This is a genomic window from Sphingomonas sp. Ant H11 (assembly GCF_000797515.1).
Taxonomy (GTDB): domain Bacteria; phylum Pseudomonadota; class Alphaproteobacteria; order Sphingomonadales; family Sphingomonadaceae; genus Sphingomonas.
This window is the reverse complement of record NZ_JSBN01000031.1, coordinates 57,672-115,342: the sequence shown is the minus strand read 5'-3', so window position 1 is coordinate 115,342 and position 57,671 is coordinate 57,672. Positions and strand designations below refer to the sequence as shown.

Sequence of the window (57,671 nt, the reverse complement as noted above, 5' to 3'; positions counted from 1 at the left end):
CAACCCGCCGCCCGTGTCTGGTTCGGCGTCAAGCATCCAGATGCATTCGAGCCGACCGGTCTCGCCATTGACACGCCACGCCGCGACCAGTCGAGTCCGGTTCGTGCGGGGAGACTTCGTGAAAGGACGGTCACGCTCGCATCGCGGGTCGGCGAATGCGGGATTGCGTTTCGGCGAGGCGATCCGCGAAACGCGGAGCGAAGCCGGCAGAGTAAAAAAATTGGAGAGTCATGTCTCACCTCCGTGACGAGCCGCTCGGCCGTCACAGGCGAGACTGATGATTCAGACTCGCGAGAACGACCTGAGCGGCACGCTTGCTCGACTACTGTCGCTTGGCATTGCTCGTTGATCCTCATGCGTCGGCAGCGGGTTGGAGCCGCTAGATGACATTGGCTGGATATCACCGTCATTCCTTGAGTGACAGTGTCTTGCGGGGTTGATCCGATATACAAAACAATATCCGGGATATACCATCGTATATTGTAAGGTCTTCGGCGATAACTACCTGCGCAATATCAAGCCGCTTAGACTCACCGGACACGGGCGCGTCGACTTCACTAGCGATGTGATCGCTCTGATTTATTTCGATCCGAGGTCTAGTGTGGGTATCGATATGGTTCTTGTCGAGCGCATCGTCGCGCGAAGCCCTCGTCTTCGGCGATTGCTTTATTCGTTGTCCTTAACCTTTCTGAAAGCGGCGTTTCGGTTTCGCCGCACGGGCTTGGATGCCTTTGCCCGACCGACATTGCGTTTATCGCAGTGTCTCTTTCGTACTGCCTCTTCGCGGATACGACGTCGTTATGCAGCCGAGCCGAAAATGACGTCGGACTCGCGCTTTGTGCTCCGTCGCCTTTCTCTCAAACTTTTGATCGTGCTGATCTTTGCCGGTGCTCAAAGCCCGCTGCCCTGGGGATTCGGGAAAGCGCTTACGATGATGCTGTTTATGAGCGCGGCTATCAGCTGTGCCTTGGCCCTCATGAACCACCAACGATTCAGATTGGGAGTCTTGAGCTACTGGGACGAATCTTTGGCCTTTGTCCTGCTCGGCCAAACCGCGCGATGGTGTTTCTACGTTGAAGTATTGCGAGTGCGCTATGCCGGGGGCTCTCGTCTTCAAAATACTCGCCAATAACCTGCCACGCGATACGGGAATCGCGAAGGTGGCCGTCGAGGCGAGACGCGGGGCAGCGACAACCGCCTGCGGCGTCGTTTGGTATTGGTTATGACGGAGCGTCGCACCACTCGCCGTCGCCGCACGCTGTTGACGGGGAAGATCATTCTCAATCAGCGATCGTCCGTGATAAGTTGCGTCGTCCGAAACTTGTCGGACACAGGCGCCTGCCTCGAAGTTCCTGCTGCCCTGAACATTCCGGATGCCTTCGAGCTGAAAATAGAACCTGGCGGCGCTTGCTCACAGTGTCGAATAGTCTGGCGGAGCGCTACGCGCATCGGCGTGGCGTTCGATTGACACAAAGCTAGAACGCGCCTTCACTTTCAAGGGCGAGTGTAAAGGCGCTGGCCCGAGATACTGGCCGCGCGCACGGCGCTGCAGGCGTGACGGCTGATATGGCCGGACGGCAGGCTACAGAAATAACAAGGACAATGTGTGGGGGAAAGAGCCAATCTCACAAGGAGAATGGCGCGCCGTACTGGATAAAAGTGCGAACGCATATGTGATTGAATCTGCGATTAATTTATTTTGGGGCATCGTGATCCTCTCATCTTTCAGCGTTCGCCGGCTGCCGCCAATAGCCCCACCCAAACGGGTGCGCCGAACCGAACGCGGAGCTGATATCGGACCAAGTACAAGGTATCCGGTATTTTGCTTCTCCCGGGTCTATGAGGAAATGACTAGCTCTTTCCAAATCTGGGCCGCGTACGCAGTGGCTCTCTCCTAGTCCTGAAGTCCGCGGCATGTGTGATTGGGTACCGCTGGAATACATCGCAGAAAATCCCATTCTGCAGCGATGCAAATATCGAGTGCAAAATCGATTAAAAAATAGAGAGCTCCGCGAACTAGACGGCTCGACCGATGAGGGCACCAATGGTCGCAGTTGAGGCCATGGCGACTGCTCCCCAAAACACGACCCGAAGAGTGGGTTTCCATATGCTGGCGCCGCCAGCGCGAGCGCCGATCGCTCCGAGAACGCCAAGTCCGATGAGGCAGGCAATGGAGACGGTCCAGGTGGCGGTCCAGGCCGGCGACAGGAGAGCGACGGCCAGCGGCAAAGTCGCGCCAGATGCGAAGGTGACCGCCGAAGTGAAAGCCGCTTGAACTGGCTTCGCCATCACATGACTGGTCAGTCCGAGTTCATCCCGCGCATGGGCCCCGAAGGCGTCCTTTGCCATCATCTGCTCGGCGACCTGTCGCGCCAGTTCGGGCGTTACACCACGCTGCTCGTAGATCGCGGCGAGTTCGGCCAGCTCCGCTTCAGGTTGCGTGGCAAGTTCGCGGCGCTCACGCGCCATGTCGGCTTCTTCCGTATCGGCCTGGGAACTGACCGACACATATTCGCCTGCAGCCATCGACATTGCTCCGGCGACGAGCCCCGCTACGCCAGCAACCAGAATTTCGTGGGAAGCGGCGGTCGCGGCGGCAACACCGACGATCAGACTCGATGTTGAAATCAGCCCGTCATTGGCGCCTAGCACCGCTGCGCGAAGCCAACCTATTCGTTCGATCAGATGGTTCTCTTTATGAAGGGCTCGCATGGAACATGGTCCTGAATTACATTTCTAAGGCTTTGTAACGCGGCGCTGAGCACATAGGAAAAGGCGCCTTGCCTTCGAGATCGATCTGGAAACTTGGCCGGTCAGGCTGATCAATGATGCTATCTTCCGATGAAACGCCTACCGTTCCATCGCCACATACGCTGTAGTCCAAAGCCGCATTCAACTTCAATCGCCGGAGTGTTGTCCAGGCCTCTCAACGTGACTTCATTTGCCCTGACACTCATCACCAGATGATATCGTCCGTGGTGCGACATGTAGACCTGATGGAGGCATTTTCCGCTGCTACAAAACGTAAGGCGGTCGCCACATCTGAGTTCATGAAGATGAAGAGCGATGAGACGAACGTTCCCAACGTCAATGAAGCGGCTGAAGCCACGCGTTGTTGTCAATTCATCGCCACATACCTTCCTGTATTTTTGAAGGCCTGCCCGCACTTCCGCCGGCAGGTTTTGCACGTAGAAAGGACTGGGTTGATTGTCATGGACAGGAGAACTTGCGAGCGAGAGGGCCGGCGAGACAAAGAAAAGTGACGTCATAGCGGCTAAGATTGCCACGTCACGGAGCCGATTCGATCTTTTCATGCTGAAACCTCCACTTCCAACGGCTGTTTCTCTCGTTCGACGACGGCTGCGGAGCGGCGCTCCATCCATCGGTAGATCGCCGGCAACAGCAGCAGCGTCAGAACGGTGGACGACAGGACGCCGCCGATGACGACAGTGGCGAGCGGTCGTTGCACCTCCGCTCCCGCGCCCTGTGAAATCGCCATCGGTACGAAGCCGATTCCCGCGACCATGGCGGTCGACAATACCGGACGGAGCCGATCCGTGGCGGCTTGCCGGACTGCCTCGATAACAGGCAGCTTCCGCCGCAACGCATTGATATGATCGATCAGAACGAGACCATTCAGCATCGCGATGCCGGAGACCGCGATAAAGCCGATCGCGGCGGTGATCGAGAATGGCATGTCACGTAGCCAGAGTGCCAGCACGCCACCGGTGATCGCAAACGGAATACCGGTATAGACGACGGCGGCATGACGGACGCTCCCCAACGCCGAATAAACGAGCAAGAAGATCATCAGCAGCGCCGCCGGCACGACGATCATCAGACGGGCTCGGGCCGCTTCTAGCTGACGGAACTGGCCTCCGAACTCGATGCGATAGGATTCAGGCAGCGCAAGCTTGCCGTCGAGGCGTGCACGCGCTGCGGTCACATAACCTTCGATGTCGCTGGTGTTGAGATTGACCATCAAGGCGGCGCGGCGCTTACCATTGTCGTGCAGGATCGGTTCGACCGTTCTCATCTCGCGCAGACTTGCAACGCGGTCCAGCGGCACAAGGCCGGACGCGCCGACGCGCAATGGAAGGGAGAGGATCGATTTTGTGTCCGCGCGTAAGGACTCGGGCATACGAACGACGATCGCGTGTCGATGCTCTCCGTCCGCGATGAAGCCGACCTCGTCCCCACCGATCGCTGACGCAATGGCACGGTTGACCTCGGCGGTTCCCAGCCCCAACCGCACCATCGCGTCGTGATTGATCTCGACCACCACACTGTGGGTGCGGCTGGCCGCTTCGAATGCGGCATTGGCGGTGCCGGGCACGCCTTGCAATTCCTCTCGCGCCTGCGCGGCGAGCCGCTCAAGCACGTCGTAGTCGTCTCCGAATATCTTGACCGACAGATCCGCCCGCGTGCCCTCCAACATTTCGTTGAAGCGCATCTCGATAGGCTGCGCGAAAAGGAATGACTGCTCCGGCGCCAGCGCAGTGGCAGCCTTTTCGATCGCCGCAACCAGCTCGCTCTTGTTGCGCGGCATGTCCGGACCTTGCGGCCATTGGTCGAGCGGCTTGTAGAAGATGTAGAGGTCGTTCTCATTCGGCGGCATCGGGTCGGTCGCAACCGCGCTGGTGCCGATGCGGGAGAAGGTTCGGGTCACTTGCGGAAAGCGACGCAAAATTTCACGCTCGGTTTGCTGCTCGATCTCAAGGCTACGGTCGAGCGACATCCCCACGGGCTTGTAGACCATCGCCGTGATGGAGCCCTCATCGAGGCGTGGCGTAAACTGCGAGCCAAGGGTCAGGAATATCCTCAATGCCACGGCCAACAGGACTGCCGATGGAACGAGAAGGGCAGCGGGATGACGGAGGGCGAAGTCCAGGACGGGACGGTAGCCCCGGATCACGAGGCCGGCGAAGCCACCGTTATGCGTGATGTGGTTGTCGGCGGTTATCTCCGGGAGAGAATCTTCCTTTTCACTGACGCTCGGCTGACGCACCTTCTCGCCTCGTAGCAGCCGGGCGCACAGCGCCGGCACTAGCGTAAAGGTAACGATCAGCGCCGCTGCCAGCGCCAGCATCACGGCTTGCGCCATCGGCTGAAACAGCTTCCCCTCGACGCCGCCCAGGCTGAGTACCGGCACATAAACCAGCGCGATGATGGCCATGCCGAAGAACACGGGCCGCGCCACGCCCCCCGCAGCGTTGATGACGATGCGACGGCGTTCATCGGCCGTCAGCTCGCGCCCCTTGAGGCGCTGTGCCTCGCCCATCAGACGCAATGTGTTTTCCACGACGACGATCGCGCCATCTACGACCAGGCCGAAGTCGAGCGCGCCGAGGCTCATCAGATTGCCCGATATACCGAGCGCATGCATGCCCGAGATCATCATGAGAAAGGCCAGCGGGATGACCGACGCGACGATAAATGCCGCGCGCCAGTTGCCGACCACGATCAGCAATACGACGGCGACCAGCAACGCTCCCTCGCCAAGGTTGCGCTCGACCGTCGCGATGGTGCGATCCACCAATTCTGAACGATCGTACTGAACCTGAAGGATCATGCCTTTGGGCAGCGCGGCGCGCAGGTTCGGCAATTGCGCATCGACGCGCCGGGCAACGTCCCGGCTGTTCTGCCCGACCAGCATCATCACTGTGCCGAGCACGGTTTCCTTGCCGTTGGTGGTCGCGGCGCCATCGCGTGGAGCATGGCCGATGGTCACGGTCGCCAGATCCGCTACAGTCAGCGGCCGCACGCCACCTGCGAATTTCGCGGGTAATGCGCGGATCATCTCCGCCGTCGTGACACGCGCTTCGGTTCGGACGGTGAAGCGTTGGCCGTTCTTGGTGATGGTCCCGCCGCCGGCATTGGCGACGTTGGCGCCAACAGCCTGGGCAAGCTCGCTCGGCGTGATGCCCGCTGTCGTGAGCTTCTTCAGATCAGGCTCGATGACAAACTGACGTTCGAGGCCGCCGTTGGAATTGACGTCGGCGACCCCCTCGATCGCGCGCAGCATCGGGCGCACGATATATTCCTGAGCCTCGAACAACTCCATCAGTTGTTGCCGCTCGTCCAAATCGGACGGCGGTTGCGCCCATTCGAGTGTGTAGTACCAGATTTCGCCAAGCCCGGTGGTGATCGGAGCGAGGCGCGGCGATGATCCGGCTGGCAGCATGTCGCGCACTGCGGAAAGCCGCTCGTTGACGAATTGGCGTGCGCGAAGCTGGTCCGTGCCGTCCTGATAGATGAGCGTGACCTGTGACAGTCCGGTCTTGGTGAGCGATCGCATTTCCCGCAGGCCCGGCTGACCACCCATGCTGCGCTCGATGGGCAGCGTCACAAGACGCTCGATTTCCTCTGGCGCCAGGGCAGGAACAGTCGTGTTGATCTGCACCTGCACGCCTGTGATGTCGGGAATGACATCGATTTGCAGATTCACGAAAGACCAGATTCCAAGACCAGCGATCAGCAAAGCGATGATCATCACCGTGGCTGGTCGACCGGTTGTCCATTCCAGAATCCGCCGCGTCATCGGGACACGCCGTCGAAGCTGCGGCCGCCATTGAGCGCCCGAAGTTGAAGCATCGCTTCCATAGCCTCACGTCGCGTGTCGAGCAGAGCCGACAGCGCGTCCAGATACTGGCGCTGCATCTCGACGTAAGTTGCGATCGGGATCGCTCCCTGGCGATAACTATCGGCGGCGGCGGTAGCTGCGGCCGCAAATTTCTCGGTGGCCCCGGCTGGCCAGCCCGCAAGGGCTCGACGCTTCGCCTCGTAGTAGGCTGCCTGTTCGTAAACCTGCCTCGCGATCCGTCGGTTGGCGGCGAGCAGGGCCGCATCGCCCTGGGATTGACGGCTCAACTCCTGTGCGAGGCCAGCAGCCTGGCTATTCCAAAGCGGCAACGTCGTCGTCAGCCGTATGCCGAAATTGGTCTCGCGGCTGTCTGACTTCGCGCGATTGAAGTAGGGACCGACTGAGACGTTCGGCACACGCGCTGCTTGTGCGAGGTCAACGCGCAACCCTTGCTGCTGCAATTGCGCGCGCAGCGACTGAATCTCGAAATTGTTGATGCCAGCTTGTTGCGCCATGCGCTCGACCGACGGAAGGCCGGGCAGCGTGATATCGGGCGGAGCAATGCGGAGCCGCGCTTTGAGCGGCGCGCCGCGAAGTTGATTCAGTTCGTAGACGATCGTGCTGGTCTCGGAATCAGCCATCGCGGCATTTCGCTCCGCCGTGATGGCACCCGCATCCAGAATGGCCGTGTCCAGCGTGGTGGCGATGCCCGCCGGATCCCGCTGCTCCACAACGCGTGCAAGCTCGCGCATCCGCGCGGCAACGTCGCGTGCCGCGGCGGCTTTCCGCTCGGCCGCGAACAAGGCATATCCCAAAGAGCGTGCCCGGCTTGCGAGCGTTGCGTCGAATTGCGCAAGACCGAGCCGCGCCAGCGCGATCTGATGCTCGGCGATGGCGCGACGGAGCGCCCCGCGTCCGGCAAAGTCGAGCGGCTGCATAATCGACAAGCCATATGTCGGCCCGGCGCCTTTCGGTGCACCTGTCAGGCCGTCGGCCATCCGGCGTTCGCCTAACTCGAATGCAGCTTCAGGGTCCGGCAGGCGATCAGCCGCGTCGCGCTCAACACCTGCAAGCCCGATCTGCTGGAAATAAAAGCGTCGTTCGGGGTTACTTGCCACGACGGAATTGGCAAGTGCATCAATCGACAGCACGGCGGCCTGCTGAGCGAAGGCTGGGGTCACCAAGATAATTGTTGATATGCGAACGATTATCAGGAGCAATTTTAACATTGGCACGAGTCTCAACACTGACTTCTAGACGCCTGATTGCCACGCTAGTCTGAACACAAGCTGTCAGCGTAAATGCAGGTTGATCCAGTATCGGACTGCAGCAATCAGGAGACATGACCATTCGCATTCTTCTTGTCGAAGACGATCAGGACATTGGCGCCCGCCTGAAGGAAGGGTTGGCCAGCTTTGGCTTTGTCGTTGAGCATGTGGAAGATGGTGAGCACGCCCTTTCCTTCGCGCTGCAAGAAGAATTCGACGCGATCGTTCTCGATCTCGGTTTACCCGGCCTGTCAGGCATCGAGGTCTTACGGAGGTTGCGACGTACCGGGGCCGCCACACCGGTCCTGATCCTGACGGCGCGCAGCAGCTGGACTGAGAAGGTGGAAGGTCTCAATGCAGGGGCTGATGACTATGTGGCGAAGCGTTTCACGTCGACGAAGTCGCAGCTCGCCTGCGCGCGCTGATGCGGCGCGTCGCGGGCCAAGCCACCTCCGAATTGCGCCACGGAGATATCGTGCTTGACCCCGTTGCCGGCACCGCCAATGTTGCGGGCCAGCCGATCGAATTGACGGCACAGGAATTTCGCCTGCTCCACCTCTTCCTGCATCGCGTCGGCCGCGTCGTGACGCAAGCCGAGTTGCTCGACCATCTCTACGGCCTGAATGAGGAACGCAGCTCGAATACGATCGAGGTCTATGTCGGTCGGCTGCGACGCAAAATCGGCCGCGATACCATCAGGACCCTGCGCGGTCTGGGCTACAGGTTCGGCTGATGGTCAGAAGTCTGCGCGCCCGGCTGCTGGTTGGCGTTATTCTCACGACCGTGACAGGTATCGCTGTCGCTGGCGTTTCGATTTCCGCGCTGTTCCGGGCGCACGTCACGGAGCTTGTCAATGCCGAGCTGATCGGTCATCTCGACGAGCTCGAAGGTCTGTTGGCCCGCACGGCCGACGGACATGTCGCTCTGGCACAAAGGCTCAGTGATCCGCGCTTCGCGCAGCCCGGGACTGGCTATTACTGGCAGGTGAGCGATCGCAACGGCATCGTCCTACAATCAGCCTCCCTCGAACCGCAACGGCGTTTTTCCGCCACCGCGCGGGGGGCGGATCGGCAGCTTACTCGCTCAGTCGAAGCTGGCCCGGCTGGTGAGCCGATGATCGCATATGAGCGACCGTGGCAGACCGCTGAAAACGGTTACGTGCTTCAAATTGGCGCCGACCAGCGGATCGTCGATGATGTACTGAGACATTTTAATCAGGCGCTGGCCCTGTCACTCGGCACACTGGCAATAGCCCTAATTGGGGCCGGCACGTTGCAGGCCTGGTTTGGTCTGCGTCCCATGCGCCGTCTGCGCGACGCGCTGGGCGACATTCGCGCGGGCAAAGCAGAAACCCTGCCTGGTGACTTCCCGTCCGAAGTTCGGCCGCTGGTCGATGATCTCAACGCTCTGATCGACGCCAATACCCAGATGGTTCGCCGCGCCCGCACGCAGGCGGGCAATCTCGCGCATGGCCTGAAGACACCATTGGCCGTGCTGACGGACGAAGCGCGCCGGCTGCTCGCGAGAGGTGATACCGAGGGCGCCGCGGTCCTGACTCAGCAAACAGGGCGGATGCAGCGCCAGATTGATTTCCAGCTTGCCCGAGCCCGTGCCGCAGCCAACGCCGGCCTGCCTGGCGTCATCACGCAGGTCGAACCTGCCTTCGCATCAATAGCCGCGGCGATGCGGCGGCTCTATGCTCATCGTGAGCTGACGATCGTCCATACAGCCGAGACGGAATTGCTTGCCGCCGTCGATCCCAACGACCTTGACGAGATGGTCGCCAACCTGGTCGATAATGCCTGCAAGTGGGCTCGTGGTGTTGTCTCGATCAAGCTACGCGCGATACCCCGACGGGGCAGCTCCTTATTACGATCGTTGATGACGGGCCAGGCATCCCGGCTGATGCACTAAACCGCGCGTTCGCCCCAGGCGAGCGGCTCGACGAGGCCAAACCGGGAAGCGGGCTCGGACTCGCAATCGTCCGCGATCTCGCCACACTGCACGGCGGCTCTGTCGAACTATCCAATGGCAGAAATGGAGGCCTTCACGCGGAGTTGCGGCTCCCATCAGCCTGACAAGTTCAACGGCGTCTAGGTTGGGCGAGTTTCATCGTGGCCGCGTCGTCCGCGCACCATTCGACCTGAGCGATTCGGCGCGCTCGAAATCAGCATCCGCGCCGCTCTGATCTCCAGCGTTCGCTTTCATCGTTCCGCGTTCGAACAAGAAGGTCGGATTCTTCGGATCAGCCTTGATGACCAGATCATAATCCGCGATGGCACGATCAAAGAGTCCTTTACGCCCGAGTGCCTTCCCGCGATTATAATAGGCACCGAGGTAGTCAGTCCTCAGTTGTACGGCGCGATCGAAATCAGAAATCGCGCGATCAAGCTCTCCCTTGCTCATTAAAGCAACGCCTCGGTTGTTGAGCGCGACATAGTAGTCGGGGGACAAACGAAGTGCTCGATCGTAATCCTCCATGGCACGGTCGATATCTCCACTCGACCGCAGCGCGACACCGCGATTGTTATAAGCCGCCGCCAACTGGGTGATCATCCGCTCGCCTGCCTGGATAACCGCTGTGCATCCCCGGATCGAGCGATCGGGTACGATTTCGGCCGCATGCACGCACGAGTCCCAATCCTCGTCGCTCAAAGCTGATGTGGGCGACGAGTTAATTGTAAGCGGAGCTTTTCTCCCATTTGATTGATTGGTTTCCCTTCGGCTTTCGCTCTGCGATTCTTGGCTGGTCAGAGAGCCAAGAGGAGACTGAAGGCGATGGAACAATCGGGGGAGGAAGCCGAAGCTGATGGCTTTGTAGGGAAGCTTACGCGCCGGACGCGTTCTGGAGGCCGGTTATGGTCTGCGGAGATCAAGGGGCGCGCTGTTTTCGAGAGCATGAAGCCCGACGCCCGCGTATGTGATGTCGCACGGCGTTATGGTGTGAAGGCCCAGCAGTTGACGACGTGGCGCAGATTGGCGCGTGCTGGCCGGCTCGCATTGGTCACGGACGACGCGGCGGATTTCGTGTCGATCGAGCTGAACGATCCAGCGGCGTCAGGCAAGAGCGAGGGGCCCGTCGAGATTACGATTGGCAAGGTTTCGGTCCGCCTGGATGCGGACGTGTCGGCGGTGCGGATCGCGGAGATCGTGACTGCGATCGAGCGTGGCGCATGATCATTCCGGCGCAGGGACTGCGGATTGTGCTTGCTGTGCGTCCTGTTGACTTCCGGTGTGGGCACGACGCGCTGGCCGGCCTGGTGCAAAACACGCTTGGGCTTGATCCGCATTCGGGCCTGATCGTGGTTTTTCGTTCGAAGCGCGCCGACCGGCTGAAGATTTTGCTATGGGACGGCACCGGCCTCGTTTTGGTCTACAAGCGCCTTGGCCGCGATGGTCGTTTCGAGTGGCCGCAGATCAGCGACGGCGTCATGCATCTGACGCGCGTGCAGTTCGAAGCGCTGTTTGAAGGACTGAACTGGAAGCGAGTGGGCGAACGGATTGTCGCGACGCCAGCTGCGGCGAACTGACTCAGACCCGACAACCTGTTTCGCGCGGGGCTTTGGGATGATAGCTTGCGGATGTGTCGCCATCCCCGATTGATCCCGCCCGTCTTGCAGCGCTGCCCGCCGATTTGCGAGCGCTCTTCCGCGCGCAGGAAGCGATGATTGAAGCCGAGCGTCGTCGCGCTGACGATGAATGCTCGGCGCGCCTTCATGTCGAGAGCGAACTGGCTGCGTCCAAAGAGACCGTCGAACGCCTCGAACTGCTCGTGAAGGAGTACGAGCGCGCACGTTTCGGCAAACGCTCGGAGAAGTTCAATCCCGATCAGATGCAACTGGTTCTCGAAGACATCGAGATTGCCATCGCCGAAGTCCAGGAGCGCCAGGACGATCGTGCGCGCCGCGCCGGCACGGCGCCGTCCAGCCGCCGGACCGGCCGCGCTGCCCGTGCCTTTCCCGCGCACCTGCCGCGCATCGAGCAGGTGATCGAACCCGAGAACCTCGAGTGTCCCTGCGGCTGCGGTCGGATGGTCCAGATCGGCGAGGATCGCTCCCGTCGTCTCGATGTCATGGCGGCCCAGTATCGGGTGATCGAGACGGTGCGACCGCGCTACGCCTGCGCAAACGGCTGCGCCGGTGTTGCTCAGGCGCCGCGCCCGCCCATCTCGTGGAGGGTGGCATCCCCACCGAGGCGCTGCTGGCGCAGGTGGCGGTCGCCAAGTTCAGCGAGCACATGCCACTCTATCGTCAGTCGCAGGTTCTGGCCCGGCATGGCATCTTCATCGATCGCGCCGTTCTGGCAGACTGGATGGGAACGGTCGCCTTCCACCTCGCGCCGCTGGTCGAGCGCATGAGCGTCGTGATGAAGCAATCGGGCCGCTTGTTCATGGACGAGACCAGGGCGCCCGTGCTCGATCCGGGCCGGGGCCGAACGAAGACCGGTTATCTGTGGGCTGTCCTGCGCGACGATCGCGGCCACGGCGGCGCTGATCCACCAATCGTGGTCTACCACTACGCACCAGGACGCGGTGGCGGACATGCTGAGCGCATCCTCGAGGGCTTCGACGGCATCCTTCAGGTCGACGGATACCAGGGCTATCATCGGCTCGCACGGCCCGAGCGCAAAGGCGGCGTGCCACTGCGGCTGGCCGCATGTTGGTCCCACTCAAGGCGTGAGATCATCGCAGCAACTCCGAAAGCCGGCTCACCGATCGCCGAAGCCGTTCTCGCGCGCATCGCCGCACTCTATGCAATCGAGAAGGAGATCCGTGGCGCCGACGCCCCGGCTCGGCAAAAAGACCCGTAACGAGCGATCACGGCCGCTGGTCGCTGAACTCGAGAGGTTCCTGCGCGAGCAAGCCGCCCGCCTGTCGCCGGGCAGCGAGATGGGCAAGGCGATCGCCTATCTCCTGAACCATTGGGATGGCCTCACCTTGTTTCTCGACGATGGTTGCGTTGAGATGGACACCAATCCCGTCGAAAATCAAATCAGGCCGCTGACTCTGACGCGTAAAAATAGTTTATTTGCTGGTCACGACGAAGGAGGTCGTTCATGGGCGCGCATAGCTTCGCTCATCGCCACCTGCAAGATCAACGGCGTGGAGCCCTACGCCTGGATGAAAGCGACCCTCAAAGCGATCGCAACTGGTCACCCGCAGTCCCGGATCGACGAACTCCTGCCCTGGTCGTTCGGCCGCACCTCGTGATTCTCCGTCGTTGCCGCCTCCATACCCGCCGCCAACGATTTGCAAACACGCTGATCAACAGGCTGCAATCCCCACGCCAAACCTTTGCGAATGGGACGCGAACGTCGCTTACAGTTAATTGCAAAGTACGCAATAAATATCGTTGTGCTCAATAACGTAAGAGCACAACGCTTCCAGCGGGTGGTTCGCGCTAGGATCGATGCAGTTCGTGTTCTCGTATACAGCGGCGTAATGCAAATGAGCAAAGAGTAGCCTCAAGTACGTGCATTATATTATTCCCAGTTTGTTCTCTAACAATCCTGTCTGAATTTTCCCTGACAATCGACGTTTGAGACATCCGATCTGGTCGCTTCCCGAACGAGAGTACACCCGTCGAGTGCTATAGAGATTACCAAGCGAGCGCCGTGCGTGCCATCCGACAGGGACAGATCCAAGACTCCCGGACTAAGCCTCAGTCTGGTAGCATGAAGACATCAGCGGTGTTTGATGTACTAGCAGCGGCAATCGACGGGACGGGATGGATCCGGACTCGGTCACGGGAGGGCAACGAGGAGCCGCTATCCGGAAGAAATCGTCCTGCAAGAATTGAACATCGCGCTCTGCGGCGCTGCCAACTTGAATGACCTCTGAAATATCTGGAGGTCAATACGGCGAATTGCTCTGCAACGGCGCTCCGCAAATATGCAAGATATCAACCTAATATTAAGTTGGCGCGCCCGACACGATTCGAACGTGTGGCCTCCACCTTCGGAGGGTGGCGCTCTATCCAGCTGAGCTACGGGCGCATCGATATTCAGATAGTGTCCGAGATCGACCACGGTCAATCGCGAATTCTAGAATCGACATGGCTCAAACGACGCGGGCTAAAGCCTCGCCGATCATCGCCATTCGTACTCCACAACCTCCTTTCGGTTTGCTTCCGTGGTGCTTCCGCGACCTCGAATGCGATTTTCGTGCTTCCTTCGAGTTTCGCCAATCGCTTGGTTTCACTCGTTTTTTACGACACCCTCGACCATCAGAAAGAGCTTGCATTTGCCTTCGGAGGGCAGCGCTCTATCCAGCTGAGCTACGGGTGCCTGATCCTTCGCCTAGCAAAGCCAATCGCGCTGCGCCAGTCCCTACCTGCGGTCTGGCATGACCGGCACAGCGCCATCATATGCGTGTCACGTCGCTTCTGTCGCGCCACGCTTTGGTGCTGTCGTCTTGGGCTTGTACGCGCACAGGTCGCGGACGACGCACCGCCAGCATTCGGGGGGTGCGGGCCTTGCAGACATATCGGCCGTGCAGGATCAGCCAGTGATGCGCGTGCAGCCGAAACGGTTGCGGGGTCGCCTTGTCGAGCTTCAGTTCGACCGCCAGCGGCGTTTTGCCGCGCGCCAGACCGGTACGGTTTCCGACGCGGAAGATATGCGTGTCGACCGCGAACGTCTCGGCCCCGAAGGCGACGTTCATCACGACATTGGCGGTCTTGCGCCCGACACCGGGCAGCGTTTCCAGCGCGTCGCGATCGGCGGGCACCTCGCCACCGTAAACATCGATCAGGCGCTGCGACAAGGCGATCACATTCTTGGCCTTGGTGTTGAACAGGCCGATCGTCTTGATGTGCTCCTTCAGCCCGTCCTCGCCAAGCGCAACCATTTGCGCGGGCGTCTTCACCTGTTCGAACAGCCGCCTGGTGGCCTTGTTGACGCCGATATCGGTCGCCTGTGCCGACAGCGCGACTGCGACGACCAACTGGAACGGGTTGCCCGCTTCCAGCTCGGTTTCCGGATGGGGATTGTCCGCCGCCAGCCGGGCATAAAATTCGACGACGTCGGCTTTTTTCAAACCCCCAGCACCTGGTCCATGCTGTAGCGTCCGGCGCCTTGCTCGGCGAGCCACAGCGCGGCGGTGATAGCACCGCGCGCGAAAATCGCTCTGTTTTCGGCGCGGTGCCCGATCTCAATCCGCTCGCCCTCGCCGGCAAAGATCACCAGATGATCGCCCGCAACCGATCCGCCGCGCAGGCTGGCAAAGCCGATCGTCCCTTCGGAGCGTGCGCCGGTCAGCCCGGCACGGTCCGCCACGCGCGCTTCGGCAAGGGTGATACCGCGCCCGGCGGCGGCGGCGTCGCCGAGCAGCAGGGCGGTGCCAGAGGGGGCGTCGACCTTGTGGCGATGGTGCATCTCGGCGATTTCAATGTCCCAATCGGGCCCCAGCCTCGACGCCGCTTCGCGCACCAATTTGGCGAGCAAGGTGACACCGAGCGAGACATTGCCCGTTTGCAACACCGCGATTTCGGCTGCGGCGACGTCGATCAGCGCGTGATGCGTTGGAGCAAGTCCGGTGGTGCCGATCAGGATCGGCGTGCGCGCTTGCCGTGCCGCGGCAAGCGTGCGCTCCAGCGCTGCCGGCGTCGAAAAATCGACCAGCACGTCAGCATCCAGCGCCAGCACGGCGGGATCGCCACCCGCGTCGATTCCTCCAGCCAATGTCGCGCCCAGGTCGGGCACTACGGCGGCAAGCGCCTGGCCCATTCGGCCCGCGCTGCCGATAATCCCGATTGCGGTCATCGCACGTCTCCCGATTTGCTGCGAGGCGGCTCTACCGAAGCAGAGCCGCCGACGCCATGCAGGAATTGGTCGAAACGCAGCGACTAGGGCGGGGGCAGGCGGATCGTCAGAAGCGGTAGCTTACCCAACTGGCCAGATAGTGGGAATCGACATAGCCGAGCCGGTCGAGGATCGGGCCGGGCATGAAATATTCATAGCGCCCGACGATCGACAGCCGACGCGTAACCTTCAACGTCGCCTGAAGGCGGATCGCGTCACCAACATTATTACCGGGAAGGGTTTCGCTGCCGGTATAAGGGGTGCCCGCTCCGCGGTAGATCGCGTCGTGCGGGCTGACCCGCCAACTGTGTTGATATTCGGTCGTCAGATCCAGCTTTTTAAAGGGTGAGACCGTGAGGTTGGGCGACGCCTGGAACAGGTTGGTGAAGTTGAGCGCCCCCTGATAGCTATAGGCGATCGTCCCCGCAAACGGGGCCTTGGCGACATGAAGCGTACCGCTGCCATAGCTGCCGCCGCCTTCGCCAAAGTCGAAATGGATGCCGACCTTTGGCTTCCAGTGTTTGGGATCGATGACATAGGTTTGCGCGATGAAGGCGTTCCACGCGCTGATGTCGTGCCCGGCAAAGGTGCCGCTTTGATGGTCGACCGTCCAATCGAGGGTCAACCGATCGAGGCTGCCCCACAGGCGGGCACCATAATAGTTGCGCACTTCGCGTCCGGTCACGCGGCCCCATTTCAGGGAATCATTGCGCTCGCGCCAGGCGAACGGATCAAGGAACACCTTACGGGTCGCGGAATTGGCGAGCACCAGGCCGAACGTCGCCCCGGAGAAACGCGTCTTGTCGTCGGTGACATCGTCGCTGAGCCCCTGCGTGCCGAGCGTGACTTGCTTGAAATCGAAGATGTCGGCGCGGACGTCGCCGGTCTGGCCCCAGGCGCGCAGACCCTGCACCGAGGTATGGATGGTGTTGTTGTCCTTTTGCGACACCAGATTGGAGGGGCCATCGGTAAATTCCTGACGGCCATAGCGCACGCCGAGGCCGAAATTGCCGATCGTCCCGCTGATTTCCCCGAAGAATTGCTGGGCGATGAGGGCGTCGCGCGATTTTGCCGGTGCCACGCCGTAATTGTACCCGCTCAACCCACCATGGCCGAGTTCGCCGTAGAAACGCACGGGACCGATATGGACATCGGCACCGCCGACCAGACGCGTCTGCTCCTCCAGCCGATATCCCGATTTTACCAGATTGGGCTCCGAATAGTCGTTGATGCGATAGCGCACCTCGCCCGACAGCGTGATGTAGATTTTGCCCTGGTCGTCGATCGGGATGTATTTGAGGCGATCGAGGATATCCTTGCGCTTCTTAGGGTCCCGCATCGCGCGCCAATCTTCGGCCCATCGCGAGGCGTTATAGCCACCCAGCATGATGCCATGGCCGTCGGCCTGACGCGGATAGGTGCGCACCGACGGGTTGGCGGGCGCGCGCTGCTCGGTTGCTTCACTCGGCGGGGTCGACCGTTGTGCGGGCGGTACTGGCCGGTTGGGGTCGACATTGGCTTGCTGCGCTGTCTTGGCGGCGCTGGCTACGGCGGTCGGCTTGGTGCTGCTCGCTTCGGAGGTTGGCGACGGGCTGGCGGCGGGCGCGCTCGGCGAAGCCGAAGCATCCGGTGCGGCGTGGGCTGCGCCCGAGGCGGTGGCAAGGGAAAGCAGCGAAACGCCAATGGCGAAACCGGAACGGGAGATGCGCATGATGATCCTCGATCTTGTTGGCAAGGCTCCGCCAGGCGTCCCAAACGGGGCGCGGAGCGGTGGTGTCGTGAAGGGAGCGGTGTTTGGGGTGGCCTTCGCAGGTCACCCCGCTCGGGAGTTAGAAGCTTGCCCAGTCGGCGTTGGCGGCGGTCGGTGTGCGGGCGGCAAGCGGCGGCTGGGAGATTTTTCCACTTGGCCGCGCGCGCGCTGCAATGGCCACCGGCTTTGGCATACTGGTCGGCGAGGTCGAGCCGACATTGAAGCGGGCCGATTGGCGGCTGAGCGTGGCAACTTCACCAGCCAGATTGCGCGCGGCGGCCGAGGTTTGTTCGACCATGGCAGCATTCTGTTGGGTGGAGTGGTCCATCGCATTCACGGCGGAGGCGATCTCGCTGATCGTCGACGACTGAGCGCGGTTGTCGTTCGCCATCGATTCGACGAACTCGTGGACTTGCTCGACGCTGCCGCTGATCTGCTGCAGCACGCTATCGACATTCTTAACGGCATCGACTGCGACAACGATATCGGTCTGCGTCGCGGTCAATTGTTCGCGGGCGCGGCGTGCCTCTTCCTCTGCGCGCATCGCCAGTGCGGAAACCAGATCGGCGACCACCGCAAAACCGCGCCCGGCTTCACCCGCCCGGCCAGCTTCCACCGCCGCATTCATGGCGAGAACGCGGGTCTGGAAGGCGATCTTGTCGAGACCTTCGATGACGCTGTCGATGCCGCGCGCGCTATCGGAAACGCGGATCATCGCGGCGGTCGCTTGTTCGGCGGTCGATCGACCCGACCCGACCACGCCGATCGCTTGCTGTGCGGAATTGACGGTACGGTCTGCGGCTTCGGCGCTGGAGCGGAGGCGGCTGTTCATTTGCGAAAGCGCTGCGGACGTCTGTTCCAGGCTTGCAGCATTGCTCTCGGTGCGCCGGGCGAGGTCGTCCGAGGCGGCCGCGATTTCATGCGAACCGGTTTCGATCCGCATCGAGCCCTCGGCGAGGACGCCGATCAAATCGCGCAGGTTGGAAAGCGCGGTGTTGAAGTTGTTGCTCAGCGCGACATAGTCGGCGGGAACACCGTCCTGCAGCGTGCTGGTGAGGTCGCCCTCGGACAGAGCTTCCAGCTTCTCCGAAAGGAGCGACACGATCGCCTTTTGGTCGGCGTCCGACTTGGCCTGGACCGCTTCTGCAAACGACTTGGCAATGGCGTTGTCGCGGAACACGAGCAGCGCACGCGCCATCCCGCCCAGTTCGTCACCGCGTTCCGTGCCCGGGATTTCGGCCTGGGTATCGCCGTCGGCGAGGCTCCCCATGCGAGCGGTGATATGCTTGAGCGGTCCCGTAATCGAATTGCTGATCGTAAGGATTACGGCGGCGAGCGCGGCGAGAACCAGGACCACTACGATCGCCAGGTTCCACGCCGAGCGGGAAACGGCCTCGTTGATCTCGGAGTTGAACACGCCGGTGGCAATCACCCAGCCCCACGGCTTGAACAGGCGCACATACGAGATTTTCGGCTTTGAACCCGAACCATCGGGAAGCTTGAAATTATAATCGACAAAGCCGGCAGCCGCAGGCGATGTCGCGACCTCGACCATCGTTTGATAGTGCGTTCTTCCGTCGGCATCCTTTTCGTCACGGACCATCTTGCCCTGTTTCTCGGGCTTCACCGGATGCAGGATCATCTTGTAATTGGTGTCGAGGATGAAAAAATAGCTGTCCTTGCCGAAGCGCATCGTCCGGATCGCTTCTTTTGCAGTGGCTTGAGCCTGATCGTGCGTCATCCGGCCGGCTTTTTCCTCGGCCTGGAAGCGCTGAAGTTGGCTATAGGCCACTTCAAGGGTCTGCTTGGTGCGCTCGTTAAAGCCCTGTCGCAAAGCCGAATTCAGCTGATTGACCGACAAGATCAATACGAGCGAAAGACCGGCCAGTGATGCTGCGCCAATGATAAGCAATCGTTTACCGATTTTAACTTGGGCAAGAAAGTTCATTCTAAAATCCAATTGCTCATTTTTTGTATTGTAGAGCGTCGGAATAGTGAGCATCGTGTCGGCAGAACGTTTTGTAATAATTATTTAAATATTAACCATATATAAGTGCAGACGCTTCTGTTGTCCGAGGCGACGGACGGATCTTGTCGAATGACGGTACCGGACGTGGCACGGGGGCGAGGATTAAGTTATGCGTGGTCTAATGTCCGACGCGCACAACCTTGTGATCCTGACCGGTGCTGGTGTTTCGGCCGAAAGTGGAATTGCCACGTTTCGCGGTCCTGGCGGCTTGTGGGAGGGGCACCGCGTCGAGGATGTATGTACGCCTCATGCGCTCGCCGCCGATCCGGCTTTGGTCCATCGGTTTTATGATGCACGCCGCGCCGCGCTGTCGGCTGTTGTCCCCAATGCGGCGCATGTCGCGCTCGCGCGGCTCGATGCGGCGTGGCGTGGCGAACTGTTGATCGTCACGCAAAATGTCGATGATCTGCATGAGCGCGCGGGCGCTGCGCGGTTGGTGCATATGCATGGCGAATTGCAATCGGCCCTTTGTGCCGCCTGCGGCGCGCGTGTGCGCTGGGTAACGGCTCTGCCGCCCAAGGCACCGTGCGGCGCGTGCGGGAGGCTGGCGCTGCGTCCCGACATCGTATTCTTCGGGGAAATGCCCTATGCGATGGACCGGATCGAGCGCGCGCTGGGGGAGGCTGACCTGTTCGTTTCGATTGGTACGTCGGGCGCGGTGTATCCCGCCGCCGGTTTTGTGCAGGGTGCGCGCTATGCGGGCGCGCGGACGCTGGAACTGAACCTGGAGCGGTCGGCGGGCAGCGGCTATTTTCACGAAACCCGGCTCGGCCCCGCGGGAGAATTGGTGCCAGCCTGGGTCGATGCGCTGCTGACGAGCCTTTCCTGAACGTTCAGCCCTGCGCGAATCCGTCCTCGGCATCGGCCACGCCCAGCCGGGGCCGACGATCGACCCGCAATTCGAAGACGTCGGGCCGGGCATAATGGCCATCGGTATCGAGCGCGGTCAGCCCGCGCCCGATTGCATCGAGATCCAGCTCGGCGATCAACAGGTCGGGATCCGCGCCGGTTTCGGCAAGCAGTGTCCCGTCGGGCGCGATGATGCAACTCCCGCCCGATTGCAGTTGGGTATCGGCGATGCCGAGGATCAGGTCGCGCGCATCTGCATCGCCGCCGACCCGGTCGAGCCCGTCCAGCAAATCGCGCCGGTGCTGAACCAGCCCGGCCGCAAGCACGAAGCAACGCCCCTCAAACGCATAATGCTGCGAGGCGACGCGGTACATCGGGCGCACCGTCGGCCACGCCGCGACATGCACGGCTTCGCCCGCATGGTGCATCGCTGCCCGCGCAAGTGGCATCCAATGCTCCCAGCAGATCAGCGATCCGACGGTGCCCCACGGTGCTTGATGCACATCGAGCGTCGAGCCGTCGCCCCGGCCCCAGATCATGCGTTCGCCATGCGTCGGCACCAGCTTGCGATGGAGCAGCGGCGGCAAGCCCGGGCGGAAGAGATATTGGGTGTTGGTCAGGCTCGAGCGCACCCGTTCATGCGCGCCGACGGAAACGAGAATATTGGCTGCATCGACCAATTGCTGCAGCGGTTCCAGGCGCGGATCGTCGGGGCGCAGCGCCTGGTCGAGCAGGATCGCATGCAATGCCTGTGTCCCGCGATGATCCCACAAGGCCGCATTGGGCGCTTCATCCAGCCAGATCGGATAGCCCCCGAGAAACGTCTCGCCGAACGCGACCAACTGTGCGCCGATATCGGCGGCATCGGCAACGTGATCGAGCAGGGCGGTGATGCCGTCGCCGATTGCCAGCGGGATAGGGGCGGCCTGGACCAGCGCCGCCTTCACGGTCTTGCTCATTCCACCCAGTCCAGCCCCATTTCGCGATAGACGTCGCGTTCGTCGTCCCAGCCGGGGCGCACCTTTACGTGCAGATAGAGATGGACCGGGCGGCCCATGATCTCGCTGAGTTCCGCCCGCGCGCGCGCGCCGATTTCCTTGATGCGCGCGCCGCCCTTGCCGAGCACGATCGCGCGTTGCGTCGGGCGCTCGACCAAAATCTGCTGGTGGATCTCGACCGAGCCGTCCTCGCGCTCCTTATACTGTTCGGTCTCGATCGCCGAGGCATAAGGCAGTTCGGCGTGGAGCTGGAGATAGAGCTGCTCGCGCGTCACTTCGGAGGCGAGGCTGCGCTCGCTTGCGTCGGATACCTGATCCTCGGGGAAATGCCATGGGCCCTCGGGCATCGCCTTGGCGAGGTGCGCCTTCAGTTCGGGCAGGCCGTCGCCGGTCGCCGCGCTGACGAAGAAGGTCTCGGCGAAATCGACCATGCCGGTCAATTTCTCGGCATGCAGCAGCAGCTTGCCCTTGTCGGCCAGATCGACCTTGTTGAGGATGAGATATTTGGGTTCGCGGCGGTCCTTGATCGCCTCGGCAATATCGGTGACCTTGGCGCCGAGCCCGCCTTTGGCATCGACGACCAAGGCGAGCACGTCGGCCCCTTCGGCACCGCCCCAGGCGGCCTGCACCATCGCGCGATCGAGCCGCCGCTTGGGTTCGAAAATGCCGGGGGGTATCGACCAGCAGGAGCTGCGTGTCGCCCTCGATCGCGACGCCCATCAGCCGCACGCGCGTGGTCTGCGCCTTGGGGCTGACGATCGCCACCTTCTGCCCGACCAGCGCATTGACCAAGGTGGATTTGCCCGCATTGGGCGCGCCGAGAATGGCAACGAGGCCGCAATGTTGGGGGGTGGGGTCAGTCATTGATGGTCCTTGGGTAGTGCGGGCGCTTCGACAGGCTCAGGGCGAACGGTACGGGAGACATCGCCCGCCAATTCCGTTCGCCCTGAGCCTGTCGAAGGGCTGCTCGTATCTTGGCGATTCCGTGCCAGTAAGGAAAGCCGTTCCCAATCGCCAGCGATCAGTGCCTGTTTCTTGGCGCGGCTCCACCCCTTGATCTGGCGCTCTGCCTCCAGCGCTTCGAGGCGAGAGGGGAAGTCCTGGCTCCAAACCAGGGTCACCGGGCGGCGGGTGTGCGTGTAGCCGGGGATCTGGCCGGACTGATGCTGGCCGATGCGATGTTCAAGCGCTTCGGTATGGCCGGTGTAGAAGCTACCGTCGGAACAGCGCAAGAGATAGGCCCAGAACGCCATATGTCAGCCTCGCCCGTGTGGGAAGGTGCCCTTCGACAGGCTCAGGGCGAACGGAAGTAACGATACCGTCCGCCCCCCCATACACCGTTCGCCCTGAACCTGTCGCGCGCTTAGCGCAATTTGGCGAGCAACGCCGCCGCCGCCGCCGTTTCGGCTTCCTGTTTGGAGCTGCCTTCGGCTTCGGCTTCGGCAAACGTGCCGAGCGTGGCCTTTACGCGGAAGCGCGGGGCGTGGTGGGGGCCGGAGCGCTCGACCACGTCATAAGCCGGCGTCTTGCGATTGTGCGCGGCGGCCCATTCCTGCAGCGCGGATTTGGGGTGTTGCGGGGCGGCGATCTGGCGGCTGGGGCGGTCCGCCCAGATCTTGCGGATCGCACGGCGCGCGCCGTCCAGCCCCGCTTCGAGGTATAAGGCACCGATCAGTGCCTCCATCACGTCGCCCAGCACATTGTCGCTGTCGGCCGCGCCATCGTCGCGCGCTTGCTTGCCGAGGCGGAGCTGCGCGGCGACGCCAAGGCCGCGTGCGACATCGGCGCAGACCGCGCCCGTCACCAGCGCATTCAGCCGCTTGGACAAGGCGCCCTCGGGCTCGCCCGGGAACAGCTCGAACAGCCATTCGGCCATCACCAGCCCGAGCACGCGGTCGCCCAGAAATTCGAGCCGCTCATAATTCGCTGCGGCCTGACTGCCATGCGTCAGCGCGCGTTCGAACGGTATCAGGTCGAGCGGGGCGTGGCCCAGCGCCGCGGTCAGCCAGTCGTGCAGCGTGTTGCTCAAAAACCTGCCCCGATCCGGCTCCAGCGCGCCGCCGAAAACCACGTCCACGGCAGGAACCAGTTGGCCGAACCATCGGTCGAGAAGAACGACAAGACTGCCTTGCCCTCGACGCGCTCCATCGGCACCATGCCCATGCCTTCGGGCGGATCGAAGCGGCTGTCGCCGCTGTCGTCGCGATTGTCGCCCATCACGAAGATATGCCCGGCGGGGACGGCATAGACGCCAGTCTCATCGGCATTGGGCTGCTCGCCCCGGTCGAGCACGTTGTAGCTTTTGCCGTTCGGCAGCGTCTCACGGAATTGCTGATAGCGGCAGATCGGGGTGCCGTTCAGGCTGTCCTCGAACTCGCTCGGGCATTCGCTGCCGCCGGGATAATTCGGGCTGAGCGGGATGGTGAAATCGGCGACACGGACCTTGGGCACGGGCGTGCCGTTGAGAATCACCTGGCCGTGGCGCATCTGGATGGTGTCGCCGGGCAGGCCGATCACGCGCTTGATAACATCGTGATCCTCTCCGGGCGGGCCGCGAAACACCACCACGTCGCCGCGTGCCGGATCGCGCCCAAGGATGCGGCCCGGGATCAGCGGAACGCCCCACGGCAGCGACCAGCGCGAATAGCCGTAATTCCATTTCGACACGAACAGATAGTCGCCGATGTACAATCGCGGCAGCATCGATTGCGACGGGATGCTGAACGGCGCGAACACGAAGCTGCGGAACACGAATACGATCACCGCGAGCTTCAGCAAGAAGACGAGCGTCTCGCGCGTTTCGGATTTGCGGGCGGGGGAGGTGGGGTCGGCCATGCGCGCGGTTTGGTGCGGCTCCGGTGTCGCGTCAAGCTGGCGGTTGTAACCGCGCGGCGCTAGGGCAATCTAAGGCGGACCCTCCCCCCGCCCCCATTGACCAAAGAGGTGCCCTAATGCCTGCCGACTGGACCGCGATCGAAGCCTTGCCCGCGCCGCGCCTGGAAACCCTGTTCGCCGAAGACCCCAACCGGCTGGCGGCCTTCAGCGTCGATGTGGCGGGTCTGCATTTCGACTGGTCGAAGACGCATTTGACGGCGCAAGCGGTGGCCGCGTTCGAGGCGCTGGCCAAGGCGCAGGACCTGGCGGGCAAGCGCGAGGCGCTGTTCGCGGGCGAGATCATCAACACCACCGAAGGCCGCGCCGTCACCCATGTCGCCGAGCGTGGCGAAGGCAGTGTCGACGATGTCGCCCAGGCCCGGGTGCTGCACGCGCGCATGCGCGCGTTGATCGACGCGATCGAGGGCGAGGCGCTCGGGCCGATTCGCCATGTGCTGCACGTGGGCATCGGCGGATCGGCACTTGGGCCCGATCTGCTGATCGACGCGCTGGGGCGCGAAGACAGCCGCTACGACGTCGCGATCGTCTCCAACATCGACGGTGCGGCACTGGAAGAGGTGTTCAAGAAGTTCGATCCGACCGCCACATTGCTGGTGATCGCGTCCAAGACCTTCACCACCAAGGAAACGCTGACCAACGCCGAATCGGTGCTGCAGTGGATGGGCGAAGGCGGGGTGGATGACGTCTATGGCCGCGTCGTTGCGCTGACCGCCGACCCCGACAAGGCGGTCGAATGGGGCGTCGATGAAACCCGCGTGTTGCCCTTCGCCGAGTCGGTTGGCGGGCGCTATTCCCTGTGGTCGTCGATCGGCTTCCCGGCGGCGCTGGCGCTCGGATGGGACAATTTCCAGGACATGCTCGATGGTGCGGGCGAAATGGACCGCCATTTCCGCCAGACGTCGCTCAGCCAGAATGCGCCGGCTTTGGCAGCGTTTGCCGATCTCTATTACACGCAGGTCCGCCACGCCGAGACGCGCGCGACCTTCGCCTATGATGAGCGGTTGCGGTTGCTGCCGTCCTATCTCCAGCAGCTCGAAATGGAATCGAACGGCAAGGGCGTGACGATCGACGGCAAGCCGCTCGGCCGTCCAAGTGCTGCCATCACCTGGGGCGGCGTCGGCACCGATGCGCAGCACGCCGTGTTCCAGTTGCTGCATCAGGGCACGCATCTGGTGCCGGTCGAATTCGTCGCGGTGATCGAACCGGGCGATACGCTGGCCGAAGAACATCACCGCCAATTGCTGCTCAATGCCTTTGCGCAAGGGGCGGCGCTGATGAAGGGGCGGCCCAATGACGATCTCGCGCGCAGCTATTCGGGCGATCGGCCGTCTTCGACGATCCTCCTCGAAGTGCTCGATGCGCGCACGCTCGGCGCGCTGATCGCGTTTTACGAGCAGCGTGTGTTCGTGAATGGCGTGCTGCTCGGCATCAATCCGTTCGACCAGTTCGGCGTCGAGCTGGGCAAGGAAATGGCCAAGGCGGCCGATGCGGGCGGGCAAGAGTTCGACGTGTCGACCACCGACCTGATCAAGCGCGCGTTCGGCTGATGTTGCTGGCGGCGCTGGCGTTGATGACCCAATCGGTGGTGGAGATGCGTCATCACCACCGATTGCTTGTCATCGCCGCGCCCGCCGAAGCCGATCGGCAAGCGCAGCAGCAGATCGCTGCGCTTGCCGCAAGCCAGGAGCCGCTCGCCGCGCGCGACGTCGTGATCGTCACGGTCATGGCGGATCGCGTGGCGGGCGTGCGCGATTCCGCGGCGGCGTTGCGCCAACTTTGGTCGCTACCGCGTGATCGTTTCGCTGTCCTGTTGATCGGCAAGGACGGGCATGTAGCCCTGCGACAGACCGATCCGATTACCCCCGCAACCCTGATCGCCGCGATCGACGCGATGCCGATGCGCGCGCGGGCTTGCGCTGAATTCCCTTACGGAGCTTTCGATGACCACCGCTTCTTATGATTACGATCTCTTCGTCATCGGTGCCGGTTCGGGCGGTACGCGCGCGTCGCGCGTTGCCGCTGCACATGGTGCGAAGGTGGCGGTGGCCGAGGAATATCGCGTTGGCGGCACCTGCGTTATCCGCGGTTGCGTGCCCAAGAAGCTGCTCGTCTACGGCGCGCACTTCGCCGAGGATCTGAAGGACGCCAAGCGCTTTGGCTGGGACGTGCCCGACAATCTCGGCTTCGACTGGGTGCGGCTGCGCGACAATGTCATGGAAGAAGTCAGCCGCATCAACGGTGCCTATACCGCCACGCTCAACAACAATGGCGTCGACATCATCCTCGATCGCGCGGAGGTGACCGGGCCGCATAGCGTGCGGCTGGGCGACGGGCGCGAGGTGACCGCTAAATACATTCTGATCGCGGTCGGCGCGACGCCGGTGGTGCCGGAATGCCCGGGGCACGAACATGGCATCACCTCGAACGAAGTATTCCATCTCGACGCCGTGCCCAAGCGCATCCTGATCGCGGGCGCTGGCTATATCGCCAATGAATTCGCCGGTATCTTCAACGAATTCGGCGCAAAGGTGACGCTGATCAACCGCAGCGATGTGATCCTGCGCGGTTATGACGAATCGATCCGCGACCGGCTGCTGCAGATCTCGATGATGAAGGGGCTCGACTTCCGCTTCAACGCGGCGTTCCGCGGCATCGAGAAGCAAGCCGACGGCAGCTTGCTGGTCTCGATGACCAATCATGAACCGATTGAGGTCGATTGCGTGCTGTTCGCAACCGGACGCACCCCCAATACCGCAGGGCTTGGCCTGGCGGCGGCGGGCGTCGATCTGGACGACAAGGGCGCGATCGTCGTCGATGACGACAACAAATCGAGCTGCGACAGCATCTATGCCGTCGGTGACGTGACCAATCGCGTGCAACTGACCCCAGTCGCGATCCGCGAGGGGCAGGCGTTTGCGGATACGCTGTTTGGCAACAAGCCTACCCAAGTCGATTACGAGAATATCCCGAGCGCGGTGTTCAGCCACCCGCCGATGGCGGGCGTCGGCCTGACCGAGGCGCAGGCGAAGAACAAGTTCGGTTCGGTCAAGGTCTATACCTCGGACTTCCGCCCGATGAAGAATGTGCTCGCCGGCCGCAACGAACGCGCGCTCTACAAGATGGTGTGCCATGCCGAGTCCGGCGTGGTGCTGGGGCTGCATATGATTGGCCCCGATGCACCCGAGATCTTGCAGGCGGCGGCGGTTGCGGTGAAGGCCGGGCTGACCAAGGACGCCTTCGACCAGACGGTCGCGCTGCATCCGTCGATGGCGGAGGAACTGGTGCTGCTGCGGTAACCGATCGTCCTTCCCGCGCGGCGGGAAGGACGACCGGTCTCATTCACCTTACCAGATATGCACCCGGTCGGCGGGGGCGAGGTACAGCTTGTCGCCGGGCTTGACGTTAAAGGCGGTGTACCAGGCATCGACATTGCGCACGACGCCGTTGACGCGGAAGAAGGCCGGGCTGTGCGCATTGGTCAGCAATTGCTGGCGCAGCGCGCCTTCGCGGTCCTTTTCCTGCCAGACTTGCGCCCAGGCGAGGAAGAAGCGCTGGTCACCGGTCAGCCCGCCGATCACCGGTGCCTTGCCGTGCTTGGCCTGATAGCGCTGATAGGCGGCATAGGCCATTTCCACGCCGCCCAGATCGCCGATATTCTCGCCCATGGTGAGCGATCCCTTGATGTGCGTGCCGGGGATCGGTTCATAGCCGTCATATTGCTTGCCGAGCACGGCGGTGCGCGCGGTGAAGGCCTTTTTGGATTCGGGCGTCCACCAGTTGCTGATCTTGCCGGTCCCGTCGAACAGGCTGCCCTGATCGTCAAAGCCGTGGCCGATCTCATGCCCGATCACCGCGCCGATCGCGCCGTAATTGACCGCGGCATCGGCCTTGGGGTCGAAGAAGGGCGGCTGCAGGATCGCGGCGGGGAAGGTGATCTGGTTCGAGAGCGGATTGTAATAGGCGTTCACCGTCTGCGGGGTCATGTCCCACAGGCTGCGATCGACGGGCTTGGTCAGCCGGTCGAGATCGAGCTGATGCTGGAAGTCGCCGCTGCGCATCGCATTGCCGAGCAGATCGCCGCGATCGATCTTGAGGCTGGCATAGTCGATGTACTTGGCCGGGTGGCCGATGCGCGGGTCGAACTTGTCGAGCTTGGCAAGCGCCGCCGCCTTGGTCTTGGCGTCCATCCAGCTATTCGCCGTGAGCCTTTCGCCAAGTGCGCCGCGCAGATCGCCGATCAGCTCGCCCATTTTGGCTTCGCTCTCGGGCGGGAAATAGCGCGCCACGTAAATCTGGCCGACCGCCTCGCCCAACGCACCATTGACGAGGGCAACACCGCGCTTCCAGCGGTCGCGCTGGGTCGGCTGGTCGCGTAGCGTCTTGCCGTAAAAGGCGAAGCTCGCATCGTCGAACGCCTTGGGCAGGAATTGTGCGTGATCGCTGACGAAGCGGAACGCGACCCAGTCCTTCCATGTCTGCAGCGGCACCGAATCGAGCAATTTGCCATTGGCGGTCAGCGCGGTGCTGGTCGCCATGATCACGGTCGGGATGCTGTCGAGCCCGGCGGTCTTCAGCATCAAATCCCAGTCGAATTGCGGCGCGAGCGCTTTCATGCCCGCACGGTCCATCGGCTTGAACATCTCCATCAGATTGCGCTGGCGCTCGGGGCTCCATTGCTCCTTGGCCATCGCGGTTTCGAGCGCGATGATCGCATCGGCCTTGGTCGCGGCGTCGGGAATGCCCGCCAGCGTCTGCATCTGGATCACATAGTCGCGATAGGCCTTGCGGAAGCCGTCATATTTCGCGCCTTCGAGCAGGTAGTAATCGCGCCCGCCCATGCCGAGCCCGCCCTGGCTGGCGGCGGCAACATAGCGGGTCGGGTCGGACGGATTGGGCAATTGGCCGAGTTCGACCGGCGAGGCATAGCCGACACTGGCGAACAGCGTCTGCAACGCGGCCTTGTCCTGCACGGCAGCGATCTTGGCGAGATAGGGCTGGAGCGATGTGGTGCCACGCGCATCGATCGCGGCCTGGTCCATCCAGCTCGCGTAGAGATCGCCGATCTGCTTGCCCGACGCGCCAAAGCTGGCGGGATTGGCGGCGAGATCGGTCAGGATGTCGCGGACGTGCTGTTCGGCTTCGTCGCTGATCACCACCCAATAGCCGGCCGAGGTGCGATCGGCGGCGATCTGCGTACGCTTGTTCCACGCGCCATTGGCGAAGGTCCAGAAATCGTCGCCCGGCTTGATCGCCTTGTCCTGCGTCGTCAGATCGACACCGAAGGTGCCGTAGCGCGGCCCGCTCTTGGCATCCTTGGCGAGCGTGGGTGCCGCGAGCGCGACGATGGCAGCCGCGGCGGCGAGCCGGGCGAAGGTGGATGTACGCATGAAGGAGCCCCCTAAAACCTGTGTTATGCTTGACCATAACAGTGGGGTGGGGGCTCCGCAACACGTGCCTGCGCGTCAGGCCACGCGGTTCGCCACCAGATCATCGACCACCGACGGATCGGCGAGCGTGCTGGTATCGCCCAGGCTCGACACGTCGCCCTCGGCGATCTTGCGCAGGATCCGGCGCATGATCTTGCCCGAGCGCGTCTTGGGCAGCCCCGGCGCGAATTGCAGCTTGTCCGGCGCGGCGATCGGGCCGATTTCCTTGCGGACCCAGGCGATCAGGTCTTTGCGCAACGCCTCGGACGGGGCGTGCCCCGAATTGAGCGTGACATAGGCGTAAATGCCCTGGCCCTTGATATCGTGTGGCATCCCGACGACGGCGGCCTCGGCCACTTCGGGGTGCAGCACCAGCGCGCTTTCCACCTCGGCGGTGCCCATGCGGTGGCCCGAGACGTTGATCACGTCGTCGACGCGGCCGGTGATCCACCAATAGCCATCGGCATCGCGGCGCGCGCCGTCACCCGTGGTATATTTGCCGGGATAGGTGGTGAAATAGGTCTGGAAGAAGCGTTCGCGATCACCCCATACGCCGCGCATCTGTCCCGGCCAGCTGCGGGCGATGACGAGGTTGCCTTCGGTCGCGCCGCCCAGAATCTCGCCATCGGCATTGACCAGTTGCGGGTCGACCCCGGGCATCGGCTTGGTCGCCGAACCGGGCTTGAGCGCGGTCGCGCCGGGAAGCGGAGAGATCATCGCGCCGCCCGTTTCGGTCTGCCACCAGGTGTCGATGATCGGGCAGCGGCCGCCGCCGACGACCTCGTGATACCAGCGCCATGCTTCGGGGTTGATCGGCTCGCCGACAGTGCCGAGCAGCTTGAGCGAGCTGCGATCGGTCCGGGCCACGAAATCGTCGCCATCCTTCATCAGCGCGCGCAGCGCGGTGGGTGCGGTGAAGATTGTGTGGACCTTGTGGCGATCGACCACTTGCCAGATGCGGCTGGCGTCGGGCCAGTTGGGCACGCCTTCGAACATCAGCGTCGTCGCGCCATTGGCGAGCGGGCCGTAGAGAATATAGGTGTGTCCGGTCACCCAGCCGATGTCGGCTGCGCACCACCACACATCCCCCGGCCGATAATCGAAGCACAATTCGTGGGTGAGGCTGGCCCACAACAGATAGCCGCCGCTGGTGTGCATCACCCCCTTGGGCTGGCCGGTCGATCCGCTGGTATAGAGGATGAACAGCGGGTCCTCGGCCCCCATCGGCTCGGGCGGGCAAAGGGCGGGCACGCCGTCGCGCGCTTCGTGATACCAGACATCGCGTGTCGGTTCGAACGGCACGGCGGCACCCGTTGCGGCGACCACGATGACGGTCTTGAGGCCGGGCGCGTGCGCGGCGGCGGCATCGACATTGGCTTTCAGCGGCACACGCTTGCCGCCGCGCCGCCCTTCGTCGGCGGTGATGACGATGCTCGATCCGCAATCCTCGATCCGCCCGGCCAGCGCCTCGGGTGAAAAGCCAGCGAACACCACCGAATGGATCGCCCCGATCCGCGCGCAGGCCAGCACTGCGAATGCTGCCTCGGGGATCATCGGCAGATAGATGGTGACACGGTCGCCCTTGGCGACCCCTTGCGCCTTGAGCACATTGGCAAAGACGCAGACTTCGCGATGAAGCTCGGCATAGGTGAAGCTGCGCGGTTCCTCCGTGGGTTCGTCGGGTTCCCAGAGCAAGGCGGTGTCGCCGCCGCGTTTTGCAAGATGCCGGTCCAGGCAATTGGCGGCGACGTTCAATTTGCCGTCGGCGAACCAGCGGATGTGGAAATCGGTTTTGTCGAACGACCAATCGCCAGCGATCTCCGGGCGCTTGATCCAGTCGAGCCGCTTGGCCTGGTCGAGCCAGAAGCTGCCGGGATCGGCCAGGCTACGGCCATAAAGCAGGTCATAGCCGTCCGCATCGATGCGGGCGTGGGCGGCCCATTCGGGCGGGACGGGATAAAGCTCCTGCTCGGACATCTTGGTCTCCTATGGGCGCGCATTTGCCGTTCCCTGCTGGTGCTTGGCAAGGGTGCATGGGTTGCGTTCCGTCGCCAAACCGCGAAAAGAGCGCACAACGGGTTTTAGGGAGTGACCATGTCCTCGACCATCGCCGAACTGGAACGTAAACGTGAAGCCGCGCGCATGGGCGGGGGCGAGAAACGCATCGCCGCGCAGCATGCCAAGGGCAAGCTCACCGCGCGCGAGCGGCTCGATGTGCTTCTCGACGAAGGCTCGTTCGAAGAGCTTGATATGTATGTCGAACATAATTGCGTCGATTTCGGCATGGCCGAGCAGAAGATTCCGGGCGATGGCGTCGTCACCGGATCGGGCACGATCAACGGTCGGCTGGTGTTCGTGTTCAGCCAGGATTTCACGGTGTTCGGCGGTTCGCTGTCGGAACGCCATGCGCAGAAGATCTGCAAGATCATGGACATGGCGCTGAAGGTCGGGGCACCCGTGATCGGCCTCAACGACAGCGGCGGCGCGCGCATCCAGGAAGGCGTCGCTTCGCTTGGCGGCTATGCGAGGTGTTCCAGCGGAATGTTTTGGCGAGCGGCGTGGTGCCGCAGATCAGCCTGATTATGGGGCCGTGCGCGGGCGGCGCGGTCTATTCCCCGGCGATGACCGACTTCATCTTCATGGTGAAGGATTCGTCCTACATGTTCGTCACCGGGCCCGATGTGGTGAAGACGGTGACCAACGAAATCGTCACGCAGGAGGAATTGGGCGGCGCGGTGACGCACACCACCAAATCCGGCGTGGCCGATGTCGCGTTCGAAAACGATATCGAGGCGTTGCTGGCGGCGCGCGACTTCATCGATTTCCTGCCCGCCTCGAACCGCGAAGGCGCACCCGAACGTCCCTCGTCGGACCCATGGGACCGGATCGAGGCGTCGCTCGACACGCTGGTGCCAGCGTCGGCCAACCAGCCCTATGACATGCACGAGCTGATCCGAAAGACCGTCGATGAGGGCGACTTCTTCGAGGTTCAGCCGACCCATGCCGCGAACATCATTATCGGCTTCGGGCGGATCGAGGGGCGCACGGTCGGCTTCGTCGCCAACCAGCCGATGGTGCTGGCCGGGTGCCTCGACATCAATTCGTCCAAGAAGGCGGCGCGGTTCGTGCGCTTCTGCGATGCCTTCGAAATCCCGATCGTCACCTTTGTCGACGTGCCGGGATTCCTGCCGGGCACCGCGCAGGAGCTGAACGGCATCATCAAGCACGGCGCGAAGCTGCTGTTCGCGTATGCCGAAGCGACCGTGCCCAAGATCACCGTCATCACGCGCAAGGCTTATGGCGGGGCGTATGACGTGATGGCCTCGAAGCATTTGCGCGGCGACCTCAATTACGCCTGGCCGACCGCCGAGATCGCGGTGATGGGCGCGAAAGGTGCGGTCGAAATCATCTTTCGCGGCCGCACGCCCGAGGAAATTGCCGAGCAGACCGCACAGTATGAGGCGCGCTTCGCGAACCCGTTTGTGGCGGCGAGCAAGGGGTTCATCGACGAGGTGATCCAGCCGCACTCGACCCGCCGCCGCATCGCGCTGGGCTTGCGCAAGCTGCGCGGCAAGCAGTTGGAGAACCCGTGGAAGAAGCACGATAATATCCCGCTGTGAGGGGATCTTGTCCAAGGGCGCGAAAACCTTATAATCACATGATAAGGATTGCCGCGATGCAGACCGAACGTGTCACCTTTCTGACCACTCCCGAGAACAAGGCGGCGCTAGACTCTTATGCGTCCGGCGCGGGAAAATCCGTTGGGCATGTCCTGCGTGAGGCTTCGACCCGATACCTTGCTGGGGGGCAAAGCGAAGCGGACAGTTATGATGAGGCGCTCGCCCTGGTGCTGCCGGAGCTTGAAATCAGTCTTGCGAAGTGGAACCGCCAGTTGGACGCGATGAATGAATCGATCGACCGCGCCTGCGCGGCGATCGATCGCGCCTTGGCAGGCGACCCGGCGTGAGCACGAGCGAAAAGGCATTCGCGCTCGTCAAGGCCGTTTTGACCTATCAAGAGCGTATGAATGGGCTGGAGAAAAAAACTGGCCGCGCTCAGCGATGGCCTGACGCGGCTGGCGGATAGCCATGTCTCGCTGCGCGACCGGGTCAGCACGATTGAGGGCTACCTACGCGGTCGCAGGGATGCCGCCGCTGCATCTGACCTGCCGAGGATCGAAGGATAGTATCGGAACATCCCCGCTTTCCGACGCGCCGCAATCTGGTAGCAGGGACGCCATGATCCATCGTCTTGCCTTTTTGTCCGCAGGCATAGCGTGTCGTCGGAGCTGAGCCGTGCCTACTGAGACCCCCCTCGATCGTTTCAAGGCCGTGCTGGGCGGCGCAGCGCGCGCGGTTGCGCATGAGCCCGAGATCGAGCTGGCCTTCACCGCCGACTCGCCGAGCCAGTCGGGCAAGCATATCAAGGTGCCGATGCCCGCGCGCACGCTGCCGCCCGAGCAAGTGGCCGAGGCGCGTGGTTTCGCCGACGGCTTCGCGCTGCGGCTGCGCTATCACGACACCGCGCTGCACGGCCGGATCGCCCCGCACGAGGCGGTGGCGCGTGCGGTGTTCGATGCGGTCGAGGGCGCACGCGTAGAGGCACTCGGCGCGCGCGGTTATGCCGGGATCGCGGCCAATCTCGACGTTGCGCTGGAGACGCGGTTGCGCGCCGACCCGATCACGCGCGCACGGACGCGCGACGAGGTGCCGCTGTCGACCGCGCTCGGGCTGATCGTGCGCGAACGCTTGACCGGTGCCCCGCCGCCCGACGCCACCGTGCCGGGGCTCGAGCTCGTCCGCGACTGGATCGAACAGAAAGCGGGGCGCGATCTCGATGCGCTGGGGCTCGCGATCGACGATCAGCGCGCCTTTGCCAGCCTGACCACCAAGCTGCTCGAAGATCTGGAGTTGATCGAAGGGGACATGATCCCCGACGAATCCGAGGAAGGCGGTTCCGAGGATGAAGGCTCGGAAGAGCAGCAGGACGATCAGGGCGACGAAGGCGAGGACGAAGGCGAGCAGGGCCAGGGCGAAATCGAGGCGCGCGGGTCCGAGCAGGATTCCGACAGCGAAGAGGGCGAAGGCACCGAGCAAAGCGACGATTCGTTCGACGATATGGACGGCGAGCCCGGCGACGAAGGCGAGGAGGGGATGCTCCCGGTGCGCCCCAACCGACCGTTCGCGGATTTCGCGCCGCAATTCGAATATAAAGCATGGACCACCGCCTATGACGAAGTCATCGCGGCGACCGATCTGTGCGATGCGGATGAACTGACGCGGCTGCGTTCCTATCTCGACCAGCAATTGGTGCATTTGCAGGGGGCAGTGACCAAGCTCGCCAACCGCCTGCAACGCCGCTTGATGGCGCAGCAGAACCGCAGTTGGGATTTCGACCAGGAAGAGGGCATTCTCGATGCGGCGCGGCTGGCGCGGATCGTGGTCAATCCGACGCTGTCGCTCAGTTACAAGGTCGAGCGCGAAACCGATTTCCGCGACACGGTGGTGACGCTGCTGATCGACAATTCGGGGTCGATGCGCGGTCGCCCGATTTCGATCGCGGCGATCAGCGCGGACATTCTGGCGCGCACGCTGGAGCGGTGCGGGGTCAAGACCGAGATCCTCGGCTTCACCACGCGCGCGTGGAAGGGCGGACAATCGCGCGAGACCTGGCTCGCCGCCGGGCGGCCACCGCAGCCGGGGCGGCTGAACGACGTGCGCCACATCGTCTATAAGAAGGCCGACGAGCCGTGGCGGCGCGCACGCACCTCGCTTGGGCTGATGATGCGCGAGGGGCTGCTAAAGGAAAATATCGATGGCGAGGCGCTGCTCTGGGCGCATTCGCGGATCATCGCGCGGCCCGAGGAACGCAAGATCCTGATGGTGATATCGGACGGCGCGCCGGTCGACGATTCGACGCTGAGCGTCAATTCCGGGTCGTATCTCGAACGCCATTTGCGGCAGGTGATCGGCTGGATCGAAGCCAAGTCGCCGGTCGAACTGGCGGCGATCGGTATCGGCCATGACGTGACACGCTATTATGCGCGCGCGGTGACGATCATGGATGCGGAACAGCTAGGGGGTACGATCATAGAGCAGATCGCCGCCCTTTTCGACGCCCCGATGGGGCGAGGGCGTGGTTGAAGCGCCGCCGGGCGGGTTTATCGGCCCGGTCAAGCGTTCCGTTACCATTGCCGGACACCCAACGTCGATCAGTCTGGAGCCGATCTTCTGGCGTGCGCTGGAGGAGCAGGCGGAAATGCGCCTGCTGCCGCTCAACGCGTTGATCGCGCAAATCGATTCGGTGCGGATCCTTGCGGACGATCCCCCCAACCTTGCCAGCGCTTTGCGAAGCTGGGTGTTGGCGGCGCAAAAATGCGAATAAATCGCAATAGCGTTGACAATGCGAGTGACTCGCAATAGCCGATCTCCATCTTCAAGGGGATCACACTTTGTCACACGCCGTTCGCAAGCCCGCTTATCTCGCTTTGTCCTGTGTCGGGGCGTTTGCCAGTTTTCCGGCCTTCGCCAACGATGTCGCGCCGCCCCCCGCCAATGATGAGGATCCGGAGCGCAAGGCCGATATCATCGTCAACGGCATCCACGAGCGTCGCCCCGCTGACCCCAAATTGGTCGCGCCGATCGTCGACACGCCCAAGTCGATCGTGGTGCTCGACAAGTCGGTGATCGAACAAACCGGTTCGACGACGTTGCAGGATGCGCTGCGCACCGTGCCCGGCATCACCTTCGGTGCGGCTGAGGGCGGCAACCCGATCGGGGACCGGCCGTTCATCCGCGGCTTTGACAGCCAGGGCTCGATTTATGTCGACGGGGTGCGCGACCTGGCCTCACAGACGCGCGAAGTGTTCGCGATCGATTCGGTGCAGATCGTGCGCGGGTCGGATTCCACGCTCGGCGGGCGCGGCAGCGCAGGTGGGACGATCAACATCCTGACCAAATTGCCGCAAGCGCGTACCTTTGGCTCGATCGCGGGCAGCTATGGCAATGCCGATTACAAGCGCATCGTCGGGGATCTCAACCTCAAGCTCAGCGATACGGCGGCCTTCCGCATCGAAGGCATGTGGCACGACCAGGATGTCGCGGGACGCGATGCCATCTATCAACGGCGCTGGGGTGTGGCCCCCAGCTTCACAATCGGGCTTGGCACGCCAACGCGGCTGACCGTCGGCTATTATCGCCTCGAGAGTCACGAATTGCCCGATAGCGGCATTCCCTATCTCTACACGATCGCCAATGCGCCCGGGACGGGCGCAATCCGCACCGAACCGGCGCTTGGGCAAATCACCACCGCCACCGGGCAGACCGGCTACGTGGGGCGCTCGACCTTTTATGGTCTCACCAGCCGCGATTTCCGCGATAGCACCACCGACCAGGCGACGGTGCGGGTCGAGCATGATTTTGGCGGGGTGACGCTGCGCAACACCGCGCGTTTCAGCCATGACAGCCAGGCCTATATCTACACCTTGCCCGACGATTCGACCGGCAACGTCTATGGCAGCGGGCAAGTGTGGCGGCGCTCGAACACGCGCTACAGCTATGCCGAAAGCATCATCGACCAGCTCGATCTGTCGGGCAGCTTCAACACCGGTACGATCAAGCATGATTTTGCGGTTGGTGCCGAAGTGTCGTGGGAAAAGGCGCGGCGCGGCACCTATGTCACGCGCGGTTATCTCAATTCCAGTGGGGTCGAGATCCTGTCCAGCGGCTCGACCATCTCCCCGCGCTGCAGCACCGCCACCGTTGCGCGTTATTATTGCGCGAGCATCTTTTCGGCCAATCCGAATGACCCCTGGGTCAATTACGCCAGCGACACCTCGACCACCGCGTCGCCGATCGTGCGCTCGCTGCCGCTGGAAGAGACACAGAACGACGCCGAAACCCAGGCGCTTTACGGGTTCGATTCGATCACGTTGCTGCCCTCGCTGATCCTCAACGTCGGCGCGCGCTATGACCGCTTCACCTCGCGGATCACGCCGGGGCAGGCGGCCAATGCGACCACCGCGTTCCGCTTCTCGCGCACCGACGAGCTGTTCAACTGGCAGGCCGGGCTGGTGTTCAAACCGACCAAGGAAACCAGCGTCTATGCGAGCTACGCCACCGCCGCGACACCGCCCAACAGCCTGCTCGGCGAGGGGCGCGAGGACAATGCGTTGCCGACCACCACAGCGACCGCGAACGTGCTCGATTCGCTAAAGGTACAAAAGACCAAGTCGTATGAGGTCGGCGCGAAGGCGAGCCTGTTCGGCGAGAAGCTGGCGCTGGGCCTGGCAGTGTTCCAGACCGACATTGCCAATGCCCGCGTGACCGATGCCAATAACAACATCGCTTATCTTGGTTCGACACGCATTCGCGGCGTTGAACTCACCGCCAGCGGCACCGTGCTGCCGGGCTGGACGGTGTTCGGCGGCTATACTTTCCTCGATGCCAAGATCGTCGATGGCGGTTTCACCGCACTGACGGTGGCGGCAAACGGCGCGGCGAAGGCAACGACGGTGCTGGTGCCCTCGGTCAACACCGGGAAGGACGTACCGCAGACGGCGCGCAACAGCTTCACTCTGTCGACCAATTATGAAGTCACCAAACGCCTCTCGATCGGCGGCGGGGCCTATTACATGGACAAGCAGAATGGCGGCTATGCCGACAATCGCACGGCCACGCAGACTGCGGCTGGGGTGATCACGGTCAATCCTGCGACGAAGATCTTGACGCGCGGCATCCCCAGCTATTGGCGCTTCGACGCGCAGGCGCGGTTCAAGCTCAACGATCGGCTGGAACTGTCGGTCAACGCGCAGAACCTGACCGACAAGGTCTATTTCACGCAGACTTACACCAGCCATTATGCGTCGATCGCGCCCGGTCGTACCGTGTTCGGCACGGTGAAGGTGGCGTTTTGATCGCGCTGTCGGAAGCGGAGATCGCCGCGCGCCTGTCCGGATCGCCGGAAGAGCGCGCCGCCTTCCTGCGCGAGTGCGCCGAAGGCGGGGTGGCCGAGGCGCAGGCGCTGTACGGTCAATTGCTGCTCGACGGCACGGGTGTGGCGCAGGATGCGCCCGCCGCGCTGGGTTGGTTCGTCAAGGCGGCGGCGCAGCATCACCTGATGGCGATCAACATGGTCGGGCGGTGCTACGATCTCGGCTGGGGCACCGCGCCCGACAAGGCGCGCGCGGCAGCGTGTTATCGCATCGCCGCCGAGCGCGGGCTCGATTGGGGGATGTACAATTATGCGACGCTGCTCGCGCTCGGGCAGGGCGTGACCGAGGACAAGCCGCTGGCGCTGGAGTGGTTCTGCAAGGCGGCGGCGCTTGGCAATGCCAAGGCGATCAATTTCGTCGGCAGCTTTCATGAAGATGGCTGGGTCGTGCCGCGCGATCTTGCCAAGGCGGCAACCTGCTATGCCCGCGCGGCGCACGGCGGTGATTTCCGGGGTGCCTTCAACCACGCCCGTATGCTGGCTGCCAAGGGTGGGATCGACGAAGCACTGAACTGGCTTCGCCGCGCGGCGCGACAGCGACCCCGGCCTTTGTCGAGAAGGCAGCGGCCTGGCTGGCGACATCCGATATCCCCGCGCTGCGCAAACGTGGCGTGCAAGCCCTCAGGACCGCTGCATCATGCTGACCGTCATTCCCGATATGCTGAGCGCGACCCAGGTCGCGGAAGTGCGCGCGCTGATCGATACCGCGCAATGGATCGACGGGAACGATACCTCGGGCAACCAGTCGGCATTGGCCAAGCACAATGCGCAACTGCCCGAGGATTCGGAGGCGGCGCGGCGCGGCGGGGCGATGGTGCTCGACGCGCTCGCCGCCTCGCCGCTGTTCGTGGCCGCTGCGCTGCCGCTCAAGGTGTTTCCGCCGCTGTTCAACCGCTATGCGCCGGGCGACGGCTTCGGCGCGCATGTCGACACCGCAATCCGTATCCGCCGCGGCAGCGACTTCCGCATTCGTAGCGATTTGTCGGCGACGCTCTTCCTCGCCGATCCCGACAGCTATGACGGTGGCGAACTCGTCGTCCAGATGCAGTTTGGCGAGCAGCGGGTGAAGCTGCCGGCCGGGCAGATGGTGCTCTATCCGGCGTCGAGCCTGCACCATGTCGCGCCGGTAACGCGCGGCGCGCGCGTCGCCAGCTTCTTCTGGATCCAGTCGATGATCCGCAACAACGAAGCGCGCGCCACGCTGCTCGATCTCGACACCGCGATCCAGTCGGTCGGCGCGCGGCTGGGGCAGGGGGACAGCGAGGTCGTCCGGCTGACCGGTGTCTACCACAATTTGTTGCGCCAGTGGGCGGAGGTGTGATGAGCAAGATCGGTCTGCGCAACGCCTGGTTTCAGGTTCATAAATGGATCGGCCTGACCCTCGCGATCCTCATCATCCCACTCTCGCTGACTGGGGCTGCGCTGGTGTGGGACGAAGCGCTCGACCATGCGCTCAACCCGCAACGCTATGCGACCAGCGGCAGCAACACGCTGGACCCGCAGCGTTACGTTGCGGCCGCGCGCGGGGTACTCGAGCCGGGGGACCGCATTGCGGCACTGACGCTGCCGGATGCGCCGGGCGAACCGGTCGTCGTTTCGGCGAGCCTCGCGGGCAAGGGCATGCGGGTCCAAGGTCCGCCGCCGCGCAAGACGGTCTGGCTCGATCCGCCGAGCGCGCGCGTGCTGGATTTTGCCAATAGCGGGAGCGGTCTGATCCGCACGCTGCACATGATCCACGGGTCGATGCTCATTCCGGGCGTTGGGCGGCAGGTGGTTGGCTGGATCGGCGTCGCGATGCTGCTGTCGTGCGTATCGGGGCTATGGCTGTGGTGGCCGACGGTGGGGCGCTGGGTACGCGGCTTGCGCTGGCGGCGGCACCGCAACACCGACACCAATCTGCATCATTTGCTCGGCTTCTGGATCGCGTTGCCGCTGTTCGTGCTGTCACTGACGGGGGCGTGGATTTCCTTCCCGCAAGTCTTTGGCGGTGGCGGCCCGGCGGCGGGAATGCGGCCGAATGCACCGCGCCCGGTGCCGCTGGCGCAGCCGGGCCTCGCGCTTGCTACAGTGATCGCCAGCGCGCGGGCGGCGGTACCGGGCGAGGTGTCCAAAGTGGAATGGCCGACCGATCAGAAACCGATGTGGAAGGTCGGCTTTGCGCATGAAGCACGCGGCGTTGCGATCGATGATCGGAATGGCGCGACCGAGGCGACCCGCGCCGCGCCCGAACCGTTCGCGCGCACGATGCGGCGAATCCACGACGGCACCCGGATGGGGCTGGTGTGGCAGATCGTGATCTTCCTGGGCGGGCTGTTGCCCGCGATCCTGGCGGTGACCGGAATCATCATGTGGTGGCGCGCGCGGGGCTGGCGGGCGCAACTGAAGGCGCGGCAGCGGGCGCGGGCCTGATCCTCCCCGGCACGGGGAGGATCACCGGTTTACCGACCCAGCAGTACCCGCGCCTGACCCGCAATCTGCGCCAGCATCGCCGCATTGGGTGCAGGGGCCATGCGGGCGCGGTCGACCACCGCCTTGAACTGGCCGACGCGCCCGGCATTGTCGGCCAGCCACGTCTCGACCAGCGCCTGCGGATCCGCGTCGCTGCCGCTCGCGCCGCGCCCGAGAAATTCCAGCCGCAACTGCTGGAAGTCGCGGGCGAGGCCTGCGATCAGCAAGCGTTCCCACGGATCGCTCGACGAAATGCGCGCGGCATGGGCCTGCGCCCAATCCAGCCCCAGCGCCTGGCCGAGCCGGGTGAAGGCGCGCGTCAACACGGTCTCGTTCAGGCCCAGCCGCTCGCCGAGATCGGCCAGGCCGACCGCGCCGTCGAGTTCGAACAGGCGCACGACCTTCTGCACCAGCTTCTTGGGTGCCCCCGCCGTTTCCAGAGTGACGGCGATGCGGGCGCTCTGCGCGCTGGCTTCTTCGAGCAGCAATGCCTTGGTCTGCTTGTCGAGCTGGGCAATGCCCTTGCTGAGCCGCGCGAGCGCCGCGCCCGGCCCGGTGCCACTGCGCGTGACACGCAGCAGATCGGCAATTTGCGAGCGCGTTGCGACCGCAACTTCGTCGAACAAGGCAATGCGCGCATTTTCGGGCATCGCCGCCGTTTCGATCTCGCGCCACAAGGTCGGTAAGTCGAACAGGCGTTCGGCGACGACGAACATCGCCGCGATGTCGCTCATCGCCGCGCCTTCTTCCTCGGCGAGTTCGAACGGGTAGAGCACGCCCATGCGGTTGACGATGCGGTTGGCGAGCTTGGTGGCGACGATTTCGCCGCGCAGCCGGTGCTGGTCGATCGCCGCACCGAACTTCTTGCGCATTGCAGGCGGGAAGGCGGCGTGGAGATCGGGCAGTAACTCGGGATCGAGACCGAGGCCCGCTTTCTCGATCGATGCCTGCAGGGCGAGCTTGGCGGTCGCCAGCAGTACGGCGAGTTCAGGCCGGGTGAGCCCGCGCCCTTCGGCGGCGCGCCGCAACAGGTCGTCATTGCCGGCCAGCCCCTCGACCGCGCGATCGAGCGAACCGCCTGCCTCGAAAATCTCGATCAAGCGGACATAGCTCGGCACGTCGCGCGCGCCATCGCTCTCGGCGATCGACAGCGCGAGCGTTTGCAGGCGGTTATCTTCCAGCACGAGATGCGCGACATCGTCGGTCATCCCGGCGAGGAAGGTGTTGCGCTTGTCATAGCCGAGGCGGCCTTCGATCATCTCGCGGTTAAGCGCGATCTTGATGTTGACCTCATTGTCCGAACAATCGACGCCGGCCGAATTGTCGATGAAGTCGGTGTTGATGCGCCCGCCGCGTGCCGAAAAGGCGATGCGCGCGGCCTGGGTGACACCCAGGTTCGCGCCTTCGCCGATCGCGGTGGCGCGCAGATCCTCGGCGTCGACGCGCAGCCGATCATTGGCGGGATCGCCGACCGCGATATTGTTCTCGGCGCGCGCCTTCACATAGGTGCCGATGCCGCCGAACCAGATCAGGTCGACTGGGGCCTTCAGGATCGCCGAGATCAGCGCGCCCGGTTCCATTTCGCTTGCCTCGATGCCAAGCGCCGCGCGCACTTGTTTGGACAGCTTGATGATCTTGTCGGTGCGCGGGAACACGCCGCCGCCCTTGGAGATGAGCGAGGCGTCGTAATCCGCCCAGCTCGAACGGGGCAGGGCGAACATGCGCGCCCGCTCGGCCCAGCTTGCGGCGGGGTCGGGATCGGGATCGAGGAAGATATGGCGATGGTCGAACGCCGCGACGATCTTGAGCGTCTGGCTCAGCAACATGCCGTTGCCGAACACGTCGCCCGACATGTCGCCGCAGCCGACGACGCGGATCGGTTGCGTCTGCACGTCCACCCCGCGCTCGGCGAAGTGGCGCTGGACGCTGACCCACGCGCCCTTGGCGGTGATGCCCATCGCCTTGTGGTCATAGCCGACCGAGCCGCCGCTGGCGAAGGCGTCGCCCAGCCAGAAATGGTGTTCGAGCGCAATCGCATTGGCGACGTCGGAAAAGGTCGCCGTGCCCTTGTCGGCGGCGACGACGAAATAGGGGTCGTCGCCATCGTGGATGACGACGTCGGCCGGATGCACCACCGCGCCCTCGACGATATTGTCGGTGATCGACAGCAGCGCCCGGATGAACACACGGTAGCTTTCGGTGCCCTCGGCCAGCCAGGCATCGCGATTGGACGCAGGCGGCAATTGCTTGGGGTAGAAGCCACCCTTGGCACCGGTCGGTACGATCACGGCATTCTTGACGCGCTGCGCCTTCATCAGGCCCAGGATTTCGGTGCGGAAGTCGTCGCGCCGGTCAGACCAGCGCAAGCCGCCACGTGCCACTGGCCCGGCGCGCAAGTGGATGCCTTCGATCCGCGGCGAATAGACCCAGATTTCGCGCCATGGCACGGGCGCGGGCAGGCCGGGAACGAGGTGACTGTCGAGCTTGAACGCCAGCGCCGCCTGGCCAGCGGGGGCAAAAGCGTTGGTGCGCAGCGTTGCGGCGATGACGCTGCGCAGCGAGCGCAGGATGCGGTCGTCGTCGATCGCGGAAACCGCGTCGAGCCCGGTATCGATCGCGGCGTCGGCGGCGGCGATGTCACGGCGCTTGCGTGCCGGATCATGCGCAACAGCGAAGCGCTCGATCAGCGCGGCGGCCACCTTCGGCGCGCGCCGCAGCGCGTCGACCACCGTAACCAGACCATAGGTCAGTCCCGCCTGGCGCAGATAGCGGAACCATGCGCGGAACAGCACGACCGATGCCGGTGCCATGTCGGCATCGACGATCAGGCGATTGAACGCATCGTTTTCGGCCTTGCCCTCCAGCACAGCCTGGATCGCATTTTCCAGCACGCTGGTGTCGGCTGACAAGCGCACGCCCGCCGCCTCGACCAGAAATTCATGCACAAAACCCTGTTCGTCGCCGATCAGCGCGGTCGCAATTCCTCGATCACGCGGAAGCCGAAATTCTCCAGCACCGGCACCGCATCCGACAGTGCCAGCGCCCCGCCCAGACGATAGATTTTCAGCCGCGCCGCGCCGCGTTCGTCGCGATACATCCGCACCGAGCGATCGGCTGCGGTTTCCAGCCGCGCCAGCCGCACGATGTCGCGCGCGGCCTCCTCGGCAGTGTTGGCATTGCGATAGCCCGCCGGGAAATTGGCGGCATGTTTCAGGGCAAGCCGTGCGGCGCGCGCCGCATCGGTCTGTTCGACCAGCGCCGCCTCGACCGCCGGCACCCAGCCGCGCACCATCCGCGCGATCCGCGTGTCGAGAGCGTCGGTATCGGGCAGCACGCCGCCCTCGCGCAGATCGAGCGTGAAGCGAATCAGCGCAATCGTGTCGTCGACTTCGATCGACCAGTTGAGCACGCTCGCCTTGGCCGCCTCCGCCAGCATGTCGCCGATCGCAGTGCGGCGCGCGGTGGTCAGGTCGTCGCGGGGCAGCCAAACGAACGCGAACAGATGCCGACCGAGCACGCTGCGCACCAGCCGCAGCTTCGGGCGCGGGCGGTCCGCGAGCGACATCGCGGTAAGCGCGACATCCTCGAGCGCATCGGGCGTAAAGGCGATGACCAGGTCATGCGGCAAACCGGCCAGCGCGTGGGTGAGCGCCTTGCCGGTATGGCCCTTGGGATCGAAACCGAACTTCGCCTCGAGCGCCGCGAGCCGTTCGCGCAATACCGGCACATCCTGCGGGGCCGCATTCAGCGCGCTGCTGGTCCACAGACCGGCGTGGATCGACAGGCCGACGATCTGGTCCTTGTCGCGAACCGGCACGACCGCCAGATCGAGCGGGACGTGGCGATGCACGCCCGAAATCAGGTTGGATTTGAGCAGCAAGGGCGCTTGCCCGCCCTTGGCGAACCATTCCATCGCGAGCGTGCGCGAGGCTTCGGCCAGGATCGGCACCGCGCGCGGGTTGCGGGCAATGCCAAGCGCGGTCTCGCTCCGGCCGATCCACAATTCATGGCCCAGCAGCGTGAACTTCTGGTCGAGCAGCCAGAACAGCAAGGCGGCACCTTCCCCGGCGGGCAGCGTGGCGATGTCCGCCGCCATCGCATCCTGCAGCGCCTGCCAGTCTCCCACCGCTGCGCGCACATCGGCCAGATTGCGTTCCAGTGCGGCGATCAAATCGCGCCGTTCGCGCGCATCGGCACGCTCCAGCTCGATATAGATCATCGATTCGGGCGAACCCTTGTCGTCGACGCTGACCAGCGCCCCGTCCGAATCGCGGCTTACGCACACGACGGGGTGGATGATGCGGTCGATTGCAATGTCGTGGCTGCCGATCGTCGCGGCGATCGAATCGACCAGGAAGGGCATGTCGTCATTGACGATGGCCAGCCGCATCCGTCGGCGCGGGTCGGTGCCGGGCAGCGGCTCCAGCGCGATATTCGGAACGCCGGTCGTGCGCCGTTCGGCCGTGGCGGCGACAAACGCCGCAGCATCCGCGCGCTCGGTCTTGCCGAACCCCTGCAATTCGCCCGGAAGCGCACCTTTGGTCAACCGGACGGCCAATGCATCCGACAGCGATTTCAGCGTGGTTTTTGCCATAGCCGCCCTATGCGCCGGTCGCGTGACGACCTCAAGACTTGTGGCAGCGCACAAATTTGCCCGGCCGGGGCGGAGGGGGCGGCTTACACCATCCGGCGCATCGCCCGCTCGGTCAGCGTAGCGTCGTCGCCAATTTCAGCGACGATATCGAGCATGCCCCCGTCGCTGGCGCGCGCGAGCAGCAGGACATAGTCCCCCGGCGCCACGTTGCTTTCGATCGCGACGCTGGCGAGGGTCGGACGATTGGCCAGCGCCGACGCGCGATCGACCCGCGCCTTCGGATTTGGGGTTCGGGCGGCGCGCTCGGCCTTGACCACGCCCTTGATGCCTCCCTCGAACGAATCGAGGAAGTCACCCAAGGCCCCTATTGCGACGCCCATGCGGCGGGCGTGGGCAAGGACAGCCGCATATTCGGTCAGACGGGTTTTGTCGTAATCGGCCCCGAAGATCAGTTTCACGATCGGTGTCATCGGCGCGCGCAATTGTACGGCGATTCCTGCCGATGCCAGCAGCGCGTCATATCCGACCGGATCGGCGTCCGCCGCTGCGGCAAATTCGTGGGCGCGTCCGAGCACGCGGTACAGTGTGGCGCGGTGGCGGGTGTCGGCGGCGCGGAGCGCAGCGGCGGTCTGCTGTGCGAGCATCAATTGGTCGATCAGCGTGGCTCCGGCGATCGTCGGGCTTTCGCGGTCCATTGGCGCATCGTCGTCGAAACCGGCACTGGGACCATCGGCCCACACCGGTGCGGTCACGGCAGATTTGGGTGCGGTCGCGACCGCCGCCGTGATTTCCGCCTGGAGCTTGGCTTGCGTCTCCGCGTCGACCAGCTCCTTCCAATTGATGACGCCGTAGATGAAATCGATTGAATCCTCGTCGGAGGAAAAGGGCATCAGGATGCCGCGATACATCGTGTTGAATCCGCGGGTACTGACAAACTCCGCCTCGAATCCGATCGGCGCGCGATTCGCGATGATTTGCAGATAATGGTCGGTCAGCCGCGACAAGAGCGAGCGACTCGGCACTTGCGCGATGTGGGTGATGGAGGAGTCGAGCGCGCATTCCTCGCGCAGCGCCTTGCCGAGAAAGGCGATGGCAGGATTTTCGATCCCGGCGGAGAAATCGAGCAGCACGCTATGCGGGCCGAAATCGGTGATGTTGGCCGGATCGAGATCCTCGATCGACGGATAAGCGCGCCCGCCAAGCAGCGACACCCAATAATTATAAGCGCGAACGTGCATCCGCCGTTCGTCGGTGCCGACGTCTATCTGCGTATCGACGCCGCCGGTATCGGCGTCTTGGTCGGCGCGACCGCTGTCGATCTCATCCGTGCCGAGCCGATCTTCCTCGAAACCGCGAACACTATCCATTGCGCAAACGCCTCACCTGGCGCGACCCGACCCGACATGGGCGAGCGTCACCGGCACACCTTGTGCGCCGTGCGTGGTAAACGTGGGGTAAAGGGCATCCGTTTTCGGAGAGCGCGCGATGCACCTCGCATCGCAACGCTTGTCAGCCCGCAAACGACCTGATAAGCGCCCGCCCTCGCGTTGGTTCGTACGGATCAGCGCCACGCCGCTTTAGCTCAGTTGGTAGAGCATCGCATTCGTAATGCGGGGGTCACAGGTTCGAGTCCTGTAAGCGGCACCATTATAGGCCCGAGACGGCTCTAAATCCTCGCAAAATCCTGAAAATTCTGGTAAATCAATCAGAGGCGGTTTGCGGCGTTCCGTATCCGTTCGCCCTAATCCGACCGATTCGGGGGCCGATGTGAGGGCCTCGTGATTTTGGAAGGATTGGAGGCCCCAGAGGGCGCTGACAGTCGACCCACGACCTGCTTTCGACACTCAAAAGGATCGAGGGCAGAGGCCATCACGAACCAGCTCCGGAACGACCCAACAGTTCCGGCGTCCATAGGCCGCTGAAAAGCGCCATATACCGCGACATAGGACAGCCCGGGAGCGTCGGCACTCCTTTGGGGGCGGCGGGGTCGGCTGGGCCCAGGACCACCTTGCCGCCGAGCGCGTCCAAAAGGCGGTCACCACAGCCGCCACGCATCCGCCAAATCGATTTGAACGTTTAGAAGCGGCCGGCCCGGTAATCGACGAAGGCTTGCTGGATTTCCGCCTGCGTGTTCATGACGAAAGGGCCGCCAAAGGCGATCGGCTCACGCAAAGGCTGGCCGGCGAAAAGCAGAAATCGGGCGACAGTGCCCCGCGCCCTTATGGTAAGGTCCGACGTTCCGGGCTCCTCCGATCGCGTTAACCAGCCAAGCGGGCCAGCGCTCAAAAGATTACCGGCGGGCCCGATCTCGACCGCCTTCGATGACGTAGACAAAGGTGTTGTCGGTCGCCGCAAACCCGTGCCGAAATGCACCATCGCTTTCGACCCGCACCTCGAGCATCGTACAGGGCGGAACGGCGACCGATGCCGTTGCTCGAACCGTTCAATCCCGGCGATCGGGAGGTCTTTCACGCGGTTTTCGTGGGCGGTGCGAATATGCCGGCGCGCATAGTCAGCAGCAATCTTAGCTGCGGTAGTCGGCGGGGCACCGGACGCACCGTAGCTGGCAGCCGGAATCTGTGATCAGGCCCGTCGGCGGGATTATGAACTCACTACATGATCTCCGCTCGGTCGCGCCGGAGTCCGCTTTCGGCGCAGCGGGTCTTACTTCGGCCAATCCGACGCGTCATCTGAACACGAACCCACGTCCGATGTTGAGGAGCCGAAAACGGGTCGCGAGTGACCGGGGATGGGTCTCAAAGCATTGCCCAGAAGTCCTTGAGACGAATAGAGGATTCAGTGCGGCGCATTCCTATCGATCTTTGGATTGCACCGTAACTTGATGGCCAAGCTGGCGGTCTGACCCGTCCCCGGCGCTGGCGGCAAGCAAACGATCGAAGAGCACGTTGAGTGTCATCACCGTTAGACCTCCTGCCAGGGTTGCGATCAGTCGGTCGGTTAGCAGTGCAGACGCGATCGGCTTGCCGATGTCGAGCACCAGCAGGATCAGCGGGGTGCTGACGACTGCGTAGAGGAGATAATTTCGCGCGCGTGCCAAGGGCACGACCGTGGCAAGCAGGCACGCGACGATGCCGAGGGCCACTGGCGACGACACGTAGCACAGGATCGCACCCGTCAGGGCAACGCCGCCGAGGGTGCCCGCCAATCGCTGCACGGTCTTCACCGGTACATGTTCGATAGGGCGCTGCGTCAGCAGCGCGACCGTGAGCAGGATCCAGTAGAAATGATGCGTCGGCCAGAGATGGCGCAGAACGCTGGCGATGCCGAGACCGAGGGCAAGCCGAAGCGGGAATTGCCATCCCTCGAGCCTGTATAGCGTGCGGCGAAAATAGGCGCGACGTTGCGCGTGGGTGGGCGTTTGCCGCGTCTTGTGTGCAACGCCTTTTTGGCTCCTGCGGCCGCCGGCCAAGATGCCGCGCAGGGCGATGTTCCACAACGCACCCAATCCAAATATCAGCGCTGCAGCGCCACGATGCGCTGGGGCACCGTCGAGAAAGCCGACGCTGAGCACGAAATAGATGATGAAACGGATGGCACCCCCTGCGATTGGTCGACTGTAGCCCGACAGAAGGGCCGCCACCGCGGTGAGTGAGATCAACGCCAGGTCGGGTTGCGGCAGTGCGGAGACCCCGGTCGCCACAGCAACGGCGATCAGCGCAGGCGCAATTGACTGGCTGAGGGGAGGGGGCTGCGTTGCCGCGCTGCCGCTGGCCCCGGTCGGTGCGCCAGCAAGCAGGATGGCACCGAGACCGATCGTGAAGCCTGCCTCCGCCTGTCCAAGCATAAGGCCGGCAACGACGGGGACGCCCATGCCGAGCGCCGCGATCGCGAGCATGCGTAGGCTCACGGGTTCCCCCGGATCGATCGCCACGACATCGCGCCAAAGCCGGGAGGGGAGGTGAAGGGATTTCACGATCTGGTTCCTGCTGCACCGTCCATGCCCATGCCCGGAAGAGTGCGGGCGGCGCTGCCCAGCACGCGAGCGTCCCAACCCGTCAGTCGATTTCCGGTGCGTCCGTAATCGATCGGCTTCCATCGTCGCGGGGGTAACCAGGCCGCTTGGCCAGCCGACGCGGACGAGCAACCGGCACGCACACGCTCCTTGTTGTGGACCAACTATTAATACGCTATGCGTATTATTATGTCGAGCGCGAACGATCGGGAAAGTGACGAGGCGCGGATTGTGCGGGCGGTGCTGCGCCTTGCGAGGGCCATGCGCCGGTCAGCGCGGGCAGGCGAACTGACGGGCGGTGCGCTCGCGCTGATTGCGACGCTTTATCGCAAGGGCCCGCTGAGTGCAGTGGCGCTCGCCCGAGCTGAGGGGCTGCAACCGCAATCGCTCAGTCGCCTGCTTGTGCGAATGGAGGCCGGGATACTGATCGAGCGGGGGATCGATCCCGAGGACCGGAGACGCCATGTCATCACGCTGACCTCCCGGGGACGCAACGCGCTGCGTTCGGCGATGACCCAGCGCCGCGAATGGCTGGGTAGCGTGATGGCCGAGCGGCTAAACGAGACGGAGCGCGCAAGCCTGCGCGCTGCCGCCGAGATCATGCTCAGGATTGCCGATCCCCTGGAGGAGGACCAGGCCGCCGATTGATGAGCCGACGCTGCCTGCTGCTGCGGACATTACTCGACCGTGAGCACGATGTAACGGGCCTTGCCCGACCGCAAGGATGGGGCCCGCTCCCGAGCGCACGACGTCGTGCTGAGGGAGCAAGGCTCATGAAATTTCCGGCCCACGGCTGCACCCGAATTGCCAGGTGACACCGTCGCCGCGCGCAATCCCGTGCACGGTCTTGCCAAGCTGGTTCTCGAGTACTGGTCGCAACCGAACGAGCGTGAATTCCCGATCTTTCTCAAGGAGAGCGAACCGTCCGCTGGCGAGATCCACCCAGCGCGCCAATCGCCCTTCGATGATGTCGCCGGCGCGCGGCCGGTGCGCAGGAGCTCCCGTCGTTGAAGCATCATGATCGCGTTGGCACGCAGGCGCACGCGATCGCCATCGACGTCTGCCAATTGCTGCTCGACGAGCCATTGCTGCCGTCCCGCCATCGTGGCGCGTAGGGTGGCCCATTGGGCCTTGGCGTTCTCGTGCCACTCGCGAGCCACACGCTCGAACGTCTGTCGCCCGGCTTCGAGGTTCGCCTCGATCTTCAGGCGCTTCGCGACATTGGGATCCTGTCCTTCGCACAGCATGGACCAGGCTTCATCGCGCTTTTCGCGAGCATCCGCCAGCGAGACGCGGGGATAGGCACAAAGGCCATCGTCTTGTTCTTGCCATCATATTCGTAGTTCCAGCGCCACAGCTTTCCGCCGCTAGGGGTGGCCATCAGGCAGAGGCGATTGGTGTCTGCGAGTTTATAGGTTTTGGGGCGTGGCTTGGCGTTGCGCACCTTCGCATCGGTAAGCATGGTTCGGTCTCCAAAAACACCACGTTTTTTGACCGCGCGTACCTCGTTTTTGCCCCTCCGATTCGCCGGATGGGCGCGAACGGCTACGAACGGCCGAGGTCGGACCGGTCTGCTCAGTATTGGATTTCAGGAGAGAAAAGTCGATTTCAGTGGTCCGATGCGGACCGCTGGGAACAGGCAAATGGCGGAGCGGGAGGGATTCGAACTCCCCTTTGCGCGGCCTAGCAAATCCGCCGTTTTTGTGCTCTAAAGTCATTGTAAAACAATGGCTTTCCTAAGTCCAATCGGATTTTTCGGGTCGCAGCGGTTCGGAGCGGATCGCGCCAATCCGCGACTCAAACCCGGACGGAAACCCGGACTGAGCCAATCGGCGGAGGGCCCGGGATTCGAACAAAACCCGGATGGACCCGGACTGAAGCCGATGGACGGACGAAGGAGAATTCGAATGTCTCGCGCAATGCACAAGCTGAGCGCCCGTCGCGTGGAGACGATCAAGGCGTCGGGCTGGCACGGCGACGGTGGCGGGCTCTGGCTGCGCATTGACAACAACGGCTCCCGGAAATGGGTGTTCGCCTGGGAGCGATCCAAACGCCGCCGGGAGATGGGGCTGGGCGCCGCCTCCGATATAACGCTTGTGGCAGCACGCGAACTCGCTGCCGAGGCTCGTGCCTTATTGGCGCAGGGTCTTGATCCAATCGAAGAGCGTCGCGCGAAAGAGGCTGAGCAGGAAGCTCCCGCGGCTACTGAAGATAGCGCGGACGAAACTCCCAGCGTCACGACCTTCGGCCAGTTCGCCGACACGTATATCGATGCCCACGAGGACGGCTGGAAAAATCCCAAGCATCGGCAGCAGTGGCGCAACACGATCAAGACGCATGCCAAGTCGCTACTGAACAAGCCGGTCGACACGATCACATCGGATGACGTGGTTGCCGTCCTTCGTCCCATCTGGCGCAAGGTTCCCGAAACGGCCGGTCGCCTTCGAGGCCGGATCGAGAACATCCTGGACGCGGCAAAGGCGTCCAAGCACATCGTCAGCCCTTGGGAGAACCCTGCGCGGTGGCGCGGAAATCTGATACATCTCCTGCCGCGCCCGCCCAAGAAATCCCAGGTCAAGCATCACGCGGCGATGCCGTTTGATGATCTGCCTGATTTTTTCGGCAAACTGCGGCAGCGCCCAGCAACGGCTGCGCGGGCGCTCGAACTGACAATATTGTGCGCAACCCGTACCAACGAAACGCTGCAGATGACGTGGTCGGAGGTCGATCTTGAACAGGCCGTGTGGACGGTGCCGGGCGAGCGGATGAAGATGGGGATAGAGCATCGCGTGCCGTTGCCCAGCCACGCCGTCGAACTCATCAAGGCACAGGCTCGAACGTCAAGCCAGGCACCGGGTACTTATGTCTTTCCGGGCGAAAAGCCGGGGAGGCCATTGTCGCAGATGGCGATGACGATGGTGCTGCGCAGAATGAAGCTTGGGCATTTCACCGTCCATGGCATGCGAAGCTGTTTCCGCGATTACATGGGTGACATGACCGATCATCCGGAGTCGCTCGTGGAGCAGGCGCTGGCCCACCAGATCGGCGACGAGACGACCCGGGCCTATCGCCGTGGCGACGCATTCCTCAAACGACGCTCACTCATGCAGGAGTGGCAGGATTATCTGATGCCCATCCAGAAACGAAATGCTCGTGCGAAGCGCAGTAATGCCGGGCTTTCAGACGCTGATGGCGCCATGCTGGAGGCCGCCTGACGGCGATCATTTTGTCCGAGAATCGCGAACGACGCCCTCGATCCACGCTTCGACCTCGCGCTCGCTCCATCGTGCAGCGGCGGCGGTGATCTTGTATGGTTTCGGAAAGCGCCCATCGCCTATCATGGCGTAGATCATGGTCTTGCCCAGACCTACACGGTGGCGAACTTCCGCCAGCCTGAGCAACCTCTCCGGCTGCGTTGCGTCAGGTTCGGCCGTCATTTGCGCCGCTCCGCCAGCCCTTCACGCGCCTTTGCAAAGCCGCGGTCACTCGCGAGGAAGGCTGCCAGCATGTGCGGGACCAGATCAGCAATCGCCTGCTCTTCACCATAGGCTTGTTGATAGATCGTAGCGTAGTCCGCCAGGGCTCGTTGAAGGTCCGGCGCGATACTGATGGTCAACTTGATCGGCGTCCTGTCCGGCAGGCGGGCGAGCTTGAGATCGGTCATATCGGGCTCCTATTCCTTCCAGCGCGCGAGAATGAGATCACGGTGAACGATCAGCCGGACCGGCGCGCCGGGGCGGATGGTGATGGTCGGCTGGATCTGCAGATTGCGGGACGTAATCTGGTCGCCGGCGCGCGACACGTTCTGCTGCGTGGATTCGCGAATCGCCTGGACGAGATCGCTCTCCCCGGAGAAGGTCACGTTCGCGCCCACGCCAAGCAGGGTCGAGATCGCAACGCCCTTGAGCAGCGTCCAGGTGTGGAAGTCGACCTTGTCGGCAAGCCCGGCATAGCCCGACGGGTCGGTCGCGGGCACGTTGTCGAGCCGGATCGAGCTGCCGTCCGGCAAGATTATCCGCTGCCATACCACCAGCGCGCGCTTCTGCCCGAAGGCGACGACGCTATCATAGCTGCCGATCAACCGCGCACCCTGCGGAATGAGAAGAATGCTGCCCGTCGCACTGTCGAAGACCCGTTCCGTCACCTGGGCGGTGACGAGGCCGGGGAGGTCGGACCTGAGCCCGGTGATCAGGCTTGCCGCAATGACGCTGCCAGCAGACAGCATGTCCGGCGACGCCGGCGGGCTCAATCGATGCTCGTTTACGTCGCCGCCAGTGTCGCGCGCTGCAACGAAGTCAGCCTTTCGCTGCTGGGCATTGGGATCACGATCTGGATCGATCGCGAGCCGAGCTTGCTCAGCAGCCGCTGCCGGGGGAGATGACGGTGTTGCATCAGTGCTGCGGGTCGGATCGGTGCGGTTGCCGGACTGCACCAGCAATCCCGACTCGCGTGCCGCCTTCTGCTCCGCGGCCCGTCGATCGCGTTCGGTGGCGACGGCCTGGTCCGCGCGCGCTGTTTCGCCGTTCGCTGGCGCGATGCCCATGGCGCGCTGATGATCGAGGATCGGCCGGCCGAGGTCGCCCGGCAATGGCGGTCCGAGTTTCGGCACGTCGCCATAGCTCCCCGGCAGTCCGCTCAGTGTATCAGCCGGCGCCTTCGCCGTGACGGTCTGATCGTCACTTTGTCCGGCGAGATGCAGCGCGGTCGGCCGCAGCGCAACCCAGGCCGTTGCGATCAGACTGACGGAGCCGAGTGCTGCTATCGCCACCACGGCGCCGCGCTTGAAGCGGATCGCCCGTGCCGGCTGGGCGCGAAGCGCCAGCGTTTCCGGGTCCACCTTGCCCGGTGCGGCGGGGGCCTCGGGTGCCGGTGGGGCTGCCGCCTCGACGGTCATGATCCCCTCCGCTTGGGCGCGCCGTCCGCCACCCGGCTGATCCGGACAATCTGCTGGTGCTTTGTCCCGAGGCGAAGCTCGGCGACGTCGAAGATGCGATCGACAACATAGAAGCGGCCCTTCACGCGATAGTTGACGAGTTGGGCCTCGCCTTTCCTGTCCACCAGGAAAATCGGCGGCGCCTCGCCTACGGCCAGCGTCGCGGGAAATTCGATGAAGGTCTGGCGCCCGTCGTCGAAAGCACGAAACGGCCGCCAGTCCGGTCGATCGCCCGATACGGCATAATTGAAATGGAGCTGCTCGACCTCGATCCCGGCCGCTACTGGGGCCGCCGCCTCGGTTGCCGCGGCGGCCCGCTTCAATGCGATCAGCGCATCCTGGGGATAGGTCCATGAGAGTGCGGCCATCGCCGTCTTCATCACGCTGGTCAGCGCGATATGATAGCTGCGCCGGTCGGTGGTGATGACGAGATTGGTGGACAGGCCGGCGCTGAACGGCTTCACCAGTACATGGGTTCGCTTTTCCGCGCCCGACCCGCTGGTGGTATCGCCGATCACCCAGCGCACCGTGTCGCCACTGGCCACTGCCACCAGCGTCTCACCCGGTTGCAGCGCGATGTCCGTCACCCGCTCAGGTGCGGTGATGACATGATAGATGGCGCCGTCGGCGAACGGATAGACCTGCACGGCGTTGATGAAGCCCTGCGCGACGGGTTCGATCGTCGCTGCGCGGTTGGCGGCGGCGACTGGCGTGGTTTTGTGTGTGGTCGCCTCTGCGGGTTGGGTAGCAAGGATCAGGCAAGGCGCCAGCAGCGCGGCGGCTGCGAGAGTGGTAGTCATGGCTGGGTCTCCGTATTGACGGTCGGTTGAGCGGCAAGGTTCGGGTCGAGCGGCGAGCCGAGCGGCACGTTGCTGGGCGGCTGCGCGGTACGCGCGGGAGCAGTCGATGCGGCAGGCTCGAGTTCGCGGCTCCAGTCGATCGCGTCGATGTAGATACCGAGCGGGTTCTTCCGCAGCGTGTCAGCCGATACTGGCGGCTTCGTCAGGATCGTCAGGATGCCGGTCCAGTGGGAGGAGCCAGCCTCACTCCCACGCTCATAGGCCGTCTCGGTCCACTTGACCTGGAACGAGCGATCCGATGCCCGGACGACGCTGGTCACCTGGACCGAAACGGTACGCTCGCCGATCTTGGCGAACGGGTCCGCAGCGCGGGCATAGTCGCCCAAAAACTGGCTTCCTCGCGTCGTGGCGAAGTCATAGGCCGATAGCCAATCGCGGCGCATCAGCACCGGATCGAGCGAGACCCCGCGGACATTCTCGATGAACTTCGCCAGATGCCACGCGATCTGGGGATCGGTGGGGTGATAGCCCGCTTCGGCCTCGGTCACCGCCCGGGCCTCGCCGAGCCGATCGACCTCGACGACATAGGGCGTGACCCGGCTTTGCAGCGACTGCCAGATGAGCGCACCCGACATGGCGGTCGACAACGACAGCATGCCGAACGCCATCAGGCGCCAGTTGCGGGCCTGGAGGCGCGCCGACCCGATGCGGTCGTCCCAGACCTGGCCGGCGCGTTGATAGGGCGTCTCGGGCTCGGGCGTTTGCGCGTAGCGCTGGACGGCGCGCTTAAAGATCATGGGGTTTGAAGATCATGGCTCAATCTTCCCTTTCCTTGATGTCGGGGGTGGCGGATGCGCCGCCGCGATCGCCCTGCTGGAGAGTGTGCAACGCGACTTGACGGTGGTGGCGAGCGGTCTGCTGCGCCCGCAGCGAGCGTGCCCAGGACGGCGCACCATCGCTGCCGGCATCGGGAGCTGATCCTTTAGAACCGGCGGCGCCATTGAGAGCGGACCACGCGGCGTCGCGGCCGCGCTCGGCGGCTTCTGACAATCCCAGCGCCGCCGATACTTTCTGGCGGACCGCGTTGCCGGCCGCCTGCGCCATGCCGCCAATCCCGGCGCCGACGCTTGACGATCCGGCCGCAGTCTGGCTGAGCTGGTAGGAAGCCGAAGCCGCCGAACCCATGGTCGTGCCGGCCCGGATCGCACCGAGCGCAGCACCGCCGACCGCACGAGCCGCGCCGATAGTAGCGCCGCCGGCAAGCATGGTGACGCCCGCCGCGCCGACGGCTGTACCGAGCGCGGCGCCTGCCCCCAATTGCGGGGCACCGGCGACGAGGCCCGAGGCGATACCGGGGCCGAAGATGCCGAGCCCGAACAGCGCGAGCGCGCCGAGCGTCAGGCTCATCGCGGCGCCGAGATCGGGTTCCTGGCCCTGCATCGAGGTCGTGAACTCGGCGAAGAAATTGGAGCCGATGCCGACGATCACGCCGAGCACCATGACCTTGATTCCAGACGAGACGACGTTGCCGAGCACGCGCTCGGCGAGAAAGCTGGTGCGATTCCAGAGCGCGAAGGGCACGAGGATGAAGCCGGCCAGCGAGGTCAATTTGAACTCGATGATCGTCACGAACATCTGCACGGCGAGGATGAAGAAGGCGAGGATGACGATCACCCAGGCGAACAGCAGCACCGCGATCGTCAGGAAATTCTCGAAGAAGCTGACGAACCCCATCATGCTCGACGCCTGCTGGAGCAGTGGCCACGCGGCGGAGAAGCCAGTCGAGGCGACGCGGCCGGGCTTGAGCAGATCGTCCGCCGACAGGGTTCCGCCCCCGGCGGTGAGCCCAGCCTGCGCGAACGATTTGAAGATGATGTCGGCAAGTGTCGAGAAGCTGTTCAGGATGAACGCGAACGCGCCGATGTAGAGGATCTTCTTGATGAAGCGACCGATGACATTGTCTTCGCCGCCCATTGCCCAGAACAGGCCGGCCAGCGTGATGTCGATGCCGATCAGCGTGACGGTCAGGAAGTGGACGTCGCCGCCCAGCAGCCCGAATCCGCTATCGATGTAGCGGATGAAGGCCTGCATGAACCGGTCGATGACGCTGAGATCGTTCACTTCACTCTTCCATCAAGAGGGGGTGCCGCGGGGCGCGTAGGGGAGCGTCACGCGCCCCGCGGCGACGGCGACGGGAGGCGATACCGCCGCCGCCGGGCCGCGTCCGACTACTGGGGCGTGTAGGCGGAGCCGGTACCGAGGAACTTCGCGGTGGCAGCACGCCCCTCGGCCTCAGCCTGGGCACGGCGCGCCGCTTCCGTGGCTTCGGCGCGG

46 protein-coding genes, 2 tRNA genes and 7 pseudogenes (1 of these 55 only partly in view) are annotated in these 57,671 nt (G+C 63.5%); 26 read left to right on the top strand and 29 right to left on the bottom strand.

What is annotated here, in order from left to right:
• Positions 1-436 precede the first annotated feature (436 nt).
• Together NW75_RS24360 and NW75_RS28170 are read left to right on the top strand one after the other, a co-directional pair.
• Entirely contained in the window at positions 437-1,132 is a 696-nt protein-coding gene (locus NW75_RS24360) for a hypothetical protein (protein ID WP_156142991.1), read from the top strand.
• Positions 1,133-1,222: 90 nt separating this feature from the next.
• A complete protein-coding gene (locus tag NW75_RS28170) occupies positions 1,223-1,468 on the top strand; it encodes a PilZ domain-containing protein (RefSeq protein WP_080655009.1) in 246 nt (81 codons plus the stop codon).
• A gap of 548 nt (positions 1,469-2,016) precedes the next feature.
• Here the strand turns inward: NW75_RS28170 and NW75_RS07685 are convergent.
• The gene (locus tag NW75_RS07685; protein WP_006022566.1) at positions 2,017-2,712 is read right to left on the bottom strand and encodes a VIT1/CCC1 transporter family protein; all 696 of its coding nucleotides are present in this window, start codon (positions 2,710-2,712) and stop codon (positions 2,017-2,019) included.
• A 284-nt stretch (positions 2,713-2,996) separates the two neighbouring features.
• Between NW75_RS07685 and NW75_RS07680 the strand changes: the two genes are divergently transcribed.
• Positions 2,997-3,263: a hypothetical protein gene (locus tag NW75_RS07680; protein WP_124810152.1), complete on the top strand. Its 267-nt coding sequence runs from the start codon at positions 2,997-2,999 to the stop codon at positions 3,261-3,263.
• 47 nt (positions 3,264-3,310) lie between these two features.
• Here the strand turns inward: NW75_RS07680 and NW75_RS07675 are convergent, their stop codons facing one another.
• A complete protein-coding gene (locus NW75_RS07675) occupies positions 3,311-6,541 on the bottom strand; it encodes an efflux RND transporter permease subunit (RefSeq protein ID WP_033964555.1) in 3,231 nt (1,076 codons plus the stop codon).
• Positions 6,538-7,764, bottom strand: a complete 1,227-nt coding sequence (locus tag NW75_RS07670; protein ID WP_223806706.1) for a TolC family protein — start codon at positions 7,762-7,764, stop codon at positions 6,538-6,540. Before NW75_RS07670 ends, NW75_RS07675 begins: the two co-directional genes overlap by 4 nt.
• Positions 7,765-7,925: 161 nt before the next feature.
• Here NW75_RS07670 and NW75_RS27705 point away from each other — a divergent pair, with 161 nt between their 5' ends.
• Genes NW75_RS27705 through NW75_RS28165 form a run of 4 tightly spaced genes read left to right on the top strand, consistent with a single transcriptional unit; the run spans position 7,926 to position 9,929 of the window.
• Entirely contained in the window at positions 7,926-8,276 is a 351-nt protein-coding gene (locus NW75_RS27705; RefSeq protein WP_331386016.1) for a response regulator, read from the top strand.
• A 50-nt stretch (positions 8,277-8,326) separates the two neighbouring features.
• Positions 8,327-8,584 carry a winged helix-turn-helix domain-containing protein gene (locus tag NW75_RS27700; RefSeq protein WP_331386015.1) on the top strand — a complete coding sequence of 86 codons (258 nt, stop codon included), beginning with the start codon at positions 8,327-8,329 and terminating at the stop codon, positions 8,582-8,584.
• Positions 8,584-9,765 (top strand): sensor histidine kinase, encoded by a 1,182-nt coding sequence (locus NW75_RS07660; protein WP_052192289.1) that lies wholly within the window; start codon positions 8,584-8,586, stop codon positions 9,763-9,765. The genes NW75_RS27700 and NW75_RS07660 overlap by 1 nt, the downstream gene beginning before the upstream one ends.
• Positions 9,660-9,929, top strand: coding sequence for a sensor histidine kinase (locus NW75_RS28165; protein WP_197057746.1), 270 nt, complete (start codon positions 9,660-9,662; stop codon positions 9,927-9,929). The genes NW75_RS07660 and NW75_RS28165 overlap by 106 nt, the downstream gene beginning before the upstream one ends.
• A 31-nt stretch (positions 9,930-9,960) precedes the next feature.
• Here the strand turns inward: NW75_RS28165 and NW75_RS07655 are convergent, their stop codons facing one another.
• A complete protein-coding gene (locus NW75_RS07655) occupies positions 9,961-10,506 on the bottom strand; it encodes a tetratricopeptide repeat protein (protein ID WP_197057745.1) in 546 nt (181 codons plus the stop codon).
• Positions 10,507-10,629: 123 nt separating this feature from the next.
• Between NW75_RS07655 and NW75_RS07650 the strand changes: the two genes are divergently transcribed.
• The 3 genes and pseudogenes from NW75_RS07650 to tnpC all read left to right on the top strand — a co-directional run bounded on the left by NW75_RS07650 (position 10,630) and on the right by tnpC (position 13,060).
• Positions 10,630-11,028, top strand: coding sequence for a transposase (locus tag NW75_RS07650; RefSeq protein WP_081988673.1), 399 nt, complete (start codon positions 10,630-10,632; stop codon positions 11,026-11,028).
• Positions 11,025-11,381, top strand: coding sequence for an IS66 family insertion sequence element accessory protein TnpB (gene tnpB, locus NW75_RS07645; RefSeq protein WP_011090953.1), 357 nt, complete (start codon positions 11,025-11,027; stop codon positions 11,379-11,381). The genes NW75_RS07650 and tnpB overlap by 4 nt, the downstream gene beginning before the upstream one ends.
• A 134-nt stretch (positions 11,382-11,515) precedes the next feature.
• Positions 11,516-13,060: pseudogene (gene tnpC, locus NW75_RS07640) on the top strand (IS66 family transposase).
• A 708-nt stretch (positions 13,061-13,768) separates the two neighbouring features.
• Here tnpC and NW75_RS07635 read toward each other — a convergent pair.
• From NW75_RS07635 to NW75_RS07615, 5 genes and pseudogenes are all read right to left on the bottom strand, one after another.
• Positions 13,769-13,845, bottom strand: a tRNA-Arg gene (locus NW75_RS07635).
• A 378-nt stretch (positions 13,846-14,223) separates the two neighbouring features.
• Positions 14,224-14,887 (bottom strand): annotated as a pseudogene (nth, locus tag NW75_RS07630) (endonuclease III).
• Positions 14,884-15,612 (bottom strand): 4-hydroxy-tetrahydrodipicolinate reductase, encoded by a 729-nt coding sequence (dapB, locus tag NW75_RS07625; RefSeq protein ID WP_033964553.1) that lies wholly within the window; start codon positions 15,610-15,612, stop codon positions 14,884-14,886. The pseudogene nth and the gene dapB overlap by 4 nt, the downstream one beginning before the upstream one ends.
• Before the next feature lie 106 nt (positions 15,613-15,718).
• Positions 15,719-17,362, bottom strand: coding sequence for an alginate export family protein (locus NW75_RS07620; protein ID WP_033964552.1), 1,644 nt, complete (start codon positions 17,360-17,362; stop codon positions 15,719-15,721).
• Positions 17,363-17,480: 118 nt separating this feature from the next.
• Complete coding sequence (locus NW75_RS07615) at positions 17,481-19,349, bottom strand: methyl-accepting chemotaxis protein (RefSeq protein ID WP_033964551.1); 1,869 nt, start codon at positions 19,347-19,349, stop codon at positions 17,481-17,483.
• Positions 19,350-19,551: 202 nt separating this feature from the next.
• Between NW75_RS07615 and NW75_RS07610 the strand changes: the two genes are divergently transcribed.
• Positions 19,552-20,259 carry an NAD-dependent deacylase gene (locus NW75_RS07610; protein ID WP_033964550.1) on the top strand — a complete coding sequence of 236 codons (708 nt, stop codon included), beginning with the start codon at positions 19,552-19,554 and terminating at the stop codon, positions 20,257-20,259.
• A 4-nt stretch (positions 20,260-20,263) separates the two neighbouring features.
• On the opposite strand, the gene NW75_RS07605 is transcribed toward NW75_RS07610, so the two are convergent.
• The 5 genes and pseudogenes from NW75_RS07605 to lepB all read right to left on the bottom strand — a co-directional run bounded on the left by NW75_RS07605 (position 20,264) and on the right by lepB (position 24,112).
• On the bottom strand, positions 20,264-21,238 hold the full coding sequence (locus tag NW75_RS07605) for a carbon-nitrogen hydrolase family protein (protein ID WP_033964549.1): 975 nt from the start codon (positions 21,236-21,238) through the stop codon (positions 20,264-20,266).
• Positions 21,235-22,141: pseudogene (gene era / locus NW75_RS07600) on the bottom strand (GTPase Era). The gene NW75_RS07605 and the pseudogene era overlap by 4 nt, the downstream one beginning before the upstream one ends.
• Complete coding sequence (locus NW75_RS07595) at positions 22,138-22,530, bottom strand: GIY-YIG nuclease family protein (protein WP_081988672.1); 393 nt, start codon at positions 22,528-22,530, stop codon at positions 22,138-22,140. Before NW75_RS07595 ends, era begins: the two are co-directional and overlap by 4 nt.
• Before the next feature lie 110 nt (positions 22,531-22,640).
• Positions 22,641-23,306 (bottom strand): ribonuclease III, encoded by a 666-nt coding sequence (gene rnc / locus NW75_RS07590; RefSeq protein ID WP_033964548.1) that lies wholly within the window; start codon positions 23,304-23,306, stop codon positions 22,641-22,643.
• Entirely contained in the window at positions 23,303-24,112 is an 810-nt protein-coding gene (gene lepB / locus NW75_RS07585) for a signal peptidase I (RefSeq protein WP_033964547.1), read from the bottom strand. The genes rnc and lepB overlap by 4 nt, the downstream gene beginning before the upstream one ends.
• Before the next feature lie 116 nt (positions 24,113-24,228).
• Here lepB and pgi point away from each other — a divergent pair, with 116 nt between their 5' ends.
• From pgi to gorA, 3 genes are read left to right on the top strand one after another with little or no spacing between them, the layout of a single operon-like run.
• Complete coding sequence (pgi, locus tag NW75_RS07580) at positions 24,229-25,719, top strand: glucose-6-phosphate isomerase (RefSeq protein WP_033964572.1); 1,491 nt, start codon at positions 24,229-24,231, stop codon at positions 25,717-25,719.
• Positions 25,719-26,132 carry a DUF4174 domain-containing protein gene (locus NW75_RS07575; RefSeq protein WP_052192288.1) on the top strand — a complete coding sequence of 138 codons (414 nt, stop codon included), beginning with the start codon at positions 25,719-25,721 and terminating at the stop codon, positions 26,130-26,132. The genes pgi and NW75_RS07575 overlap by 1 nt, the downstream gene beginning before the upstream one ends.
• Positions 26,113-27,468 (top strand): glutathione-disulfide reductase, encoded by a 1,356-nt coding sequence (gorA, locus tag NW75_RS07570; protein ID WP_033964545.1) that lies wholly within the window; start codon positions 26,113-26,115, stop codon positions 27,466-27,468. The genes NW75_RS07575 and gorA overlap by 20 nt, the downstream gene beginning before the upstream one ends.
• 48 nt (positions 27,469-27,516) lie before the next feature.
• Here the strand turns inward: gorA and NW75_RS07565 are convergent, their stop codons facing one another.
• Together NW75_RS07565 and acs are read right to left on the bottom strand one after the other, a co-directional pair.
• On the bottom strand, positions 27,517-29,559 hold the full coding sequence (locus NW75_RS07565; protein WP_033964544.1) for a M13 family metallopeptidase: 2,043 nt from the start codon (positions 29,557-29,559) through the stop codon (positions 27,517-27,519).
• A 75-nt stretch (positions 29,560-29,634) separates the two neighbouring features.
• On the bottom strand, positions 29,635-31,575 hold the full coding sequence (gene acs / locus NW75_RS07560) for an acetate--CoA ligase (RefSeq protein ID WP_033964543.1): 1,941 nt from the start codon (positions 31,573-31,575) through the stop codon (positions 29,635-29,637).
• A 117-nt stretch (positions 31,576-31,692) separates the two neighbouring features.
• Here acs and NW75_RS07555 point away from each other — a divergent pair.
• The 9 genes and pseudogenes from NW75_RS07555 (at position 31,693) to NW75_RS07520 (ending at position 40,998) form a co-directional block, all read left to right on the top strand.
• Positions 31,693-33,218 (top strand): annotated as a pseudogene (locus NW75_RS07555) (acyl-CoA carboxylase subunit beta).
• Positions 33,219-33,274: 56 nt separating this feature from the next.
• Positions 33,275-33,565, top strand: coding sequence for a hypothetical protein (locus tag NW75_RS07550; protein WP_033964542.1), 291 nt, complete (start codon positions 33,275-33,277; stop codon positions 33,563-33,565).
• A gap of 60 nt (positions 33,566-33,625) precedes the next feature.
• The gene (locus tag NW75_RS24355) at positions 33,626-33,784 is read left to right on the top strand and encodes a hypothetical protein (protein ID WP_156142990.1); all 159 of its coding nucleotides are present in this window, start codon (positions 33,626-33,628) and stop codon (positions 33,782-33,784) included.
• A 109-nt stretch (positions 33,785-33,893) separates the two neighbouring features.
• Positions 33,894-35,741, top strand: a complete 1,848-nt coding sequence (cobT, locus tag NW75_RS07545; RefSeq protein ID WP_033964541.1) for a cobaltochelatase subunit CobT — start codon at positions 33,894-33,896, stop codon at positions 35,739-35,741.
• Positions 35,734-35,982 carry a ribbon-helix-helix domain-containing protein gene (locus tag NW75_RS07540; protein ID WP_033964539.1) on the top strand — a complete coding sequence of 83 codons (249 nt, stop codon included), beginning with the start codon at positions 35,734-35,736 and terminating at the stop codon, positions 35,980-35,982. The genes cobT and NW75_RS07540 overlap by 8 nt, the downstream gene beginning before the upstream one ends.
• Positions 35,983-36,049: 67 nt before the next feature.
• A complete protein-coding gene (locus NW75_RS07535; protein WP_033964538.1) occupies positions 36,050-38,512 on the top strand; it encodes a TonB-dependent receptor in 2,463 nt (820 codons plus the stop codon).
• A pseudogene (locus NW75_RS23615) lies at positions 38,509-39,233 on the top strand (tetratricopeptide repeat protein). The gene NW75_RS07535 and the pseudogene NW75_RS23615 overlap by 4 nt, the downstream one beginning before the upstream one ends.
• Complete coding sequence (locus NW75_RS07525) at positions 39,227-39,910, top strand: Fe2+-dependent dioxygenase (protein WP_033964536.1); 684 nt, start codon at positions 39,227-39,229, stop codon at positions 39,908-39,910. The pseudogene NW75_RS23615 and the gene NW75_RS07525 overlap by 7 nt, the downstream one beginning before the upstream one ends.
• On the top strand, positions 39,910-40,998 hold the full coding sequence (locus NW75_RS07520) for a PepSY-associated TM helix domain-containing protein (protein ID WP_033964535.1): 1,089 nt from the start codon (positions 39,910-39,912) through the stop codon (positions 40,996-40,998). The genes NW75_RS07525 and NW75_RS07520 overlap by 1 nt, the downstream gene beginning before the upstream one ends.
• A gap of 29 nt (positions 40,999-41,027) precedes the next feature.
• On the opposite strand, the pseudogene NW75_RS07515 reads toward NW75_RS07520, so the two are convergent.
• Positions 41,028-45,631 (bottom strand): annotated as a pseudogene (locus tag NW75_RS07515) (NAD-glutamate dehydrogenase).
• A gap of 83 nt (positions 45,632-45,714) precedes the next feature.
• Positions 45,715-46,998 (bottom strand): PAS domain-containing protein, encoded by a 1,284-nt coding sequence (locus NW75_RS07510; protein ID WP_033964534.1) that lies wholly within the window; start codon positions 46,996-46,998, stop codon positions 45,715-45,717.
• Positions 46,999-47,202: 204 nt separating this feature from the next.
• Between NW75_RS07510 and NW75_RS07505 the strand changes: the two genes are divergently transcribed.
• Positions 47,203-47,278 (top strand) — tRNA-Thr (locus NW75_RS07505).
• A 429-nt stretch (positions 47,279-47,707) separates the two neighbouring features.
• Here the strand turns inward: NW75_RS07505 and NW75_RS23610 are convergent.
• Both NW75_RS23610 and NW75_RS07495 read right to left on the bottom strand, forming a co-directional pair.
• Positions 47,708-48,007: a pirin-like C-terminal cupin domain-containing protein gene (locus NW75_RS23610; protein ID WP_137903091.1), complete on the bottom strand. Its 300-nt coding sequence runs from the start codon at positions 48,005-48,007 to the stop codon at positions 47,708-47,710.
• Positions 48,008-48,443: 436 nt separating this feature from the next.
• Positions 48,444-49,565 carry an FUSC family protein gene (locus NW75_RS07495; protein ID WP_231565037.1) on the bottom strand — a complete coding sequence of 374 codons (1,122 nt, stop codon included), beginning with the start codon at positions 49,563-49,565 and terminating at the stop codon, positions 48,444-48,446.
• 270 nt (positions 49,566-49,835) lie between these two features.
• On the opposite strand from NW75_RS07495, the gene NW75_RS07490 reads away from it, so the two are divergent.
• On the top strand, positions 49,836-50,252 hold the full coding sequence (locus NW75_RS07490; protein ID WP_231565036.1) for a MarR family winged helix-turn-helix transcriptional regulator: 417 nt from the start codon (positions 49,836-49,838) through the stop codon (positions 50,250-50,252).
• Between the two features lie 123 nt (positions 50,253-50,375).
• On the opposite strand, the gene NW75_RS23600 is transcribed toward NW75_RS07490, so the two are convergent.
• Both NW75_RS23600 and NW75_RS25005 read right to left on the bottom strand, forming a co-directional pair.
• Positions 50,376-50,690 carry a DUF3363 domain-containing protein gene (locus tag NW75_RS23600; protein ID WP_231565035.1) on the bottom strand — a complete coding sequence of 105 codons (315 nt, stop codon included), beginning with the start codon at positions 50,688-50,690 and terminating at the stop codon, positions 50,376-50,378.
• A 182-nt stretch (positions 50,691-50,872) separates the two neighbouring features.
• Positions 50,873-51,066, bottom strand: a pseudogene (locus NW75_RS25005) (Arm DNA-binding domain-containing protein); the annotation flags it as partial.
• Between the two features lie 445 nt (positions 51,067-51,511).
• On the opposite strand from NW75_RS25005, the gene NW75_RS07475 reads away from it, so the two are divergent.
• On the top strand, positions 51,512-52,819 hold the full coding sequence (locus tag NW75_RS07475) for a tyrosine-type recombinase/integrase (RefSeq protein WP_052192287.1): 1,308 nt from the start codon (positions 51,512-51,514) through the stop codon (positions 52,817-52,819).
• A gap of 6 nt (positions 52,820-52,825) precedes the next feature.
• Here the strand turns inward: NW75_RS07475 and NW75_RS07470 are convergent, their stop codons facing one another.
• From NW75_RS07470 to trbJ, 7 genes are all read right to left on the bottom strand, one after another.
• Entirely contained in the window at positions 52,826-53,041 is a 216-nt protein-coding gene (locus tag NW75_RS07470; RefSeq protein WP_033964529.1) for a helix-turn-helix transcriptional regulator, read from the bottom strand.
• A complete protein-coding gene (locus NW75_RS07465) occupies positions 53,038-53,268 on the bottom strand; it encodes a DUF2274 domain-containing protein (protein WP_033964527.1) in 231 nt (76 codons plus the stop codon). Before NW75_RS07465 ends, NW75_RS07470 begins: the two co-directional genes overlap by 4 nt.
• A gap of 9 nt (positions 53,269-53,277) precedes the next feature.
• Positions 53,278-54,498 carry a TrbI/VirB10 family protein gene (locus tag NW75_RS07460; RefSeq protein ID WP_033964526.1) on the bottom strand — a complete coding sequence of 407 codons (1,221 nt, stop codon included), beginning with the start codon at positions 54,496-54,498 and terminating at the stop codon, positions 53,278-53,280.
• Positions 54,495-55,337, bottom strand: coding sequence for a P-type conjugative transfer protein TrbG (trbG, locus tag NW75_RS07455; RefSeq protein ID WP_033964525.1), 843 nt, complete (start codon positions 55,335-55,337; stop codon positions 54,495-54,497). Before trbG ends, NW75_RS07460 begins: the two co-directional genes overlap by 4 nt.
• Complete coding sequence (gene trbF / locus NW75_RS07450) at positions 55,334-56,134, bottom strand: conjugal transfer protein TrbF (protein WP_033964523.1); 801 nt, start codon at positions 56,132-56,134, stop codon at positions 55,334-55,336. The genes trbG and trbF overlap by 4 nt, the downstream gene beginning before the upstream one ends.
• Before the next feature lie 19 nt (positions 56,135-56,153).
• Positions 56,154-57,458, bottom strand: a complete 1,305-nt coding sequence (gene trbL, locus NW75_RS07445; protein WP_033964521.1) for a P-type conjugative transfer protein TrbL — start codon at positions 57,456-57,458, stop codon at positions 56,154-56,156.
• A gap of 107 nt (positions 57,459-57,565) precedes the next feature.
• Positions 57,566-57,671 carry the final stretch of a P-type conjugative transfer protein TrbJ gene (gene trbJ / locus NW75_RS07440; RefSeq protein ID WP_033964519.1) on the bottom strand. The gene runs 641 nt beyond the window's last position, so 106 of the gene's 747 nt are visible here — the last part of the coding sequence; its start codon lies beyond the right edge, outside the window — the gene reads right to left on this strand; it ends in the stop codon at positions 57,566-57,568.

Bases quoted from the DNA above. Each gene is read 5' to 3' on its own strand.
- NW75_RS28170 (WP_080655009.1), top strand. From the start codon at position 1,223: ATGACGGAGCGTCGCACCACTCGCCGTCGCCGCACGCTGTTGACGGGG.
- NW75_RS07685 (WP_006022566.1), bottom strand. From the start codon at position 2,712: ATGCGAGCCCTTCATAAAGAGAACCATCTGATCGAACGAATAGGTTGG.
- NW75_RS07680 (WP_124810152.1), top strand. From the start codon at position 2,997: ATGGAGGCATTTTCCGCTGCTACAAAACGTAAGGCGGTCGCCACATCT.
- NW75_RS07675 (WP_033964555.1), bottom strand. From the start codon at position 6,541: ATGACGCGGCGGATTCTGGAATGGACAACCGGTCGACCAGCCACGGTG.
- NW75_RS27705 (WP_331386016.1), top strand. From the start codon at position 7,926: ATGACCATTCGCATTCTTCTTGTCGAAGACGATCAGGACATTGGCGCC.
- NW75_RS07660 (WP_052192289.1), top strand. From the start codon at position 8,584: ATGGTCAGAAGTCTGCGCGCCCGGCTGCTGGTTGGCGTTATTCTCACG.
- NW75_RS07650 (WP_081988673.1), top strand. From the start codon at position 10,630: ATGGAACAATCGGGGGAGGAAGCCGAAGCTGATGGCTTTGTAGGGAAG.
- tnpB (WP_011090953.1), top strand. From the start codon at position 11,025: ATGATCATTCCGGCGCAGGGACTGCGGATTGTGCTTGCTGTGCGTCCT.
- dapB (WP_033964553.1), bottom strand. From the start codon at position 15,612: ATGACCGCAATCGGGATTATCGGCAGCGCGGGCCGAATGGGCCAGGCG.
- NW75_RS07620 (WP_033964552.1), bottom strand. From the start codon at position 17,362: ATGCGCATCTCCCGTTCCGGTTTCGCCATTGGCGTTTCGCTGCTTTCC.
- NW75_RS07615 (WP_033964551.1), bottom strand. From the start codon at position 19,349: ATGAACTTTCTTGCCCAAGTTAAAATCGGTAAACGATTGCTTATCATT.
- NW75_RS07610 (WP_033964550.1), top strand. From the start codon at position 19,552: ATGTCCGACGCGCACAACCTTGTGATCCTGACCGGTGCTGGTGTTTCG.
- NW75_RS07605 (WP_033964549.1), bottom strand. From the start codon at position 21,238: ATGAGCAAGACCGTGAAGGCGGCGCTGGTCCAGGCCGCCCCTATCCCG.
- NW75_RS07595 (WP_081988672.1), bottom strand. From the start codon at position 22,530: ATGGCGTTCTGGGCCTATCTCTTGCGCTGTTCCGACGGTAGCTTCTAC.
- lepB (WP_033964547.1), bottom strand. From the start codon at position 24,112: ATGGCCGACCCCACCTCCCCCGCCCGCAAATCCGAAACGCGCGAGACG.
- pgi (WP_033964572.1), top strand. From the start codon at position 24,229: ATGCCTGCCGACTGGACCGCGATCGAAGCCTTGCCCGCGCCGCGCCTG.
- NW75_RS07575 (WP_052192288.1), top strand. From the start codon at position 25,719: ATGTTGCTGGCGGCGCTGGCGTTGATGACCCAATCGGTGGTGGAGATG.
- gorA (WP_033964545.1), top strand. From the start codon at position 26,113: ATGACCACCGCTTCTTATGATTACGATCTCTTCGTCATCGGTGCCGGT.
- NW75_RS07565 (WP_033964544.1), bottom strand. From the start codon at position 29,559: ATGCGTACATCCACCTTCGCCCGGCTCGCCGCCGCGGCTGCCATCGTC.
- acs (WP_033964543.1), bottom strand. From the start codon at position 31,575: ATGTCCGAGCAGGAGCTTTATCCCGTCCCGCCCGAATGGGCCGCCCAC.
- NW75_RS07550 (WP_033964542.1), top strand. From the start codon at position 33,275: ATGCAGACCGAACGTGTCACCTTTCTGACCACTCCCGAGAACAAGGCG.
- NW75_RS24355 (WP_156142990.1), top strand. From the start codon at position 33,626: ATGGGCTGGAGAAAAAAACTGGCCGCGCTCAGCGATGGCCTGACGCGG.
- NW75_RS07525 (WP_033964536.1), top strand. From the start codon at position 39,227: ATGCTGACCGTCATTCCCGATATGCTGAGCGCGACCCAGGTCGCGGAA.
- NW75_RS07520 (WP_033964535.1), top strand. From the start codon at position 39,910: ATGAGCAAGATCGGTCTGCGCAACGCCTGGTTTCAGGTTCATAAATGG.
- NW75_RS07510 (WP_033964534.1), bottom strand. From the start codon at position 46,998: ATGGATAGTGTTCGCGGTTTCGAGGAAGATCGGCTCGGCACGGATGAG.
- NW75_RS23610 (WP_137903091.1), bottom strand. From the start codon at position 48,007: ATGGTGCATTTCGGCACGGGTTTGCGGCGACCGACAACACCTTTGTCT.
- NW75_RS23600 (WP_231565035.1), bottom strand. From the start codon at position 50,690: ATGGCTCGTCGAGCAGCAATTGGCAGACGTCGATGGCGATCGCGTGCG.
- NW75_RS07475 (WP_052192287.1), top strand. From the start codon at position 51,512: ATGTCTCGCGCAATGCACAAGCTGAGCGCCCGTCGCGTGGAGACGATC.
- NW75_RS07470 (WP_033964529.1), bottom strand. From the start codon at position 53,041: ATGACGGCCGAACCTGACGCAACGCAGCCGGAGAGGTTGCTCAGGCTG.
- NW75_RS07465 (WP_033964527.1), bottom strand. From the start codon at position 53,268: ATGACCGATCTCAAGCTCGCCCGCCTGCCGGACAGGACGCCGATCAAG.
- NW75_RS07460 (WP_033964526.1), bottom strand. From the start codon at position 54,498: ATGACCGTCGAGGCGGCAGCCCCACCGGCACCCGAGGCCCCCGCCGCA.
- trbG (WP_033964525.1), bottom strand. From the start codon at position 55,337: ATGACTACCACTCTCGCAGCCGCCGCGCTGCTGGCGCCTTGCCTGATC.
- trbF (WP_033964523.1), bottom strand. From the start codon at position 56,134: ATGATCTTTAAGCGCGCCGTCCAGCGCTACGCGCAAACGCCCGAGCCC.